The sequence below is a fragment of the Pontibacter sp. GD7 genome (genome assembly GCF_058216375.1).
Map to the genome: position 1 here is coordinate 1 of NZ_JBYZMP010000020.1, position 40476 is coordinate 40476.

Consider the following 40476-nt stretch of genomic DNA (forward strand, 5'->3'; position numbering starts at 1 on the left):
TCCACCCTTGCAGCTTGCTAATCGGCTTCGCCAACTTGCCAATAAGGGACTTGCACCCTCTGGATAATCTGAGTATATTTCTAGAGAAATATGACTCGCGCCATGCTGGGCGCACACAAGATATATAAGCCATACTACGGCTACGCCTCGTTCGCCTTCTATACAAGCCGTGAGGCAGTTTAAAATACAACCCAATAGATGACAATTAACAAACTCAACAAGGACGACAAGCAAGAGGAACTATTAAAATATAGGGACTTGGTATTGGCGACAATTGACTATTTTCTTGATAATAAAATAATGCAAATAAAAACTGCAGACTTTGACTCTGATGAACATTACAAAGGGCTAAAGAAGCAAGCAGAAGAACACTTTCAAAAGGGCAGACTGACTAAACTAAAACAATGGTTTCGTGATTTAACAGAGATGCAAATTGAAACAGGAGATTTAAAGTTTAATAAGTATCTGCAAGAGAAGACAAGATATGACATCGATATTTTTAAATCTTACTATCAAAGGATTGACAAAATAATTGAAAAAGGTAGAATAACTTCCGATAACCAATTTTATGACGTTAATATTATGGTTGACCAACTTTGTCAAACCGAACTAGTTGACGAGGAAAGAGTTGAGGTATTGAATAAACTGTTGGGCGACTATGAACAAAGAAAATCCCGACAGACAAAAAAACCAAACGCATAACCATATATAGCAGTAAGGCTACGACAAATTCCTCGCCATCTGCTATACCACCCAGTTAGCGTGCATATAGAATTGACAATTTATAAAAGCTCACCTTTTCAATGTATTTGTTTGATTATTTAGGAGCTGTTTACTTTTGGCTGTATTTGCTTGCTTTAAGTATAATTAAAGGAAAGTCGTGGCCTTCTTTTTCTGAAGTTGTGAGCGGTAAGGGAAGACATGATGAGGAAAGTTTTGTTGATCTTAATGCATATGGCCTAAAATTAAAAATCGTCGGTGTTGTAGTAACAGGTATACTATTAAAGATATTTACCGAATTATAACATACTGCTCCAACCACAAAGCACAGCCCATACACTCCATGACCATCCGAGAAGCTCATACTTTTGACATCCCAGAAATACAGGTGGTGCGGCACTCTGTTAAGGAAAACATTTTATCAGACCCAAGCCTGGTGAAAGACCAACTCTGCGCCGAATACTTAACAGTTCGTGGTAAAGGATGGGTATGCGAAGTAGATGGCAAACTGACTGGCTTTGCCATAGTTGACCTTAAAGAAAACAATGTGTGGGCGCTTTTTCTCAGACCAGCATACGAAGGGTTTGGCATTGGCAAAAAGCTTCACGACACCATGTTAAACTGGTATTTCGGCCAAAAACAGGAAACCATCTGGCTTAGCACAGAATTCAACACCAGAGCCGAGAAATTTTACCGCAGGCAAGGCTGGCAAACAACAGGTCTGCATGGTCCAGACGAGATCAGGTTTGAGATGACTTATGAAAACTGGCTCAGCAAAAGAGCACACAAAGTATAAACCTTATAGGCGATTTACCCACCCCTAACCCCTCCCAAGAGGGGAATTTAGTTCGTGCATGTAATTTTCCTATCGGTAGTAGGGCCGCTTCAACCTAGTAAATTACACGGAAATAGCTGGGCCTCTGCTCCAGTTAAGTCAGAGACTCAACATTCACTCTAAGACACGAATCTGGAGATTCGCGCCAGAATAAGGTACAACTTAACATCACAATCCTAAAAGGGAGACACTAATCCACAAGTGCTCCCCTCCTGTTTTGGGGGTAGGGGCCCTCGACAAAAGGAGGGGCTGGGGGAGGTAAATCCCCTCTTGAGAGGGGTGCAGGGGTGTTTGTAACTACTGTCAGGTCTTCTACTCGTACCGCAACGACTCAATCGGATCGAGCTTAGATGCTTTGGATGCAGGGTAATAACCCGACAACACACCCACCACTACACAAATCGTGAGCCCTACAAAAACCCAGAGCCATGGCACAATAAATCCGCCTTCCCCGATCAATGAGGCGATGCCGTTACCCATCATAATGCCCAGGAATATACCAACCAGGCCGCCAAGTATACAAATTACAATGGCCTCGATCAGGAATTGCTGCCGAATCTGAAGTGCCGTGGCCCCAAGGGCCTTTCTTACACCTATCTCGCGGGTACGCTCATTAACCGACACCATCATGATGTTCATTAAACCAACCGAGGCGCCCAGTAAGGTAATAAAACCGATGATAAAGCCACCTACCTTCAGGTAACCCGATATCTCGTTCAGGCTCTGCAAAAGCGAGTCGCTTCTTCTTATCTCAAAAGATTCTTCCTGCCCTAAAGGATCCTGCCGCACGTTGCGCATGATACCGGTGGCCTCCCCCATTACATAATCTAGCTCTTCAGGTTTTGGTATAGCGGTTTTGATTGCGTAAGTTAGCTCTGTGCCCCCAACTGTGGGTATCTGCCGCCCTGTTTCCAATGGAATGATAATCCTGCGGTCGCTGCCGCCTCCCATGCTGCTGCCCTTAGACTCCAGTTGCCCAATTACCTTAAACCTGCGGCCCAGCATGGTGATGTACTGCCCATTAGGGTCCTGCTTTTTAAACAGCTTGTTTTTTATCTCACTGCCAATAATAGCCACATTAGAACCAAACTCATGCTCGAAACTAGAGAAACCCCTACCCGACTCCAGTACCAGGTTCTGTGTTTCCAGATAGTACTCGTCGCCGCCAACCACCGAAATGTTGGGATTGGTCTTGTCTGTTTCGCTTTTTACCACTGTGGCCCCCGAAATATTAGCCGATAAGCTAACTTTAGCATTGTCAGACATCAGCTCTTTATACTTGATGGCCTGCTCGTAGGTAATGTTTGGATATACCCTTTCGGTTCTTCCCTGCTGACCTCCCCTGCCGTTAAAGCCTTTTTTGCGTATGTCGAATGAGTTTGCACCTAAACTGGAGAATGTCTGGGTAAGGGAATATTTCATACTATCAACAGCCGTAAGTATACCTACCAATGACATAATGCCGATCGAAACGATCAGTCCGGTAAGTATAGTTCGCAACATGTTGGCATGGATGGCACGTAGGCCTTCCCGTATGTTCTCCAAAAGATTCATGAGTCCGGAAGTTTTTTTGTGCGCTTTTCCCTGATTTGTCGTTAAGTATAAAAAAGCGCTGCTTCTAAGTTAGCGTCTTTCTATGAAATAAGTATCAATTTTATACATTTGGTAATATTTTAAATACGAACCCGATGATTTTCCGTACCACGTTGCTTTTGATCACCCTATTTATACTTTCAGTATCGGCAAAAGCAAGCACCATACTTGTGCCCATGGACGAGGCGCAGAAAGATCATCTGAAATCGTATGGGCTGGCCTATTGGGTGCTAAGCAAAAATGTGCCCGTGGATTGGCTGCTGAACTACAGAGGCGGCAGCTTTGCCTTCAACCACATGCCGCAACTGGAAAATGAGCTGATCATTCGCGGCGTAAGCTACAATGTGATCTCGGATGCGCAGTACAACGGCATCCTGAATCAGATCAGCAACCCGGAAGCCAACATGGACATCATGAAGCTGGAGAAAGTACCGAAAGTTGCCGTATACACCCCTAAATCGAAAATGCCCTGGGATGATGCCGTAACGCTGGTACTGACCTATGCTGAAATACCGTATGACGTAATATATGACGAGGAAATAATGCAAGGCAACCTGCCAAAGTATGACTGGCTACACCTGCACCACGAAGATTTTACAGGCCAATACGGTAAGTTTTACGCCAGTTACCGCCATTACCCCTGGTACCAGGAGCAGCAGCGCGAGGCAGAAGAATCGGCGACAAAACTCGGGTTTAAAAAAGTATCGCAGTTAAAACTGGCTGTGGTAAACAAGATAAAGGAATTTTGTGCCGGCGGCGGTTTTCTGTTTGCCATGTGCTCTGCTACCGATACCTACGATATTGCCCTGGCAGCAGAAGGCGTGGACATAGTAGAAGCCATGTTCGACGGCGACGCGGCAGACCCTAATGCACAAAGTAAACTGGACTACGCTAAAACATTTGCTTTCAAGGACTTTAAGATATCCCGAAACCCGCTAGAGTATGAGTACTCCAACATCGATATGCAGCCACAGGAACGTCGTGTAACGGAGGCAAACGATTACTTTCAGCTGTTTACTTTCTCAGCCAAATGGGACCCCATCCCGACCATGCTAACACAGAACCACGCCAAAACTATTAAGGGTTTTATGGGGCAGACAACTGCCTTCCGTAAATCATTGGTTAAACCGGAAGTAGTGGTGATGGGAGAAAATAATGAATTGGGTGAGATACGCTACATGCACGGCACCTATGGCAAAGGCACCTGGACCTTCTATGGCGGCCACGACCCTGAGGATTACCAGCACCTGGTTGGCGAAGACCCCACCGATCTGGCCCTACATCCAAACTCTCCAGGTTACCGCCTAATCCTGAACAACATCCTCTTCCCGGCAGCTAAAAAGAAAAAACAAAAGACGTGATATAGTTATTGGTTGTTAGTTATTCGTTGTTCGAGAGTAGAGATGCAATAATGGTAATTAGTTGTTAGTTATTCGTTGCTCGTTGCTCTAGAGTTGTAGAGACGCAATATTTTGCGTCTTTTTGCTACGAAGTGGTAGGACTTGCTTGGTTGATCGAGAATCTGTAGAGACGCAATACCTTGCGTCTTGTTTGCTATAATGCTGAGACGCTCACAGGTCTGGAAGACGCTGTGAGGTCCGCCAGGCTGTTTATACTTTTGTATATACATTAACAGGTATCGCTGAAGCGGAAATTTCGCGCTGTTGCTGGCAAGACGCAAGGTATAGCGTCTCTACAATGTCAAAAATAAACGTACTTGCCTGTAGCAAACAAGACGCAAAATATTACGTCTCTACAAATCCAACAACGAATAACCAACAACCAATAACGATAATAAAGTCTCTACGATCGAAAAACGAACAACGATTAACGAACAACGAATATCAATGCATTCTGTCCGGACGTGGCTCCAGGTTGCGGATGATTTCGGCTTCTATCTTAAGCAGTTCTTTAAAGCGGGCATCTACAACTTCAGCAGGCATGTATTCTTTGGCTAGTTTCACGAAGCTTACATAATGGCCAGCTTCCGAAACCATCAGTTCGTAGTAGAACTTCTGCAGCTCCTCATCCTGGATATTTTTCCAGAGCAGTTTAAAGCGTTCGCAGCTGCGGGCCTCTATCAGGGCGTTTACAAGCAGGTGGTCCATTAGCTGGCGTTCGCGTTTGTCGCCTTTGCGGATGTGCTTGCTAAGCTGCACCACGTACTCGTCGGGGCGGTTACGGCCAAGGCCAAAACCACGCTTCTTCAGCTGCTCCAGTACGCGCTCAAAATGGCTCCATTCCTCGGCAACAAGATCAGTAAGCTCATCAACCAGCTTCGTTTTGTCGGGGTACTTCACTATAAGCGATATGGCAGAGGTCGCAGCTTTTTGCTCACAGTACGCGTGGTCTACCAGTATCTCTTCTATATTCTTCTCCGCAATATTCACCCACCTCGGGTCAGTAGGCAACTCCAGGCGAAGTATGGTTTTATTTGGTTGTAACTCAGACATAGTTGTATGTTGAATTGTTGAATGGTTGAATGGTTAAATTGTTGAATGGTTAAATTGTTGTTTGTATAAACCTAGATATTTTAATCCTCAGGTTATCACCGATCCAAAACAAGTACAGTTCCTAAAGCTTCACAGATCCACTAAAACCATTTAACAATTAAGCTTAAGCTTATTAATCAAAAAACATCCATTTAATGCCGAAAATGAAGCTGCGGCGCATGCCTGGGTAGTATGGGGTAACAAAGTAACCCGGCTCCCACAGTCCGTCGTTTACGTGGCTCATTTTCAGGAATACGTTCAGGGTTTTGATATCGGCATTGATAAAGACATCAATTACCGGGTAAGTTCTCAACTCGAAGTTGTTTTGCAGGTAGAACTGCTGTGTAACCGGCATGTAAGCATCCGCAAAATAACCGGTTGGCATATACGCTTGCACACCAAATTGTCCGTACAAGGCCTTCTTGAAAATAAAGCCCTGGTAGTATAACTTGGAGTCGATTACCCATTCTGGAATTCTAATTTTTGAGGCCTCATCGGTGTTGGTGTAGGCAGCAAAATTCTCGAAGTGTACCGGGCCAAAGTTTATGTGATGTTGGATATTTGCTCCCCAGAAACGCTGATTGCCGCTTAACTGCTCCGGTGCCGCCTGCTCGTTAAAGAAGATATAACGCTTGATGTTGGTATAATTTGCACCCAGCTTCACGTATTGCCTGTCTCCTATCTTACCCGCAAACCCAACTTCAGACCTGTCGATCACGGAGCTGTTAAAATTGTCGTTATCCCATCGGAAGTGGTTGCTGATCATAAACTCCTCCACCAGTGATGGTGAACGCAGCACACGCTCCTGCGAGGCATAAAAACCAGCGAGTTTGCCCTGGGCTTTCACACGGTAATCATTCGATATCTGGAACTCTCCGTCTACTTGCAACTCGACTTTATTCTCATAAAACAGGCGCAACTCACCACCCACAAACAGTTGGTTAAAAGCAGCGTCTTCACTTCGCCTTAACTCTGTTCTGGCTGCATTTCGTCGCACAAAGTCAAGCACGCTGTATTCCACGCTGGCATAACGGTATTTTAAATAAGCCTTGTAAAAAGAGATACTGCTGTTACCGGTAAACCCAAACTGATTTTGCACCTCAGAGTAGATCGTTCTGTCGGCTGTTCTAACACCGGTAAACAAGGTGTCCGGGTAAAACACCAGTCTGCTTGGTTCGCCATTAAACGTAAAGGAGTTATCGGAATACTCATCTGCCTGGCGGTACCAGTTGGTTGTGTTGTATAGCTTCAGGTTCTCGCCGGCAAGTTTGTAGATATTTGTCAGGTGCAGGCCGTTTCTCGACTCTTCCGTGGAGGCTTGTTGCAGGTTAATTTGCTCCCGCTCGTAGTCAAAAAGATCTTCAAACGAATCACTTGGGGCAGGCTGAATGCCGCCAGTTTCGATCTGCTCCACCTTCATGAAAGTATAGTTGAAGAACAGATCATACTTTTTGTTCTCGGAAGTATAGTGCGAGAAAGCCTTTACAGCCTGGTTGTCTATAAGACCCTCTCTACGCTGGGCCCCTAGCTGCTTGTTGGCAGAAAGTATGCGGTAGGCCACCCCTGCATTCCAGCGCGGGGTAATGTTACGGGCATAGATGCCTTCAAATACCTGCTCACCGCGCTGCCCCTGCACATAGTATAAATGCGAGTACGGCGAACGTGTATCGAAATAGTTGATAGTCTCAGGATCATAGGCATACCTGTCGAACACGTTTTTACCAAGCCTTACGCCAATTTTGCGTGGGATTCTGAAGAAAAGCGGTTTGGCAGCAGTACCCACATTGCCTAAATGCTGAAAATAAGCTGTGTCGTTGTACCAGAAACGCTCGTTGTGCATGTTTGTAATAGCCGTATCGATGCGGCTACGCTGCAAACGCCCTTCCAGCACATCGCGTTCGTAAAGCTGAAGCGTGGTTTTAGGGCTAAAAACAACTTTAGTCGTATCATCAATGATCTGCGCAGTAGCAACGCGGCCTGTCAACAGACAGCTTACAAGTATAAATCCGGCGAGTAACTTAATTTTCACAGTTCAAAATTAGTGATTTTAGCATAACAAGCATGCTACATCATTTTACTTAATGGGAAATGTAAAGCCTGAACGGCAGATACGATCTTAATATTCCAGCATTTGCCTCACATGGTCGAGTACCAGGTTGTCAAAAACAGCGGCGTATTTTATAAAGGAAACCTCAATGGGCAGGTAGAATAATGGCAGTGATTCTGTGACAGAGATTAGGGTTGGCGCTGCAAGTTTAACGGCATCTTTACTGGTGGTTATTATGCTGATTTCATTTGACTTATACTTTGCAGTAAAATCCTTTACTTCAAGCAGATCCTGGGTAGTATAATGATGGTGGTCCGGAAAAGTGAAGCTTTTTACAAGTTCGTAACCTGCCTGCCTCAGGTAGTCCTGTATCGGTTTGGGATTGGCGATGCCGGTAAGTAAAATAACTTTTTTAGTAACCTCCGTGGTTTCACCTATACGGACAGGATTGCCATACTTAAACGTGGAAAAAAATACGGGAGTGCCAGGTTTCGTATACTTTCTGATGCTGGAAGTATACTTTGCGATGGCGGTTTCGCTTAACTGCGCCGGACACTTGCTCACCACCACGGCATCTGCACGTTTGGCTCCATCTCTACTTTCGCGCAGCAAACCGGCCGGAAGTATAAAATCCTTAAAAAACGGACGTCCATAGTCTGTCAGCATGATCATCAGGGAAGGCTTAATGGCCCTGTGCTGCATGGCATCGTCCAGGATCACCACTTCTGTCTCAGGTCTCAGTTGTTTTAGGCGCTGCACACCCTCTACCCTTTTCTCGCACACAGCAACTGCAACATTGCCAAAGTCCTGGTGATACTGGTACGGCTCATCCCCAAGCTGTTGAGCTGTGGAAGTGGAGTCCGCAAGTATAAATCCGGTTGTCTGCCGCTTATAGCCCCGGCTTAATGTGGCAATTTTATACTTTTGGAGCAGGCGGAGCAAATACGCTACGTGCGGCGTTTTGCCCGTACCACCCACCGTCAGGTTGCCAACGGCAATAACTGGCAAGTCGAAAGCCGTGGCCGAAAGTATACTTTTATTGTATAGAAAATTGCGAAAGCCCGTAACAGCACCGTAAAGCAGCGAGAATGGCCAGAGCAGTAATTTCAGATATTTCACCATATCATTTTAGCTAAAGCAAAATTAGGATTAATTTTAAAGCCACACGCCAAAAAGAAATCGAAACTATGATCACAAGTATAAAAGACGTTACCAACCACCTGGAGCAACTGGCCCCGCTAAGTTACCAGGAAGGTTACGATAATGCCGGCCTGCTTACCGGTAACCCCGACGACGAAGTTCGGGCCGTGCTGATTGCCCTGGATTGTACTGAGGAGGTGGTGGACGATGCCATCAGCAAGGGCTGTAACCTGATCGTGGCACACCATCCCATTATCTTTAAAGGGCTAAAGTCGCTTACGGGTAAGAATTATGTGGAGCGCACAATCATCAAAGCCATCCAAAACAACATAGCCATTTACGCCAGCCACACAAACCTCGATAGCGTTGTAAATGGCGTAAACACCAAGATCGCCACAAAATTAGGCCTGCAAAAACAAAGGATACTGGTAAACAAACCACAAACCCTGATGCAGTTGGTAACCTTTGTACCCACAGAAAACACCGAGGCGGTTCTGGCGGGATTGCATGAAGCAGGCGCAGGCAACATTGGCGAATACAGTAACTGTAGTTTCCAGGTACAGGGCACCGGCAGGTTTCTGCCATCAAATAATGCCAACCCTAAAATTGGTGAGTGCGGTAAGCCTGAGCAGGTGCAAGAGAACCGGATAGAAGTAATTTTTCCGGCCTACCTGCAAGGCAAAGTATTGTCGGCACTTAAAGCGGCTCACCCTTACGAGGAAGTGGCGCATTACCTGTACAATCTCGAAAACCAGAACCAGGAGGTGGGCATCGGCGTGATCGGCGAACTGGAACAGGAACTAAGCGAGGCAGACTTTCTGGCTTACCTGAAAGAAAAGATGGAATTACAGGGACTGCGATATACTTCAGTGGGTAATAAAAATATAAAACACGTGGCTGTTTGTGGCGGCTCAGGCAGCTTTTTAATAAAAGACGCTTTACTCCAAGGCGCTGATGCACTGGTTACAGGCGATGTAAAATACCACGAGTTCTTCGATGCTGAGGGCCGTATGATGATCGCCGATATTGGCCATTACGAAAGCGAGGTATTTACAAAGGAGATTTTTTATGATACTATTTCCAAAAAGTTTACTAATTTTGCAGTCTATTTAACGAACGTAAACACAAACCCTGTCAGATACACTTTTTAATACATGGAAAGTACTGTAGCCAGTAAATTGGAAGCTTTACTTAAGCTTCAGAGCATCGATTCGCAGCTTGATGAGATTAGACGCGTTAGAGGTGACTTACCCGAAGAGGTTCAGGACCTGGAAGATGAGATTGAAGGCTATGAAGTGAGGGTTCGTAAGTTTGATGATGAGATTGCCGCATTAAACGATTCTATCGCGCAGCGCAAGCAGTCTATCAAAGACGCAGAAGGTCTTATCCGCAAGTATGAGGATCAGCAGCAGAATGTTCGCAACAACCGCGAGTACGATGCCATCACAAAAGAGATCGAACTTCAAAAACTGGAGATCCAGATCGCTGAAAAGAAGATAAAAGAGGCTCACTACCAGATCGAGCAGAAAAACAATGATATCGAAGGAACGAAGCACCGCCTTGATGAGCGCCGCAAAGACCTTGATAACAAAAAGCACGAACTGGAGCAGATCGTTTCTGAGAGCGAAGAAGAAGAAAACAAGCTGGAGCAGGAGCGCAAAGAAGCCGCCTCTAACATCGAGGACCGTTTGCTTAGCGCCTACACACGTATCCGTAAGAACGTGCGCAACGGCCTGGCAGTAGTTACTGTGAAGCGTGATGCATGTGGTGGTTGCTTCAACACCGTACCTCCTCAGCGTCAGGCTGACATTGCAGCACAGAAGAAAGTGATCGTATGTGAGCACTGCGGCCGTATTCTGGCTGGTGTTGAGCAGCGTGTATACTAACTAGTACCTTGAGCGTAAAACGCTTGCATATAATTTTAAAAAGGATGGCTCAACCCCATCCTTTTTTTTTGGCGCTTTGCGTGGTCCTGCTTTGCACCTTGCCCCTTCGTGCCCTCTCCGTTTATAATAAAACCACCCTGCATGCGCACCAGGAACTGCTAAAGCTAAAAGTAGATGCCGGAAGGCAGTATGCAAACCAGGAACTGCTCGCTAACCCCAACAACGCCGCCGCCCTGCTTGTCGCCAACTACGCCGACTTCCTGACGATCTGCATAGAACAGGACCCTGCTATGTTCGATGCCTTGATCCAAAGCCAGGAGAAAAGGCTAAGCCGCCTGGAAAACCTTAAAGAGAACACGCCCTGGAAAACCTATGCGCAGGCAGAAGTGAGAATGCAGCTAGGCATATGTAAGCTTTTGTTCGGCAATAAATTAGCAGCAGCCTGGGATATACGCCAGGCCTACCTTATTTATACTTCTGTGGCTAAACGTCACCCCGATTTTATACCCAACAAAAAAACGCTGGGCATGCTGCAGGTGCTTATCGGGTCGGTTCCGGATAACTACAAATGGTTTCTGAACATCATCGGGATGAAGGGAAGTATAAAAACAGGACTGGCCAACCTTAAGATCGCAGCTACACAAAGTAACCCGTTTCAGGCAGAGGCACAGGCCATGTATGCCATTACCCTGCACCTTGCAGACCAGAAACAGGAACAGCAGGCCATTAAAATCATTGAAAGCCTGACACAGCAGCACCCCGACAACCTGCTCTTTAGTTTTGCGGCCATGCACATGCTCAAGAAAACCAAACACGGCGAACAGGCGCTGAGGCATTTCAGTAACAGACCTACAGGCAACGAGTACCTTACTTTCCCATACCTGCAGCACATGGCCGCCGACCTCTACCTGTACCGCGGCGACTACGACAGATCGGTGGCGCACAACCAGGCATTTCTGAAACAGCACAACGGAAAACACTACCTGAAAGCAGCCCATTTTAAACTGCATCTGGCTTATTTGCTCAGTAACCATCAGCCGCAATCGCTTTGGTACTACAATAAAATCAGCGAGGTGGGCACCGATGAGATTGAAGAAGACAAGTATGCGGCAAAGTATACTTTGAAACAAGAAAAGCCCGTAAAACCGCTGCTGTTGGCCAGGCTGCAGTCGGATGGCGGGTATTACCTAGAAGCGCTCAGGTCGCTTAACCTGCTGGATACAACTCCGGTTTCACAGGCTGTGCAGGCTGAGTATACTTACCGGAAAGCGCGCGTTTACCATGGTTTGCAGGACACCGTGCAGGCAGTTAAGTTCTACAAAAATACTATTGCGGTATGTGGCGACAGCAATTTATACTTTGCCCCGCATGCGGCCTTGCAGTTAGGCTATCTTTACAAAGAGCAAAAGCAGGAATCGCTGGCCAAAGTATACTTTAAGAAAGCCATGAGTTACCGCGACCACGAATACAAGAACAGTATCGATGCGAAGGCGAAACTGGCACTCGCATCCTTATAGTAGTTTTACCAAGATGTTTACCACTACCATACAGGCAAACAAAATTCCCGTAACGCTGGAGGAATTCAGGTTAAAGGCGCTGGCATGGGCCGACCAGCACCCTTTGGTGGCATATTACAACCCGAACAACATCACTTACCCCCACAGTGGCTTTGAGCACCTTTTGGCTGTGTCTTCTGGCAAAAGCATTGAGATTGACCAGTTTGATGTGCTGCAAAGTATAAGGCAACAGCTGTCGCAACCACATGACCTTATCTGCGGTTTCCTGACGTATGATCTGAAGAACCAGGTAGAAAAACTCAGCAGTCAAAACGCGGACGTCATAGGTTTTCCAGTGGCAGCCTTCTTCCACCCAGAGGTATACTTATACTTTAACAATGGCAGCATAAGCATAAGCAGTTCAGGCATAAAACCAGAGGTTATACTTCAAGCCATACTTGCCACACCTGCCCCGGAAAGCTACCGCAAAGCGCCCCTGCAGATACAGCAGAAAGTATCCAGGGAAAAGTATAAAGCCAATGTGGAGAAGATCAAAGATCACATTCTGGAAGGCGATGTGTATGAGCTGAATTACTGCATGGAGTTTTATGCAGAAGATGCCGCTGTTGAACCCTTGCCCCTATACCTTGCTTTAAACACGGCTTCCCCCACTCCATTCTCCGGTTACCTGAAGTATAACGACCGTTACCTGATGTGCGCCTCGCCGGAGCGTTTTCTGAAAAAGGAAGGAACTAAGCTTATCTCGCAACCGATAAAAGGCACCATTCGCCGGGGCAATACACCAGAAGAGGATGCACAGCTACAGCACCAGCTACGGCATGACGAAAAGGAACTGGCAGAAAATATGATGATCGTGGACCTTGTGCGCAACGACCTGAGCCGCTCCTGCGCCATCGGAACCGTGCAGGTGGAGGAAATGTTCGGCATATACGGTTTCAGGCAGGTATCGCAGATGATCTCTACTGTAACCGGCGAACTTAAACCTGAAAATGACCTGGTAGACGCGTTGGCCGGCACCTTCCCGATGGGCAGCATGACCGGAGCACCCAAGATTAGCGCCATGCAGCTGATAGAAGACCTGGAAGACACCAAAAGAGGCTTATACTCCGGAACGTTTGGCTACATTACACCGGAAAACGACTGCGACTTTAACGTCGTGATCCGAAGTATCCAATACAATGCCACCACTAAATATCTGAATTTCATGGTAGGCAGCGCCATTACATATGATTCAGACCCGGAGAAGGAATATGAAGAGTGCTTGCTAAAAGCTAAGGCCATACTTAAAGTGTTGAATTTTGAATGAGTGGTTGAGTGAATGATTGAATAAAAGGGTTTAATACGAATTAACAATCTGACAATTAAACCATTTAGCAATAGTTACTCACTCGTTCACACATTCACTCACACAAAATTGATTAAAGCTGCCATTCTGTCACGGTTTTGAAGAGATTATAGTATATTTGCAGCAGTAAACGATTTAGCATGGATCCGATAGTAGATTTAGATTTTATAGATAGCCGCACGCCAGAAGAAGCTGCAGCTTGTGATACCACCCACATTACCCAGGAAACGCATACCGGCAAAAGCCGAAAACTATACATAGAGAGCTATGGTTGTGCCATGAATTTCTCTGACAGTGAGATCGTATCGTCGATCATGTTCGAGAACGGCTTCGACACTACCTCCGACATTGCACAGGCAGACCTTGTTTTCCTGAACACCTGCTCTATCCGTGAGAAGGCGGAGCAGACGGTACGCAATCGCCTGGGCCAGATCAACTACTTCAAAAAGAAGAAGCCGGATATGATGATTGGCGTGCTGGGCTGTATGGCGGAGCGTCTGAAAAAATCGCTGCTGGAGGAAGAAAAAATCGTTGACCTTGTGGTTGGACCGGACGCATACCGCGACCTGCCAAACCTGATAAACGAAGTAGACGGTGGCCAGAAAGCGGTTAACGTGTTGCTTTCGCGTGAAGAAACCTACGCAGACATCAACCCAATCCGTTTGAACAGCAACGGGGTAAGTGCCTTTATCTCCATCATGCGTGGTTGCGACAACATGTGCTCTTTCTGCGTGGTACCATTTACCCGTGGCCGTGAGCGTAGCCGCGATGCGCACTCTATCGTGCGTGAGGCGCAGGCTCTCGTTGACCAGGGCTATAAGGAGGTTACACTGCTGGGCCAGAACGTAGACTCGTACAAGTGGGCTTCTGAGGACGGTACAGAAAACGTGAACTTCGCGCAACTGCTAGAGATGGTAGCATTGGTGTCTCCGGAACTGCGCGTTCGCTTCTCCACTTCGCACCCGAAAGATATTACAGATGAGGTGTTGTATACTATAAAAAAGTATGACAACATCTGTAAATACATACACCTGCCAGTGCAAAGCGGTAACTCCAGAGTATTGGAGCTAATGAACCGTACTTATGACCGTGCGTGGTATATTAACCGTGTGGATGCAATCAGAGCCATACTTGGCGAGGACTGCGCCATTTCATCTGATATGATCGCTGGTTTCTGTACTGAAACGGAGGAAGAGCACCAGGATACGCTTACCCTGATGGATTACGTGCAGTACGACTATTCGTACATGTTCTTCTACTCTGAGCGCCCAGGCACACTGGCAGCCAGAAAACTGGTGGATGACATTCCGCTGGAGGTGAAGAAGCGTCGCCTGGATGAGATCATAAACAAGCAGCGCGAAACCTCGCTTAACCGCAATAAGCGCGATATAGGCAAGGTGCATAAAGTGCTGGTAGAAGGCACATCCAAGAAATCAGACGAGCAACTTAGCGGCCGCAATGACCAGAACAAAGTAGTGATCTTCGATAAGAAGCATTACAAAAAAGGCGACTACGTAAACGTGCTGGTACACGATTGCAGCGTAGGAACCCTGTTCGGGGAGGCGGTAGATTAATGTGTTAATTGTTTAATTTAATAATGTGCTGATCGAGTTACTTACTTTAATATTTAGGCACATTACTGAAATTAACACATCAGCACATTAAACACATTAACACATTAAATAACATGCGCAACATCGATATACAAAGTATAAAGCAGCGTTTTGGCATAATTGGCAACTCACCCTTGCTAAACCATGCCATACAGGTGGCGGCACAGGTGGCCCCTACCGAAATGACGGTGCTTATTACCGGTGAGAGCGGCAGTGGCAAAGAGTCGTTCTCCAAGATCATCCATCAGCTGAGCCCGCGCAAGCACGGCCAGTTTATTGCCATCAACTGCGGCGCCATACCAGAAGGCACCATCGACTCCGAGTTATTCGGCCATGAGAAGGGTTCTTTTACCGGGGCCACCGAAACACGTAAAGGATATTTTGAGGTAACGGATGGCGGTACCATTTTCCTGGATGAGATCGGCGAAATGCCACTTGGCACGCAGGCCCGCCTGCTGCGCGTACTGGAAAACGGCGAGTTTATCAAGGTAGGCTCATCCAAGGTTCAGAAGACAGATGTGCGTGTAGTGGCAGCTACCAACGTAAACCTGCTGCATGCTGTCGAGAAAGGTCGCTTCAGAGAGGATTTATACTATCGCCTGAACACGGTTCCGATCACAGTTCCCCCGCTTCGTGAGCGTGGCGACGACATTTACCTGCTCTTCCGGAAGTTTGCCGCAGATTTTTCGGAGAAGTATAAAGTTAAGCCGATAACACTGACACCCGATGCCGTACAGGAACTGCTAGCATTCAGATTTCCGGGCAACATCCGTCAGCTAAAGAATATTGTAGAGCAAATCTCGGTATTAGAGTATGACCGTGAGATCGACGCAAATAAACTGAGGCATTACCTGCCCCGCGAGCAAAGCAACCTGCCAGCTGTCCTAAGCAAAGAAGCCTCCTCATCGGAGCAGCACTTTTCTGAGCGCGACATACTTTACAAAGTGTTGTTCGACATGCGCCGGGATGTTTCTGAGCTGAAAAAACTGGTGTTCGAGATCATGACAAACCAGCATAACGAGCAGGAGCTGATCAAAGAGCACGGTCACCTGTTTGATGGCATCGAAACCGTAAACGGCAGAACAACCTACCAGCATCAGGAACCACAGCCCCAGGACGCCTTCTATCTTCCGGTTAAGCAGTCGCAGTACCAGGATTATGAAGAACAAAAAGTGGAGGACATTCCGCACGAAACAGAAGAAGAAAGCCTATCTTTAGAGGATAAAGAAAAAGAACTTATACTTAAAGCCCTGAAAAAGCACAACAACAAACGTAAGTATGCCGCTCAGGACCTGGGAATATCAGAAAGGACACTATACCGCAAACTAAAGCAGTATGACATTGAGGATTAGACAAAAAGCATGGTTGTTGTTATTGCCTGTACTGGTACTGGTATGCAACAGCTGCGGCATATATTCTTTCTCCGGGGCTACCTTGCCACCGGATGTGCGCACCATTTCCATTCAAAACTTTGAGAACAGTACCGGTGAGGGCCCTGCAAATCTTACCCAGCTGGTTACCAATAACTTTAAAACATTTTTCCAGCGCAACTCTAACCTGAACATAGTGCAGCGTGACGGAGATTTGCAATTGGAAGGACAGATTGTTAGTTTTACTTATACTCCTGCCGCCATTCAGCGTGAAGGTGTAAACGATATTGCTGGCTTGAACAGGCTTACACTGGGTATACAAGTGCGTTTCACTAATGCAAAGAGCCCTGATAAAAACTTTGACAGACTTTTCAGCATCTCACAGGATTTCCAGCAAGGGCGTGATGTTACACAGATCTCCCCGTCCGAAATCGACGCCATGACAGAACGCCTGGTGGTAGATGTTTTTAATAAAACTGTAGCAGACTGGTAGTTGCATACTATCACATAAAGTATCACTAACATTAAATGAACAAATCAGCTTTTCTTAAACTGATAAAACAGGTAGCGAACATCTCCGACCAGCAAACAGAAGAGCTGGAGAAGGTGGCCGCCACTTTTCCCTATTGCCAGACTGCCCATTTACTCCTAGCCAAATCTGCCTACGACAAAGGAAGTATGCTTTCCACGCAGCGTTTGCGCAAAGCATCCTCCTACGCCACTGATCGACAGCTTTTAAAACGTATTATTTATACTTCCACGGCGGCAGAGCCAGTATTTGAAGAAACAAAGCCTGCTGAAGTAGAAGCACAGAGCCCTCCTGCCCTGACCGAACAAACAATACCGGCCACTATACAGGATGAAGTAATACCAGAGCAGGTGACTGAAACCCCTGAATCAACTCCGTTTCTGGAAGAGGTGGCTGCAGAAGAAATTCCGGAAGAAGCAGTAACCCTTGAGACCGTTGAAATTGAAGCGGAGCCAGTAGCTGAACCTGTGCTGGCTGAAGAACAGGCACCGGAACCTCAGGACGAAGCGCAGCAAAGTATAGATTCGGAGCTTGCAATGTTGCTTACAATAAACAGCCTTAGTTCTTCTTTTACAGATTTGCTGGCCCAAAGACCCGACCCGGATCCGATTGCCGAGCAAAATGCCGAAGAAACTGAAACGGCTGTTTCAAACCACTTTCCCGAAACCGAAGAAGCGCTTGAGGTTCTGCAGGACGAGCCAGCTGTCATCAGGAATGCTGAAACAGAACTGGAAACCGACACGCCTGATGAGGATGCTGCGGAGGCAGAGATCAACTATACGTTAGATGAGATTGAGCGCCTGTATGCCGACGATGCCCTGGGTTACTGGATGTGCTCCAGCCGCATGGGTGAAGTGCTGCAAGTGAAGGACGAGTATACCCGACAGCGCCCTATTGGCTTCCACCCGGAGCTTATACTGGAGTACAGCAAGACGCATGAGCTTGAGAAAACAGCGCAAATATCGCAGCCTGACCTTAGCCAGCAACAAGACCTGATAGATCAGTTTCTGAAGCTTAATCCGAAGCTGAAGACCATGAACAACATCAAACTTAAGCCTGAGCCTCAGGAGGATCTGTCGCTGAAGAGTACCAAGATAAAGAAAGGAATGGCCTCCGAAAGCCTTGCCAACATCTTCATAAAACAAGGCAAGATCAAAAAAGCCATTAAAATATATGAGCAACTCATTTTGAAAAATCCGGAAAAAAAGAGTTACTTTGCTGAACAGATAGAAAAATTACAAAACGTAAGCTAATATGTACATCGCCCTTATCAGTATTATTGTATTCATTTGCGTGCTGCTTATTTTGGTTGTGTTGGCTCAGAATCCTAAAGGAGGCGGACTTTCAAGCCAGTTTGGCGGTAGCACCAGCCAGCTAATGGGTGTAAAGCGCACCGGAGACCTGCTGGAGAAACTAACCTGGGGCTTTGCCATAGCACTTGTGGTTCTAACACTGGGTACACACATGATGGTTGGCTCTGCAAACGAAGGAGACTCAATCAGAAGCATCAACGAAGAGCGTGCACGTCAGTCTAACATGCCGGCTACGCCATCTACGCTGCCAGGCACATCTGCTGATACAACAGCCGCTATACCTGGTGCCGCTGAGATACCAGCCATGATCGACACTGCAACTGAATAGAAAAAAGCTATTCCAGCATATACAAAGCCGGCTGATTGAGCCGGCTTTGCTTTTTTATACCATTTGCAATTAGTGTACTACCATCCGGGGTAGGTCGCACCACGTAGGCCTGTCAGTTTTTTTCTGTGGCCATACTTTATACTTCCTGAACTTAACGGCTGATATCCCGTATGCTAATGCCGTTGCACCGCCATCTAAAAGCAATCTCTGTCAGCCTGGTTCGCAAAAAAGTTCCCAAAGTCTGCCAAATTTTCCCTTACTGTCAGAAATGACAGCCACAAAAACTGAAAATATGGCCTGAAATGGCAGTATTAAGGCATTGGCACAGGAAATGATAGTACTCCACCGGTTATAAATCAAAACTTTAAACCATAAAAACTAAATAACATAACAAACTATGTCAATCAGCATTAAACCATTAGCAGACAGAGTAATTGTTGCTCCTGCTGCAGCAGAGGAAAAAACAAAGTCTGGTATCATCATTCCTGATACTGCTAAAGAGAAGCCGCAGCGTGGTGAGGTAGTAGCCGTTGGCGAGGGTAAAGTATCTGAGCAAGGTTCTTTAATGAAGCCGCAGGTTAAAGTTGGCGACCAGGTGTTGTATGGCAAGTACGCAGGTACTGAGATATCAGTAGACGGTAGCGATTACCTGATCATGCGCGAGTCTGATATTCTGGCGGTACTTTAATTCTAAATCCATTTTAAATATATTATCTAACTAGATATAACTATGGCTAAAAACATCACATTTGATGCCGACGCTCGTCACAAGATCAAGTCTGGCGTTGACAAACTGGCAAATGCTGTAAAAGTTACGTTAGGCCCTAAAGGCCGCAATGTTATCATCGACAAGAAGTTCGGTGCCCCTACTATCACAAAAGACGGTGTTTCTGTTGCGAAAGAGATCGAGCTGAAAGACGCTATCGAGAACATGGGTGCCCAGCTGGTGAAAGAGGTTGCCTCTAAAACTGCTGACCAGGCTGGTGACGGTACTACTACTGCCACTGTACTTGCACAGGCTATCTATACTGCCGGTATCAAGAACGTAGCCGCTGGTGCCAACCCAATGGACCTGAAGCGTGGTATCGACAAGGCGGTTCACGTTGTTGTTGAGAACCTGCGTGCTCAGTCTAAGAAGATCGAGAACTCTTCTGAGATCTCTCAGGTAGGTACAATCTCTGCCAACAACGATGCTGAGATCGGTAAAATGATCGCTGACGCAATGGACAAAGTTGGTAAAGACGGTGTAATCACTGTTGAAGAGGCAAAAGGCACTGAGACTGAGGTGAAGACTGTAGAAGGTATGCAGTTTGACCGTGGTTACCTGTCTCCATACTTCGTTACTAACGCGGAGAAAATGGAAGCTGAATTCGACAACCCTTACATCCTGATCTACGACAAGAAGGTTTCTACCATGAAGGAGCTTCTTCCTGTGCTTGAGCAAGTTGTTCAGACTGGTAAAGGCTTAGTGATTGTAGCTGAGGACGTAGACGGCGAGGCGCTTGCTACACTTGTAGTAAACAAACTGCGTGGCTCCCTGAAGATTGCAGCTGTGAAGGCTCCTGGCTTCGGCGACAGAAGAAAAGCAATGCTGGAGGATATCGCTATCCTGACTGGCGGTACTGTGATCTCAGAAGAGCGCGGTTACAAACTGGAAAACGCTAACCTTGACTACCTAGGTCAGGCTGAGAAAGTGATCATCGACAAAGACAACACTACCATCGTGAACGGTGCTGGCTCTAAAGATGACATCGTAGCTCGCGTAAACCAGATCAAAGCGCAGATGGAAACTACAACATCTGACTATGACAAAGAGAAGCTTCAGGAGCGTTTAGCGAAGCTTTCTGGCGGTGTGGCTATTCTTTACATCGGTGCTTCTACTGAAGTTGAGATGAAAGAGAAGAAAGACCGTGTAGATGACGCATTACACGCAACTCGCGCTGCTGTTGAGGAAGGTATCGTAGCTGGTGGTGGCGTTGCCCTTATCCGTGCTATCGAAGCGCTTAACAACGTTGACGTTGACAACGCAGACCAGCAGACAGGTGTACAGATCATCAAAACTGCACTGGAGGCTCCGCTTAGAACAATTGTTGCCAATGCTGGTGGCGAAGGTTCTGTAGTGGTTCAGGCTGTACGCGAAGGCAAGTCTGACTATGGTTACAATGCCCGCGAAGACAAGTATGAGAACATGTTTGCAGCTGGTATCATCGACCCAACTAAGGTAACGCGTCTTGCTCTTGAGAACGCTGCTTCTATCTCTGGCTTGCTTCTTACTACAGAGTGTGTAGTGTCTGAGGAGCCTTCTGAGGAAGCTGCTCCAATGGGCGGCGGCATGCCAGGTGGCATGGGCGGCATGGGCGGCATGATGTAATCAGATATCCCATACTATAAATAAGTAAAGCCCTTGTACCATACGGTGCAAGGGCTTTTGCTTTTAGCTTATACCTGCGCTATAGATCTTTTATTTTTATCGTAATGTCATGTGGCGCTACTTCATCGCCTCCAAAGTATGGGTATAACTGGTAGCCTGAACCAGTATTACTGCAGGCCCTTGGCATACTTACCGTAACCCCATTCACAGTAAAAATATACTGGTTGCCACTCAATAGCAATTCATACTTATAGGCTTTATTTAAATCCACTGTAGTCATCAGTTTGGAATAACGCACACCATTCGCATACACATAGGCTAAAACCTGTAAGCTGTTATTGTACCACCGCCAGCCAAAGCGCGCACTGTTTGTGTGGTGGGTACTGCCACAATCGGCCATGCCATAGAGTTTGTTTATGTCCAGTTGGTTATCCGGGTTGATACTTGTGTAGATGGCAGAGTTATCAAATACAGCCTCGAAAACCATTGAATTAGTGCGAAGGCTTTTAAACGGACTGCTGGTGCTGTGCTGTCCTTTCTTGATAACATAGGTAGTATAGCTTGTGTTTTTGCGCTTAGCCTCCTGCGACCCTGATGCGGTTAATGCTTCTTCTTTTGTCTGTTTTGTTGCAGGTGCCAACTCTTGTTGCTCATGCTTCTCACAAGAGGCAAGTATAAACAATGCCCCGCACAGCAACAGGGCTTTACAATAGTATAGATTAGTTCTCATATGTGTGATAGATTTGGAGGTGACTTCCTTTACAACATATCACTATACGAGCCTACATAATTTTACGGCAATTTATTTACGGAATTATACCATTTAATTACAACAGTTCTCTTATACTAATTCGGATATCGTGTGGTGCCACTTCGTCGCCGCCAAAGTATGGGTACAGCTGGTAGGCGTCTGTGTTGCCATTGCAACCCCTGGGTAAGGTAACCTGCTTCTCCCCTGCTTTAAACGTATACTTGCCATTCTCCAGCAGAAGCTCACAAACCAAGGGCTTGCCTAGTGCTGCCAATGCTAGAAACTCGGACTTTCGGCTGCCACCCTGGTAAGTATAAGCATGCAGCTCCAACCTGTTGCTGTTCCATCGCCAGCCAAAGCGGGCACTGTTTACCTGGTGGTGGGTGGAACAGTCGGACAGGCCGTAAAGCTTGTTTATATCGAACTGGTTTTCGGGTTTAGCGGAAGTATAAACAGCCGAACTGTCGAAGGTAACTTCGAAGCGCAGTTTTTGGGTATTTACCAACTTAAAACTGCTGTTAGACGAAGCGTGGGCGCCTTTCGGGATAACATAAACTACAGCAACCGGCTCTGGTGTGGCTTCAATCTCTGAAATATCGGTTGCTTCTGACAGCGATTGACAGGCAGCAAGAAAAGCAAAAAGCGAAAGCGAAGCCATTAAGCGGCCACTCTTCCTGAAATAAGTAAACATGGTAAAAGGGTAAAACTATGAAATAGGCAAAAACTTAAGTTACTAACTGGTTAATTCATAGTTTTATGGAGAAGGCTAAGTATAGCAAAACTACAAAATTTATTGTGCAAAAAAAGCCCCGGACTTTCATCCGGGGCTTAAATTTTTTATGTAAAAGAGAGTAGCTAAACTATACTTTCAAACTACATCTCTTCGGCGTTATTAGTGAATACCGTGCATCCACTTACGCATTAACGGAGTCAGCAATAAAGCTAAAACAGCGAATCCGAATGCCACATAGGCGATCTGCTCAAATACACCGGTGTATACTAAAAGCGACTCCATGCCTGACACCTCTGCCTCGCCGCTGCCGCTAACAGATGTTAACTTGGCGATGATACCTGCAATGTGGTGTGCAAATGAAGATGAAAGGAACCAGATACCCATGATAAAGGCTACGATCTTCTTAGGAGACAACTCTGTCACCTTAGAAAGGCCCACCGGCGAAATGAACAACTCACCGGTTGTGATGAACAGGTAACCCAGGATCAGGAACCAGATAGAAACACGGCCATCAGCATCAGCGAAGTTGGCGCTCCAGGCAAACACCAGGAAGCCTAAACCTAACTGCGCAATGCCCAATGCAAACTTAACCGGCGTGAAAGGGTTAATTCCTTTTCTGGAGAAGAACAGCCACATAGCTGAGAACGGAAGCGCAAACAACACGATAAAGAACGGGTTGATCGAGTTTGTCTGTGCCGCATTCATGAATGTCAGGTTTACGTTACGCTCGGCAAATAATGTAAGCGAAGAACCAGCCTGCTCGAAGAAAGACCAGAAAACCGTGATAAAGAACGTAAGCAGGATAACTACGATCAGGCGCTCACGCTCTACTTTGTCTACTTTAACGAGGTTATAGATCAGAACCAGTGCAATTATAGGCAACAGCACATAATACATGGCGTAGTCGATCAGGTGACCGTCAAAGTTTGTAGACCCTATGCCAGGCAGCTCCAGAATACCGTTGAAAAGCAGGATGCCGAAGATCGGCAGGGAAAGTACAGAAAGTATAGTTACCCATGCCCCCTTAGGTATACCGGCTACGCGCTCTTTAAGAGCCACAGGGTTTGGCGGCAAGCCATTGTCCCCGAAAACGCCGCTGCGGGCACCGTTCCAGAACATCAGCAGGCCAATTACCATACCTACACCGGCAGCGCCGAAGCCGTAGTGCCAGCCATAAGTATAGCCTAACCAACCGCAAACAAGCGGAGCCAGCATGGCGCCGATGTTAATGCCCATGTAAAAGATAGTGAAGCCGGCATCGCGTCTGGCATCGCCCTGCTTGTAAAGCGTACCAACCAGCGTTGAAATATTTGGCTTAAAGAAACCGTTACCCGCAATCAGGAGGGCCAGAGCGCCATAAAAGAACACAGGGTGCTCTACAGCAAGCGCAAAGTGACCGATCGCCATAAGCACGGCACCCAGCATAATGGCCTTACGGTAACCTAACAGCTTATCGGCCACCATACCACCAATTACCGGAGTGGCATAAACTAAGGCACCATAAGCTGCGTAAATACCAAATGCGACACTGTCACTAAATAAAAGGTCGTTAACCATGTATAATACCAACAAGGCACGCATACCATAGAAGCTGAAGCGCTCCCATAATTCTGCGAAGAACAGATAGAACAGTCCTTTCGGATGTCCAAACATTTCAGGCCCTGTTGGGTCAGCACCAATCGGAGCTGCATGCTCCGTTATTTTATCGGTGACGGTATGCTCTCTTAAAGACATAGATGTGATTTAGATAGTTGTTTTAATAATGTTGAGTTTACACAGAAGGTAAATATATCAGTTTAAAAGCACATCGGCAAATATTTTACGCTTCACCATAACATTGAATAAAGACCCGGCAATAATTGTATTGCACAATATTAAGGATTAACATTTTTTTATACTTTTGTACTGTAGTTGTGAACCAAACCGTTTAAAATCAAAACCCCAAAAAAATCAAATGAAAGAAACTGGATATAAATCTAAGGTTGGTCTGGATTATCTTGGAATTAAGGAGGCGAAAGAGGTGCTTTGGAACCTTGCCCCTGCAGAGCTTGTGGAAGAGGCAGTTAAAAATGGCGAAGGTGTGTTAACGGACACCGGCGCGTTAATGTGCGACACAGGCAAGTTTACCGGTCGTTCACCTAAAGACCGTTTTGTAGTAAAAGACGCTAAAACAGAGGATACTGTTTGGTGGGGTGATATAAACATTGCTTTCGACCCTGAAAAATTCGATCAGCTGCACGATAAGATGGTGCAGTTCCTGAAAGACAAAAAGCTTTATGTGCGCGACGCCTATGCAGGTGCACACCCTGACTACCGTCTTAACCTGCGCATCGTGAACACACAGGCATGGCAGAACCTTTTCTGCAACAACATGTTCCTGCGCCTTACCAACGAAGAGATAGACAACCACAACCCGGAGTTCACAATTATCTGTGCGCCTGAGTTTGAGGCTGACCCTGAAGTAGACGGCACACGCCAGTCAAACTTCGCTATCATCAACTTCACTAAAAACATGATCCTGATCGGCGGCACAGGCTATGCCGGCGAAATGAAGAAAGGTATCTTCGGTGTACTAAACTACATCCTGCCTCAGGAGCGTAACACGTTGTCTATGCACTGCTCTGCCAACGTAGGCAAAGACGGCGACACCGCCATTTTCTTCGGCCTTTCAGGCACAGGCAAAACCACACTTTCTGCAGACCCTAACCGTGGCCTGATCGGTGACGACGAGCACGGCTGGACAGCAGACAGCGTGTTTAACTTTGAAGGCGGCTGCTATGCCAAGGTTATCGACCTTACACGCGAGAAAGAGCCACAGATCTGGGATGCCATTAAGTTTGGCGCTATTGTGGAGAACACCCGCTTTGTAGAGGGCACGCGCACTGTAGATTACACAAACAACTCCGTAACAGAGAACACACGTACGGCCTACCCTATCTACCACATCGATAATGCCATCGAGCCATCTAGAGCCGATATCCCTAAGAATATCTTCTTCCTGACGGCAGATGCTTTCGGTGTATTGCCTCCGATCTCTAAGCTGAACTCCAGCCAGGCTATGTACCACTTCATTTCAGGTTATACTGCAAAGGTGGCCGGTACTGAGGTTGGCGTAACTGAGCCTCAGACAACATTCTCTGCCTGCTTTGGCGCGGCTTTCTTACCGTTGCACCCAACCAAGTATGCCGAAATGCTGGGCAAGAAAATGGAAGAGAATAACGTGAACGTGTGGCTGGTAAACACTGGCTGGACAGGTGGTCCTTATGGTGTAGGCTCTCGTATGAAGCTGCCTTACACGCGTGCCATGATCACGGCTGCCCTGAACGGAGAGCTTGACAACGTGAAGTATACCAAGCATCCGATCTTCGGTGTTGAGATGCCAAACACTTGCCCTAATGTGCCAGACGAGATCCTGAACCCTCGCAACACATGGGCCAATAAAGAAGAGTATGATGCAAAGGCAACAGACCTTGCTTCCAAATTCGTGAAAAACTTCCAGAAGTATGCAGACTATGCAAACGACGAAATCCTGGCAGGTGCTCCGAATGTAGAAGTAACGGCTTAAGTTGCTCTGCAGATCTAATTACAAAAAGCCTCTTTGCCTTGCGCAGAGAGGCTTTTTCTTTGAGCATTACCATGTGATCCAATACTTTCGTATATTGATAGGGCCGGCAGTAAATATGACTGAATGTACTGCCTTAACTTAAATACATTTGCGAAACATACACTTCTACAGCACAACAATTAAACCATACCTTAAAGTGCATTTATTCTATACCCCAGACATATCAAACGATACTTACACGCTCACAGAAGAGGAATCGAAGCACTGCACACGTGTTTTGCGTTTGCACCACGGCGATACGGTTTACCTGGTGGATGGTGTCGGCGGTTTGTACACGGCCATTATCCAGGATGCGAATAATAAAAAATGCAAGCTGCAGGTAATAGACAAACAAATAGAGTATGGGAAACTGCCATACTACTCGCACATCGCCGTAGCGCCTACCAAAAACATCGACAGGATCGAGTGGTTTGTTGAGAAAGCGGTTGAGATTGGTGTAAGTGAGATCACGTTTCTGCTTTGTGAGCATTCTGAGCGTAGGCAACTGCGCTTAGACAGGCTTGAGAAAATAGCCGTGAGTGCCATGAAGCAGTCACAGAAGGGGTATTTGCCTTTACTGAACGACCTTACCCCCTATCACAAGTTTATAAAAAGAACACTGCCTGGCTCTACCTTTATAGCCCACCTGGAGGATGATGCCACTAGAAGTATAAAAGACCATTACGTATTCGGACAGCCACATTGTATACTAATTGGGCCGGAAGGAGATTTTTCACCGGAAGAGATAAAGGCCGCGTATGATGCTGGTATAAAGCCTGTTACTTTGGGCAAGAGCAGATTGCGTACCGAAACGGCAGCCTTGGTGGCTTGCCATTCGTTAAATGTACTGCACGACCTTTTTGCGCCGTTATAGTATAAACAGACACACTACTCCTACTGCCTCATGCTGAAAAAACACATACTTATACTTGTAGCCATACTTTTTTGCTGGAGTACCGCCATAGCCCAGATGCACAGCTTCAGGATAGCGAAGCTGAAGTATAATGGTGGCGGCGACTGGTATGCGAACAAGACCTCCCTCCCAAACCTTATCAGGTTTTGCAATCAGAACCTGAACATGAACATTGCCCCGGAAGAGGCTGTGGTGGAAGTGGGCAGTCCAGAGCTTTTCGGATACCCGTTCGTGCACATGACGGGCCACGGCAATGTTGTTTTTTCGGAGGCGGAGGCGCAAAACCTGCGTAAGTACCTGTTAAGCGGTGGTTTCCTGCACATCGACGATAACTATGGTCTTGATAAATACATTCGGAAAGAGATGAAGAAGGTGTTTCCGGAGTATGAGTTTGTGGAGTTACCCTATGACCATCCGATCTACAGGCAGAAATTTAACTTTACGAGTGGCTTGCCAAAAATACATGAGCACGACAACAAACCACCTCAAGGCTTCGGGATAATCCATAAAGGCCGGTTAGTATGCTTTTATACTTACGAAACCGACCTGGGCAATGGCTGGGAGGACCAGGAAGTGCACAACGACCCGGAACATATACGCCAGCAGGCCCTGCGCATGGGGGCCAATATCATAACGTATGCCATAACGCACGGCGACGGACTGCAGTAAATTACTCAGTAGCCTGTTATCGCTTTATACAAAACACTCAAAAACCATAGCACTGCAAACATAATTCGCTATATTAGGTTTCCAAACTTAATATTCTGCTAATGCTTTTACATGCTATCTGGTCAGGTATAACATTACTGTTTGAAAGCAGGCCTAAAAAGAAACTAAGACGTGAAATCCTCTCCTATTACAAAAGTATCCCAGCACAGGATATAGATCCCCATAAAAAGGAAGCACTCGAATTTCTGTCTGATCACAAACTGCATGTTTTCCCTCATAACTTTATCAAAAAGTATAAAAGGAACCGGGTAGCGGTACATACTGATGAGGTTACAGGCTTGAAATACGTGCTGCATGATGGTAAAAGACTATACTTTAAGAGAAACTGGAGTGCGCGTAAGATCAGGCGTAACTATAATTTCCTTTTGCTGGAACAAGACCCACTTTCACCACACAGGTACCTTACGGATAGTTTTACAGTAAACCACGGGGATGTTGTAGTTGATGCCGGTGCTGCCGAAGGCAACTTCGCCCTAAGTATAATTGAAAAGGCAGAAAAGCTTTATCTCTTCGAAACGGACACAGAATGGATTGAAGCCTTAGAGGCGACCTTTAAACCATGGAGAAACAAGGTTGAGATAATTAACCGGTTTGTCAGCAATTTTAACGACGAGGAACACGTTTCGCTGGATCAGTTTTTCCAAAATAAAAGCAGCGTGGATTTTATAAAGGCGGATATTGAAGGCGCAGAGTCAGACTTCCTTCAAGGCAGCAGCTCCATCTTATCTGCTAACAAAAACCTGAAGATCGCCATCACCACTTACCATAAACAAAAAGATGAAGTGGAGCTGAACGCTGTGCTACAGAAGTATGGCTTCTCAACCTCGTTCACGAATGGCTACATGCTGTTTCCTCATTACGAGCCTCTAAAACCGCCATACTTCCGCCGAGGCTTGCTTAGAGCAACAAAGCAAAGCCAGTAGTAAGACGTATCAAAAAAGCGAGCAATATTGTGCCAATGAGGCTCTGAGAACTTCTTAAATCATTTTCGCCAATTACCTGAACTCCCCATTAAGGACTCAACAACTAACAGTTTAATCCTTTAAGGAAGGCAAATCGGATCACGGTTGTTAACTCAAGTTGCGATCTATCCAGGCAGGTGTAGAAACACCCCTGTGCCCCCCTCAAGAGCAGGGTCGTTTCATTCTAAGAAAAATTGTCCCCTTGAGGACAACCTAAAGCGTGAGCTTTAGAGTTGCGAGCAATGCTCTACAGGGGTGTAAAGCCAGTTGGAAGGGCCTTTCGTAAAAAGCTAACTCCCCTCAAGGGGAGAATTGATACCTTACTATATTAAAAGCCAAGGTGCAAATATTTAGAATGAAACGGCCCTGCTCTTGAGAGGGGCGCAGGGTGTGTTTCTACACCTGCCTGGTTTATCATACATAACAACCTGATTTAGTTATACTTCCTCCTAAAGATCTCGCTAAGTATAAAGGCGTCTTTAACCGTAGCAGGGTTACGCAGCATTCTGGCATAACGGCTTTCTGGCACATGCTGCTCCTGTGCGTAGGCTGTAAAAACAGGCTGGCGTCTTTCCTGGGCACGTTTCTGTGCTTCCTTTGCCTCTAATTTCTTCTCCCACGACAGGATCTTCGGGGCTGTATTCTCATAACTTTTATACTTTGGGGCAACCTCCTCGGCAATTATAACCGGCGGTAAGGTTTCCTTTACCTTCTCCTTTGCAGTTTCATACTCAGCCTTGGCTTTTTCAGCTTTGGGTTGCAACTCACGCAGAATATCCTCAAAAGAGGTGGCAGGCCTTTGGGGCTGTCTCGGATGGTTAGGCTGCCGCTGTTCTTCATCCTCCCGCTCATTCGGGGGCTGGAATGCCTTACGCCACTGCATAAAAAGGAAATATGCCACGGCGGCTAGTATGTAAAGTATAAACTGAATATCATCCATGATGCTGTGCTGGTAGCTTTATCAAATATATACTTTTATACGTGAATTAAAAACTGCAAACATTGCTTATTAAAGTTGGGGTCAGCGTGTAAACACGCCTTATTTTTATACTTCAAATGATAAAATGGAACCGTTAATTAAGAAAATTACCTTACTTTTGAAGTTAGAACAGAAGAGATTCCGCGAACGCGAATGCAAGTATCAAGATTAGAAATTAAGGGATTCAAGAGTTTCGGTGACCGTGTTGTGATCAATTTCGACAACGGGATCACCGGCATTGTAGGTCCGAACGGCTGCGGCAAGTCTAATATCGTAGATGCCATACGCTGGGTACTGGGTGAGCAGAAAACACGTAACCTCCGCTCCGACAAGATGGAAAACGTGATCTTTAACGGCTCTAAAACCCGCAAGCCAACTCAGATGGCGGAGGTATCCATCACCTTCGACAATAACCGTGGCATACTGCCAACAGAGTATTCACAAGTAACCGTAACCCGAAAGTATTTCCGAAACGGCGACAGCGAGTACATGCTCAATGGAGTTACCTGCCGCTTAAAGGATATCAATGAGTTGTTCCTAGACACAGGTATCGGCTCCGACAGCTATGCCATTATAGAATTGAAGATGGTGGATGAGATCCTGAACGACAAGGAGAACTCCCGCCGCCTGTTATTTGAGGAGGCTGCCGGTATCTCCAAATTCAGGGTGCGTAAAAAGCAAACGCTTAAAAAACTGGAGGAAACGGACGCCGACCTGGAACGTGTGGAGGATGTTCTATTCGAGATCGGGAAGAATATGAAAACACTGGAAAGGCAAGCCAGACAAGCCATTAAGTATTTCCAGTTAAAGGAAGACTACAAGAAACATAGCCTTGAATATGCACGTCGCAACATCTCGCAATACCAAAACACCCTGGAGCGCCTGCAGCAGGACGTGCAAAATGAAACCGAGCTGAAAGAAGGCTATGTAATGGCCGTAACAGAGGCTGAAGACGCCATTGCAGACCAGAAAGAAGAGCTGAACCGAACGCAGCAGGAGCTGGTCGAAAGCCAGAAAACCATGCAGATGCAAACGGCAAAGCTGCGCCAGCTGGAAAACGACATTAAGCTGAAGGCAGAGCGTAGCAATTTCCTGAAAGAGCGCATGCAGCAACTGCGCCAGCAAATTGGCCAAGACTCAGCTAACCTGGAACATACCCAGCAAAGCATCCTGGAGTTGAGGGATGAGTTACTGGAAGTGCAGGAAATGTACGCAGACTCGGAAGAGCAAATGGCAGCCGTAAAAGAGCAGTTGCAGGAAGCCAACGAGCAAAAAACAGAATTGCAGGAATCCTATCAGGCACTTGTACAAAAGCATAAGAACAAGCAAAACGAAGTATACCAGCTCAGCAAGTCACTGGAGATTGGTCAGGTCCAGATACAGAATATCAACCAGGAACTGGAACGCCTTCAGAGTCAGCAGTTGAATGCTGATGAAGATGGCCGCTTACTTCAGGAACAGCTGCAGGATGCACAACAGGTACTGGAAGAGAATACTTCGGAACTGGTAAGGCTGCAAGCCCATGAGGAAACGCTGTCCCAGCAGATAGAAACAACAGAAAACACCATTGAGGCGCTGAAGAATGAGCTCGTTGAGCTTAACAGAACCCTGGACTCAAGGCAAAACCAGTACAACCTCACCAAATCGCTGGTAGAGAACATGGAAGGTTTCCCGGAGGCGATCAAGTTCCTGAGCAAGTCTGACAGCTGGGCCAAACCAGCCCCTCTCCTGTCCGATATACTTGCGTGTGAGCCTGAGTATAAACCTCTTATTGAGAGTTACCTGGAGCAATACATGAACTACTTTGTAGTGGATGAGCTGCAGGATGCCATTGAGGCTGTAAACCTTCTTAAAACCGAAAACAAAGGCCGCGCAAATTTCATTATACTTTCTGAGATAGAGGAACTGGAGCCAACTGCTACCTTTAGCGAAGGTAAACTTAAGGCAGCCTACGAGGTGGTTACCGCTGATAAAAAGTATAGCAGCCTGATGAAGTATATGCTGCGAAACGTGTACATCAGCGACGACTCTGAAGATGAGCTTTACGGCAGCGATTACAAGACTATTATACTAAAGGATGGCAGCGCGATCCGGAAGCCTTTGAGTCTGTCCGGAGGTTCGGTTGGTGTATTTGATGGTAACCGCCTGGGTCGCAAGCAGAACCTGGAGAAGCTGGAAACAGAAGTTGCTGCCCTACAGGAACAAGTAGAGTTGCTGCAAAGCCGCATCAATACGCAAAACCAGATCCTGCAGAATCATCGCAACGAGTCTAAGAAAGAAACCATCAGGCAACTGGAGAAAGATATTGCCAAAATGCAGCAAGACCTGCTTACGGTGCGCATCAAGTATGAGCAGTACCAGCAAAACCTGAAGAATTTCGATCAGAAGCGTGACGAATTGCATGAGCGACTTGCCGAATTGCGCGAGCAAAGCCTGGAGGTATCTCCGCAGGCCGAGGCCGACATGCAGGAGCTAAAGCAACTGGAAGAAGAGATTGCCCGTTTTGCCCAGCAACTGGAACAACATCAGGAGCAGATCACGGTTATTTCTGGAAGCTATAACCAGGAAAATATACAGTTCCACCAGCTTAAGAACAGGTTTAACTCCTTACAACAGGAAATCGGTTACAAGCAAAAGTCTGTCGAGACAAACCAGGAGCGCATCAATAATTTAAAAAGCGAGCTTGCCAGAGCCGAAGAAGAAACTGTAGAATCTACAGCCTTTATGGAGGAGAACGAGGCCATTGTGCAGACGATGACCGAGGCACGCTATGAGTTTGGGCAGCAGCTGGAAGAAATTGAGAAGAAGTATTTCAGCCTGCGTGGTGAGCTGGATGAGAAAGAAAAAACCATCCGTGACCTACAGCGCAGACGCCAAAACTCCGATGAGCTGTTAATGCGCATGCAACAGACCATGAACGATACCAAAATAAAACTGGTGTCTATTCAGGAACGCCTGGCTGCCGAGTTTAACATCTCCACAGAAGAATTTGCCGCTGCCCCACCAGAGACAGATGAGTTGATTCCGTTAACGGACGATGAACTAAACGGGCACATTGCTTCTGTTAAGTCTGCTTTAGACAAAATGGGACCGGTAAATGCCATGGCAGCGGAGGCTTACGCTGAGATCGAAGAGCGCAATAAGTTCATCACTGAGCAACGCGACGACCTGGTAAATGCCAAGAACACCCTCATCGATACCATTAATGAGATAGACACGGTGGCGAAGGAGAAATTCATGGAGTCGTTTGAGCAGATCAAAGAGAACTTCAAGAATGTGTTCCGCAGCCTGTTTACCGAAGAAGACAACTGCGACCTGGTAGTTTCTGACCCGAAAAACCCGCTTGAGTCTAAGATCGAGATCATGGCTCAGCCAAAAGGCAAACGTCCGCTCACGATCAATCAGCTTTCGGGTGGTGAGAAAACGCTTACGGCTATATCGCTTCTGTTTGCGATCTACCTTCTTAAGCCAGCACCGTTCTGTATCTTCGATGAGGTTGACGCGCCTTTGGATGATGCCAACATTGACAAGTTCAATAACATTATCCGCAAGTTCTCAGGCGACTCGCAGTTTATAGTGGTTACGCACAACAAGCGCACCATGGCCTCTACCGACGTAATGTATGGCATTACCATGATAGAGGCCGGTATTTCCAGAGTAATACCAGTAGATCTGCGCCAGATCGCGTAACCTGCATACTAAAAGATCAAAAGAGGGAACCGCAAGTTTTGTGGCTCCCTCTTTTTTTGTTAATGTGTTTGGATCAGAGTTTTCTGAATTAGTGGGTGTGTTTACACCTGCTTGATTTATATATCGCAACTTGAGTTAAGTAAATTGCTGGGACTTTTTTTTCCAGATACGATTGACACACCCCTACCCCTCTCTTTGAAGAGGGCCCCTACCCCCAGAGGGGAATTTACACTGCCTGGCCCCCACTTAATCCCCAGGGCCGTTTCATTCTACTATTTTCTGGCGCGAATATCCAGATTCGTGACTAACAGATAATGTTGAGTCTCCGACTCAACTGGCTTGGAAAGCCAAATAAGCGCTTTGAGTTCAAGACAACTTACAACCAAAGCAGGTATTTTATTAGAATGAAACGGCCCTGCCTTAACCCCTACTTGTCAAAGGCTACGCTTACGACACAAATTTACTTTCGCTGTTATTTCTGCCGCGAGTTTTCAACTCGTGGCTAATTATATGGCAAGCTTTCAGCTTGCGTAGGTATGCAAAGTATAAAAAGCGACTCACGCAAGCTGAAAGCTTGCCCACATGGACAACCACGAGTTGAAAACTCGCGGTATACAGAGTATGTTATACTTGTGTCTTAACAGAAGCCTTTGACAAGGAGGGGATAAAGAAGAGGTTTGACCCAATGCCTGAGATTTAAGGCAGCAGCTCTTTCGGAATTGCAATCCGAAAGCAAACTAATGTCAGGATTTATAATCCACTTTATCATCAGTTTCGCTTTAGCATTGCTTCGAGGAGTTAAGTCGGATTACAAATCCCGAAGAGCAAAAAGCGTGGACAAGGAGTTTAGAATTAGCTTTATATAATTCTTAAATTGACGAAATTGTGTCGTGGACTGTTCCTACGAGTTTTAATTTTTTTAGAATGGATGGGTGGTCTTGCCAAGATTACAAAAGTATAAAAAGTCTTATCCTTCTATCTCCTTTAGCACTTTCTTTGGCAACTTAGCCTTAACCAGTTCATAAGACTGCTTAACATAAGATTTCCACTCAGAATCACTTAAAATACCCCACTCCTGTACACTAACCCATTTGTTACGAGCCATGTATGGCGCAGGTACGATACCCGGCATCGATACCAGCTTATCAAACTGCTCATCCAGCACTTTAAACGATACAGCATGTGGTGGATCTATACTTGTAACACAGAACATTTTAGCGCCTACCAAAAAGCATAGGTCAGCTCCCCATTTTATGTCCTCAGTAGTCCCTTTTAGGCTCAGACAAAGATCACGTAGCTCCTCAATATTCATCTCTTAAGTATGCTGATTTTGTAGTGTGTCAATCGTATAGTATGAGTCTGTTTAATGATTGTTTAATCCTACTCGGCTAACCTTTATGCAGGTCTTCAACTGCAAGTATAAAATGCTAATGCTTTTCAATTATTGGTGAAAACACCAACTGTGGCAGGTTCATACTTTTATAACAAAACAATAGACAAGGGCACTGGTAATTAACTCATTACCACATTACACCCTACCTAACCCCCAACTCAGGGTATTTGGCAGTTTTAGTTCTGTAAAAATCCATGATCGCTTCAATGTCAGCCTCTACGTCGCCGGTAGGTATAAACGCAGGACCAACGCCAGCCTCTTTTTTCGCGTAATCCAGGTAACCAAGTACAATAGGAACACCTGCTCCCAGTGCAACATAGTAGAAACCGCGCCTCCAGCGGGGCTGGTATTTACGCGTACCTTCCGGAGTTACAAGCACGCACATATCACCGGGTGTTTCCTCAAATATCCGTATCATGGCGTCCACCATTTTGGTATTTTTGGATCGATCAATAGGCAAGGCACCCATGGCTTTTAGAATACCACCGAACGGAAAGCCCATGAACTCTTTTTTGATGGTAAAACGAATGGGGGCATCCATGAGGTAAAAAGCGGCGCGGGCAAATATAAAGTCCCAGTTACTGGTGTGTGGTGCAGCCACCATTACGCACCTGCGAAGTTCAGGGGCTAAAGTACCATTAAGTTTCCAGCCGGCAACTTTAAAGAGCAGTTTAGAGAGTAATTTTCCTAGCATGTAAATATTTGAGTGTTTTGCCCGGGCAAAGGTACAGCCATTGAGCGACAAAACGCATAATTACATACAATTTACCATACTTACAAAGCCCTTTTGATTACGTGGGCTTTTTTACGCAATAAATAAGCCTGAATCCCCACCCCGATCAAAGGCCCGATAGAAGTATACTTTCTATCCCGCAGCACCTGCTGAAAATACCGGACGCTAAGCGTAGGTTCTATTGAAAACTTTTCGTTGAAAAAGTATGCGTAACCAACACCAACAGTTCCTTCTAGTAAGTTAAATTTATCGCTTTTTGAAAAATTAAGAAGGCCGGGCGCAATTGATATTTCACCAAAAATGCCGTTATCCAGGTAATACCTCGTAAATGGCCCAAGCAGCATAAAGGTACGGTTGTCAGGAAGTTCCATCTCGTCCGTCTCAATCTTCTGACTACCATAATCCAATGTCATCACCAGCCCCACTACCCAGTCATGTCTGACGAAGTAACCGTTCTTGGCATTTAAGATTACATTGATATTGGTGCCATTCAGGGTTTGGGGCGCCGCAGAGATCTGATCGGTGGTTTTATAGGCAGATGCATTAAGGGTGCCACCCAATAAAATTGAGCCCTGTTTTACTTTTGCTTTTATTAAAAAGCTTTCGTTTTCTTGTGCTATGGAAATGAAGGGAAGAAAAAAGAGCAGTAATAAAATTTTACGCATAGTATAAGGGTTTTAGGACATACTACCCCTATTCTACGTAATTTTACCTTTATAAAGTTGAATATATTCCATAAAAATATGTTTTAACTTGAATATTATGTTTAAGCACTAATGTTTATTCATCAATTGCTTAATGTTCCGCTCCAGTTTTAAAGTATACTCATACCCGATCCTAAAGAGTTCATCTGCTTTTCTGAAGTTGGTAAGCCTGTAGTATTTCAGTTCCGGAGGCTCAATTAGCAAGTCGCATAAGTGCATGCGCAGCTTCACATTGTTGTTTATCCCCAGCAGCAATGTCCGCTCCACCATGGATCTGAGCGTGGTGATCTGCGCCTGATGATTGATCGGGTTAACGTGTACCGCAATTTTAATATCACAGTTCGTATGCAGTGGCTCAACAGGCATGTTGTTTAGCAGCCCTCCATCGTTTAACAGCTTCCCGTTAAACTGAATAGGATGATAAAGTATAGGCACAGCCGACGAAGCCAGCAATGGCTTTATCAACTCGCCGGATGAAAAGTATGCCGTAACCCCTTCGTTCATTTCGGTAGCACTTACAACAACCGGCAGCCTGAGGTCTTCAAACCTGATGTCTGGTCCCAGGTGCCTGATGTATAATTTCTCCACCTCTTCCAGGTGCATGAAACCAGCCTTCCCAAACGCTGGCCTTACGATCTTGAAAATGCTCAGCTCCTTGATCAGTTTCAGTATCTGGTCGGGAGTGTAGCCGGCAGCGTAGAGCACACCCGCAATGGCACCCGAACTTACCCCCGAAATAATACTGATGGGAATGCCCATTTCGTCGAAAGCCTTGAGTACACCCAGGTGCGCTATGCCTCTTGCACCACCACCCGAAAGGGCCAGCCCAACCCGCATGCTACAGTTCGTTTAGGGAAAACGTATCTTTCAGCCTGATACCCTTGTCGGTATGCTGCACGGTGCAACACTCATGCACAGCATCATGCTCAAAGAATAGCACCATCTCTTCTGCGGCAGCCATATTCAGGAAAGCTGCTTTTTCTTCCAGCGTGATCAAAGGGCGCGTGTCGTACCCCATTACATAAGGCAACGGAATATGACCAGTTGATGGTAAAAGGTCAGCCATAAACACAACCTTACGTCCTTTATAATTAATGATTGGGAGCATCATCTTGTCGGTATGACCATCTGCGTAAAAGATATCAAACTGGTCGAAAGGTGAACCGTTGTCAGGCTCCGTAAAATTCAGATGGCCACTCTCCTGCATAGGCAGTATGTTCTCCTTCAGGAAAGAAGCTTTTTCGCGTGCATTCGGGTTTGTTGCCCAGTACCAATGGTCCCTATTAGACCAGTAGGTAGCATTCGGAAATGTAAGCTCCAGGGCACCATCTGCGTTTTTATACTTTACCCCACCCCCACAATGATCAAAATGCAGGTGTGTCAGGAAAACGTCCGTAATGTCTTCATGCGTAAAGCCAGCTTTTTTGAGGGAAGATGCAAGCGTAGCATCACCGTGCAGGTAGTAGTGACTGAAAAACTTGGCGTCCTGCTTGTCTCCTATCCCATTGTCTATCAGGATCAGCTTATTTCCGTCTTCAATAAGCAAACAGCGCATGGCCCAGGTACAAAGATTATTCTCATCGGCAGGGTTCGTGCGTTGCCAAAGTGTTTTAGGCACAACGCCAAACATTGCCCCGCCATCCAACTTAAAAAAACCTGTGTCAATTACGTATAGCTTCATAGAGTTATTTTGGTTAGAGAGTTTGTGAGTTGTACTTTATACTTTTTGCTTAGTTGTTTTTGTTAATGATAGATTTAGTAACATTACTGCGGTAAACCCTTACTAAACATCAAGCTGTCATTTCGAACTCCGGGATAAATCTGTAATCAAATCAAGATCCCGAAATATTCCAGATCTCTCCATTCTGTCGAGGTGACAAATGAAAAGTTGATATTAGTGTTCTTCACCTCCTGCTTACCAGCTAAATGTACTAAAACAAAAAGAGGCAGCAAAGCAATTTATACTTTACTACCTCTCTAACTTTATGCCTTTTTAACTTTCTAACTTTCCAACACCACTCCCATATTAGAGAATTTCTCAATGCGTTGCATAATACGTTCCTCAGCATCAACCGCCTCTAGTTCATCCAGCATTTTGACGATCTCTTTCTTGAGCGTCTGCATCATCTTCTCTGGCTCTGTATGTGCACCTCCAAGCGGCTCTTTTATAATACCATCGATCAGGTTGTGCTGCAGCATGTCAGTAGCGGTTAGCTTAAGGGCCTCAGCAGCCTGCTCTTTGTAGTTCCAGCTTCTCCAAAGTATAGACGAGCACGACTCTGGCGAAATAACCGAATACCAGGTATTCTCCAGCATCATCACACGGTCACCGATGGCAATGCCCAGCGCGCCACCAGATGCACCCTCTCCTATTATAATGCAGATCACCGGCACCTTCAGCATGAACATCTCTTTCAGGTTGCGGGCAATGGCTTCACCTTGTCCCCGCTCCTCTGCCTCAAGGCCTGGGAAAGCACCTGGTGTATCAATAAAGGTTACGATAGGCTTACCGAACTTCTCGGCCATTTTCATCAGACGTAGCGCCTTGCGGTATCCTTCCGGGTTGGCCATGCCAAAGTTGCGCATCTGGCGCTGTTTTGTATTACGTCCCTTTTGCTGACCAATAAACATCACGCTTCTACCGTTAACCTCTCCAAAGCCACCCACCATGGCTTTGTCGTCGCTTACAGTGCGGTCGCCGTGCAGTTCCACAAACTTGCTGGAAATACCGTTAATATAGTCTAAAGTATAAGGCCTGTCCGGGTGGCGCGACAATTGTACGCGCTGCCAGCGGGTCAGATTGGCATACGTTTCCTTTTTAAGGTTCTTGATTTTCTCTTCAAGCGCCTTTACTGCTTCCGATACATCAACCTGGCTCTCATCGGCCAGTTTTTTCATCTCCTGCAGTTTATTCTCTAAGGCGGCAATTGGCTGTTCGAAATCTAAAAGCATATTCTCTCGCTGTTTACAACTACAAATTTAACAGTTTACCCATATCATGGTAACGAAACATCAAATTTATGCATAGGCCAAAAAATAATTTTATTGAAAATGAAGCCTTTACAAAAAAACGTTAAAAATATAGCGTTAAAAAGATGCTTAACACTTGCACAATCAAAATTAACGCTATACTTTTGTATCACTTTAACGGACGAAGTTAAAGAAAAGACAAAAGGTCTGGTAGTTCAGTTGGTTAGAATGCCGCCCTGTCACGGCGGAGGTCGCGGGTTCGAGTCCCGTCCAGACCGCAGATTAAACCCCTGCGGTTAAATAGTAAGAGCAAAAGGCTCTACACATTTCAAAGTATTGGTCTGGTAGTTCAGTTGGTTAGAATGCCGCCCTGTCACGGCGGAGGTCGCGGGTTCGAGTCCCGTCCAGACCGCTCTCTCAAAGAGCCTGAGGATTTATTTCTTCAGGCTTTTTTTGTTTTTGTCTGAATCAGGATTTGCAGGATTCTTAAAGAGGGCCCCTCCCCCCAGGATGGACAGGATTACTTCTACTTGAGTGTATTTATAGGATTTAGGAGTGCGATATAAGATAAACCAGCCAGGTGTTAACACAACCCTGCGCTAAGGGCCGTTTCATTCTACTAATTTCTGGCGCGAATCTCCAGATTCGTGTCTATAAGTGAATGTTGAGTCTCCGACTCAACTGGGCCAGAGGGCCAAAATGCAGGCTAAGAGCATGACTGCTTATGGTTTTAATATAGAGCCTGTTTTGAATTTATTAAAATCTACTCTGTCTGCCCTTGCTGCGTGTTTCACCAGCAAGTATAGTAGCCAACGTCTTTTAATTGTTGGTGAAAAACACCAACCATGGCGAGGTCATACTTCTTAATTAAAACTCTAAACAGCTTCATAGTATTTAAAGTACTTAATATCCCTACTCTAGAGGGGAATTAGATGCACGAGCATCCCTCCTCTGGACAAGCCATTGCCAAGCGTGCTGTGCACCTGCATCGCACTACCAATAATTTTATATGTTATCTCCTCCAACTGCATCATCTAAACTTTAGTCTATAGCCCCATAAAAATAATACTCAAGTAGAAGTAATCCTGTCCATCCTGGGGGTAGGGGCCACTACTGTTCGAAACCTTACTTAGGTGACTAGTTTTTCCATTTTAGCTGGGTTGCCGCCACATATTAGCACAATCTGCTTTATTATTTCAGTGTCCAGTTCCTCTGT

At 46.0% G+C, this 40476-nt stretch carries 34 protein-coding genes and 2 tRNA genes; 22 read left to right on the forward strand and 14 right to left on the reverse strand.

The annotated features are described in order from the left end of the window. Positions 1-198 precede the first annotated feature (198 nt). The 3 genes from AC4BAP_RS19065 to AC4BAP_RS19075 all read left to right on the forward strand — a co-directional run bounded on the left by AC4BAP_RS19065 (position 199) and on the right by AC4BAP_RS19075 (position 1516). Positions 199-702: a hypothetical protein gene (locus tag AC4BAP_RS19065; protein WP_490584276.1), complete on the forward strand. Its 504-nt coding sequence runs from the start codon at positions 199-201 to the stop codon at positions 700-702. A gap of 101 nt (positions 703-803) precedes the next feature. Beyond that, positions 804-1025 (forward strand): hypothetical protein, encoded by a 222-nt coding sequence (locus tag AC4BAP_RS19070; RefSeq protein WP_490584277.1) that lies wholly within the window; start codon positions 804-806, stop codon positions 1023-1025. 38 nt (positions 1026-1063) lie between these two features. Then, positions 1064-1516, forward strand: a complete 453-nt coding sequence (locus tag AC4BAP_RS19075) for a GNAT family N-acetyltransferase (RefSeq protein WP_490584278.1) — start codon at positions 1064-1066, stop codon at positions 1514-1516. A gap of 351 nt (positions 1517-1867) precedes the next feature. Here AC4BAP_RS19075 and AC4BAP_RS19080 read toward each other — a convergent pair whose 3' ends face one another. Beyond that, entirely contained in the window at positions 1868-3109 is a 1242-nt protein-coding gene (locus AC4BAP_RS19080; protein WP_490584279.1) for an ABC transporter permease, read from the reverse strand. Between the two features lie 134 nt (positions 3110-3243). Here AC4BAP_RS19080 and AC4BAP_RS19085 point away from each other — a divergent pair, with 134 nt between their 5' ends. Next, positions 3244-4509, forward strand: coding sequence for an asparagine synthetase B (locus AC4BAP_RS19085; RefSeq protein ID WP_490584280.1), 1266 nt, complete (start codon positions 3244-3246; stop codon positions 4507-4509). Positions 4510-4992: 483 nt separating this feature from the next. Here AC4BAP_RS19085 and AC4BAP_RS19090 read toward each other — a convergent pair whose 3' ends face one another. From AC4BAP_RS19090 to lpxK, 3 genes are all read right to left on the reverse strand, one after another. Then, positions 4993-5601: a MiaE family protein gene (locus tag AC4BAP_RS19090; RefSeq protein WP_490584281.1), complete on the reverse strand. Its 609-nt coding sequence runs from the start codon at positions 5599-5601 to the stop codon at positions 4993-4995. Between the two features lie 172 nt (positions 5602-5773). Then, positions 5774-7669, reverse strand: coding sequence for a putative porin (locus AC4BAP_RS19095; protein WP_490584282.1), 1896 nt, complete (start codon positions 7667-7669; stop codon positions 5774-5776). Positions 7670-7756: 87 nt separating this feature from the next. Then, a complete protein-coding gene (gene lpxK, locus AC4BAP_RS19100; protein WP_490584283.1) occupies positions 7757-8809 on the reverse strand; it encodes a tetraacyldisaccharide 4'-kinase in 1053 nt (350 codons plus the stop codon). A 65-nt stretch (positions 8810-8874) separates the two neighbouring features. On the opposite strand from lpxK, the gene AC4BAP_RS19105 reads away from it, so the two are divergent. The 11 genes from AC4BAP_RS19105 to groL all read left to right on the forward strand — a co-directional run bounded on the left by AC4BAP_RS19105 (position 8875) and on the right by groL (position 21099). Beyond that, entirely contained in the window at positions 8875-9978 is a 1104-nt protein-coding gene (locus tag AC4BAP_RS19105; protein ID WP_490584284.1) for a Nif3-like dinuclear metal center hexameric protein, read from the forward strand. 3 nt (positions 9979-9981) lie between these two features. Further along, a complete protein-coding gene (locus AC4BAP_RS19110; protein ID WP_490584285.1) occupies positions 9982-10713 on the forward strand; it encodes a zinc ribbon domain-containing protein in 732 nt (243 codons plus the stop codon). A gap of 44 nt (positions 10714-10757) precedes the next feature. After that, on the forward strand, positions 10758-12230 hold the full coding sequence (locus AC4BAP_RS19115) for a tetratricopeptide repeat protein (protein WP_490584286.1): 1473 nt from the start codon (positions 10758-10760) through the stop codon (positions 12228-12230). A gap of 13 nt (positions 12231-12243) precedes the next feature. Then, positions 12244-13536, forward strand: a complete 1293-nt coding sequence (locus tag AC4BAP_RS19120) for an anthranilate synthase component I family protein (protein WP_490584287.1) — start codon at positions 12244-12246, stop codon at positions 13534-13536. A 179-nt stretch (positions 13537-13715) separates the two neighbouring features. Beyond that, positions 13716-15149: a tRNA (N6-isopentenyl adenosine(37)-C2)-methylthiotransferase MiaB gene (gene miaB, locus AC4BAP_RS19125; RefSeq protein ID WP_490584288.1), complete on the forward strand. Its 1434-nt coding sequence runs from the start codon at positions 13716-13718 to the stop codon at positions 15147-15149. 113 nt (positions 15150-15262) lie between these two features. Continuing rightward, positions 15263-16540 carry a sigma-54 interaction domain-containing protein gene (locus AC4BAP_RS19130; RefSeq protein WP_490584289.1) on the forward strand — a complete coding sequence of 426 codons (1278 nt, stop codon included), beginning with the start codon at positions 15263-15265 and terminating at the stop codon, positions 16538-16540. Next, entirely contained in the window at positions 16524-17051 is a 528-nt protein-coding gene (lptE, locus tag AC4BAP_RS19135) for an LPS assembly lipoprotein LptE (protein WP_490584290.1), read from the forward strand. The genes AC4BAP_RS19130 and lptE overlap by 17 nt, the downstream gene beginning before the upstream one ends. A 35-nt stretch (positions 17052-17086) precedes the next feature. Beyond that, complete coding sequence (locus tag AC4BAP_RS19140) at positions 17087-18340, forward strand: DUF8458 domain-containing protein (RefSeq protein WP_490584291.1); 1254 nt, start codon at positions 17087-17089, stop codon at positions 18338-18340. 1 nt (position 18341) lies between these two features. After that, positions 18342-18728: a preprotein translocase subunit SecG gene (gene secG / locus AC4BAP_RS19145; protein WP_490584292.1), complete on the forward strand. Its 387-nt coding sequence runs from the start codon at positions 18342-18344 to the stop codon at positions 18726-18728. A 397-nt stretch (positions 18729-19125) separates the two neighbouring features. After that, entirely contained in the window at positions 19126-19416 is a 291-nt protein-coding gene (gene groES / locus AC4BAP_RS19150; protein WP_340408461.1) for a co-chaperone GroES, read from the forward strand. A 42-nt stretch (positions 19417-19458) separates the two neighbouring features. Next, positions 19459-21099, forward strand: a complete 1641-nt coding sequence (gene groL / locus AC4BAP_RS19155) for a chaperonin GroEL (RefSeq protein WP_490584293.1) — start codon at positions 19459-19461, stop codon at positions 21097-21099. Positions 21100-21178: 79 nt separating this feature from the next. Here the strand turns inward: groL and AC4BAP_RS19160 are convergent, their stop codons facing one another. The 3 genes from AC4BAP_RS19160 to AC4BAP_RS19170 form a co-directional block, all read right to left on the reverse strand. Further along, the gene (locus AC4BAP_RS19160; RefSeq protein WP_490584294.1) at positions 21179-21829 is read right to left on the reverse strand and encodes a hypothetical protein; all 651 of its coding nucleotides are present in this window, start codon (positions 21827-21829) and stop codon (positions 21179-21181) included. A gap of 97 nt (positions 21830-21926) precedes the next feature. After that, entirely contained in the window at positions 21927-22541 is a 615-nt protein-coding gene (locus AC4BAP_RS19165; RefSeq protein ID WP_490584295.1) for a hypothetical protein, read from the reverse strand. A 201-nt stretch (positions 22542-22742) separates the two neighbouring features. Then, positions 22743-24317 (reverse strand): peptide MFS transporter, encoded by a 1575-nt coding sequence (locus AC4BAP_RS19170; RefSeq protein WP_490584296.1) that lies wholly within the window; start codon positions 24315-24317, stop codon positions 22743-22745. Between the two features lie 220 nt (positions 24318-24537). Between AC4BAP_RS19170 and pckA the strand changes: the two genes are divergently transcribed. The 4 genes from pckA (at position 24538) to AC4BAP_RS19190 (ending at position 28752) form a co-directional block, all read left to right on the forward strand. Then, a complete protein-coding gene (gene pckA / locus AC4BAP_RS19175; RefSeq protein ID WP_490584297.1) occupies positions 24538-26148 on the forward strand; it encodes a phosphoenolpyruvate carboxykinase (ATP) in 1611 nt (536 codons plus the stop codon). A gap of 148 nt (positions 26149-26296) precedes the next feature. Further along, a complete protein-coding gene (locus AC4BAP_RS19180) occupies positions 26297-27061 on the forward strand; it encodes a 16S rRNA (uracil(1498)-N(3))-methyltransferase (RefSeq protein WP_490584298.1) in 765 nt (254 codons plus the stop codon). Between the two features lie 33 nt (positions 27062-27094). Further along, positions 27095-27769: a DUF4159 domain-containing protein gene (locus tag AC4BAP_RS19185; protein WP_490584308.1), complete on the forward strand. Its 675-nt coding sequence runs from the start codon at positions 27095-27097 to the stop codon at positions 27767-27769. A gap of 101 nt (positions 27770-27870) precedes the next feature. After that, positions 27871-28752, forward strand: coding sequence for an FkbM family methyltransferase (locus AC4BAP_RS19190; protein ID WP_490584299.1), 882 nt, complete (start codon positions 27871-27873; stop codon positions 28750-28752). A 472-nt stretch (positions 28753-29224) separates the two neighbouring features. Here AC4BAP_RS19190 and AC4BAP_RS19195 read toward each other — a convergent pair whose 3' ends face one another. Then, a complete protein-coding gene (locus AC4BAP_RS19195; RefSeq protein ID WP_490584300.1) occupies positions 29225-29731 on the reverse strand; it encodes a hypothetical protein in 507 nt (168 codons plus the stop codon). Positions 29732-29923: 192 nt separating this feature from the next. Here AC4BAP_RS19195 and smc point away from each other — a divergent pair, with 192 nt between their 5' ends. Further along, complete coding sequence (gene smc, locus AC4BAP_RS19200; protein ID WP_490584301.1) at positions 29924-33460, forward strand: chromosome segregation protein SMC; 3537 nt, start codon at positions 29924-29926, stop codon at positions 33458-33460. 967 nt (positions 33461-34427) lie between these two features. Here smc and AC4BAP_RS19205 read toward each other — a convergent pair. From AC4BAP_RS19205 to AC4BAP_RS19230, 6 genes are all read right to left on the reverse strand, one after another. Then, positions 34428-34772 carry an MmcQ/YjbR family DNA-binding protein gene (locus AC4BAP_RS19205; RefSeq protein ID WP_490584302.1) on the reverse strand — a complete coding sequence of 115 codons (345 nt, stop codon included), beginning with the start codon at positions 34770-34772 and terminating at the stop codon, positions 34428-34430. Between the two features lie 223 nt (positions 34773-34995). Beyond that, on the reverse strand, positions 34996-35547 hold the full coding sequence (locus tag AC4BAP_RS19210) for a 1-acyl-sn-glycerol-3-phosphate acyltransferase (RefSeq protein WP_490584303.1): 552 nt from the start codon (positions 35545-35547) through the stop codon (positions 34996-34998). An 80-nt stretch (positions 35548-35627) separates the two neighbouring features. Continuing rightward, positions 35628-36251, reverse strand: a complete 624-nt coding sequence (locus tag AC4BAP_RS19215; RefSeq protein WP_490584304.1) for a hypothetical protein — start codon at positions 36249-36251, stop codon at positions 35628-35630. Between the two features lie 108 nt (positions 36252-36359). After that, positions 36360-37127 carry a patatin-like phospholipase family protein gene (locus tag AC4BAP_RS19220; RefSeq protein WP_490584305.1) on the reverse strand — a complete coding sequence of 256 codons (768 nt, stop codon included), beginning with the start codon at positions 37125-37127 and terminating at the stop codon, positions 36360-36362. A 1-nt stretch (position 37128) separates the two neighbouring features. After that, positions 37129-37971 carry an MBL fold metallo-hydrolase gene (locus AC4BAP_RS19225; protein ID WP_490584306.1) on the reverse strand — a complete coding sequence of 281 codons (843 nt, stop codon included), beginning with the start codon at positions 37969-37971 and terminating at the stop codon, positions 37129-37131. 320 nt (positions 37972-38291) lie between these two features. Next, entirely contained in the window at positions 38292-39242 is a 951-nt protein-coding gene (locus AC4BAP_RS19230) for an acetyl-CoA carboxylase carboxyltransferase subunit alpha (RefSeq protein WP_490584307.1), read from the reverse strand. A gap of 222 nt (positions 39243-39464) precedes the next feature. Between AC4BAP_RS19230 and AC4BAP_RS19235 the strand changes: the two genes are divergently transcribed. Together AC4BAP_RS19235 and AC4BAP_RS19240 are read left to right on the forward strand one after the other, a co-directional pair. Continuing rightward, positions 39465-39538: transfer RNA gene (locus AC4BAP_RS19235), tRNA-Asp, on the forward strand. A gap of 60 nt (positions 39539-39598) precedes the next feature. Next, positions 39599-39672: transfer RNA gene (locus tag AC4BAP_RS19240), tRNA-Asp, on the forward strand. Positions 39673-40476 lie beyond the last annotated feature (804 nt).

Bases quoted from the DNA above. Each gene is read 5' to 3' on its own strand.
- groES (WP_340408461.1), top strand. From the start codon at position 19,126: ATGTCAATCAGCATTAAACCATTAGCAGACAGAGTAATTGTTGCTCCT.
- AC4BAP_RS19230 (WP_490584307.1), bottom strand. From the start codon at position 39,242: ATGCTTTTAGATTTCGAACAGCCAATTGCCGCCTTAGAGAATAAACTG.
- AC4BAP_RS19165 (WP_490584295.1), bottom strand. From the start codon at position 22,541: ATGTTTACTTATTTCAGGAAGAGTGGCCGCTTAATGGCTTCGCTTTCG.
- AC4BAP_RS19120 (WP_490584287.1), top strand. From the start codon at position 12,244: ATGTTTACCACTACCATACAGGCAAACAAAATTCCCGTAACGCTGGAG.
- AC4BAP_RS19080 (WP_490584279.1), bottom strand. From the start codon at position 3,109: ATGAATCTTTTGGAGAACATACGGGAAGGCCTACGTGCCATCCATGCC.
- AC4BAP_RS19085 (WP_490584280.1), top strand. From the start codon at position 3,244: ATGATTTTCCGTACCACGTTGCTTTTGATCACCCTATTTATACTTTCA.
- miaB (WP_490584288.1), top strand. From the start codon at position 13,716: ATGGATCCGATAGTAGATTTAGATTTTATAGATAGCCGCACGCCAGAA.
- AC4BAP_RS19090 (WP_490584281.1), bottom strand. From the start codon at position 5,601: ATGTCTGAGTTACAACCAAATAAAACCATACTTCGCCTGGAGTTGCCT.
- AC4BAP_RS19115 (WP_490584286.1), top strand. From the start codon at position 10,758: ATGGCTCAACCCCATCCTTTTTTTTTGGCGCTTTGCGTGGTCCTGCTT.
- lpxK (WP_490584283.1), bottom strand. From the start codon at position 8,809: ATGGTGAAATATCTGAAATTACTGCTCTGGCCATTCTCGCTGCTTTAC.
- AC4BAP_RS19220 (WP_490584305.1), bottom strand. From the start codon at position 37,127: ATGCGGGTTGGGCTGGCCCTTTCGGGTGGTGGTGCAAGAGGCATAGCG.
- smc (WP_490584301.1), top strand. From the start codon at position 29,924: ATGCAAGTATCAAGATTAGAAATTAAGGGATTCAAGAGTTTCGGTGAC.
- groL (WP_490584293.1), top strand. From the start codon at position 19,459: ATGGCTAAAAACATCACATTTGATGCCGACGCTCGTCACAAGATCAAG.
- AC4BAP_RS19210 (WP_490584303.1), bottom strand. From the start codon at position 35,547: ATGCTAGGAAAATTACTCTCTAAACTGCTCTTTAAAGTTGCCGGCTGG.
- AC4BAP_RS19205 (WP_490584302.1), bottom strand. From the start codon at position 34,772: ATGAATATTGAGGAGCTACGTGATCTTTGTCTGAGCCTAAAAGGGACT.
- AC4BAP_RS19075 (WP_490584278.1), top strand. From the start codon at position 1,064: ATGACCATCCGAGAAGCTCATACTTTTGACATCCCAGAAATACAGGTG.
- AC4BAP_RS19070 (WP_490584277.1), top strand. From the start codon at position 804: ATGTATTTGTTTGATTATTTAGGAGCTGTTTACTTTTGGCTGTATTTG.
- lptE (WP_490584290.1), top strand. From the start codon at position 16,524: ATGACATTGAGGATTAGACAAAAAGCATGGTTGTTGTTATTGCCTGTA.
- AC4BAP_RS19190 (WP_490584299.1), top strand. From the start codon at position 27,871: ATGCTTTTACATGCTATCTGGTCAGGTATAACATTACTGTTTGAAAGC.
- AC4BAP_RS19110 (WP_490584285.1), top strand. From the start codon at position 9,982: ATGGAAAGTACTGTAGCCAGTAAATTGGAAGCTTTACTTAAGCTTCAG.
- AC4BAP_RS19195 (WP_490584300.1), bottom strand. From the start codon at position 29,731: ATGGATGATATTCAGTTTATACTTTACATACTAGCCGCCGTGGCATAT.
- AC4BAP_RS19065 (WP_490584276.1), top strand. From the start codon at position 199: ATGACAATTAACAAACTCAACAAGGACGACAAGCAAGAGGAACTATTA.
- AC4BAP_RS19140 (WP_490584291.1), top strand. From the start codon at position 17,087: ATGAACAAATCAGCTTTTCTTAAACTGATAAAACAGGTAGCGAACATC.
- AC4BAP_RS19225 (WP_490584306.1), bottom strand. From the start codon at position 37,971: ATGAAGCTATACGTAATTGACACAGGTTTTTTTAAGTTGGATGGCGGG.
- secG (WP_490584292.1), top strand. From the start codon at position 18,342: ATGTACATCGCCCTTATCAGTATTATTGTATTCATTTGCGTGCTGCTT.
- AC4BAP_RS19130 (WP_490584289.1), top strand. From the start codon at position 15,263: ATGCGCAACATCGATATACAAAGTATAAAGCAGCGTTTTGGCATAATT.
- pckA (WP_490584297.1), top strand. From the start codon at position 24,538: ATGAAAGAAACTGGATATAAATCTAAGGTTGGTCTGGATTATCTTGGA.
- AC4BAP_RS19160 (WP_490584294.1), bottom strand. From the start codon at position 21,829: ATGAGAACTAATCTATACTATTGTAAAGCCCTGTTGCTGTGCGGGGCA.
- AC4BAP_RS19215 (WP_490584304.1), bottom strand. From the start codon at position 36,251: ATGCGTAAAATTTTATTACTGCTCTTTTTTCTTCCCTTCATTTCCATA.
- AC4BAP_RS19105 (WP_490584284.1), top strand. From the start codon at position 8,875: ATGATCACAAGTATAAAAGACGTTACCAACCACCTGGAGCAACTGGCC.
- AC4BAP_RS19170 (WP_490584296.1), bottom strand. From the start codon at position 24,317: ATGTCTTTAAGAGAGCATACCGTCACCGATAAAATAACGGAGCATGCA.